This is a genomic window from Streptomyces sp. NPDC097619 (assembly GCF_040302735.1).
GTDB lineage: Bacteria > Actinomycetota > Actinomycetes > Streptomycetales > Streptomycetaceae > Streptomyces.
The window spans coordinates 1-57,671 of the sequence record NZ_JBEOSD010000022.1 but is presented as its reverse complement, the minus strand read 5'-3'; the positions used below and the strand labels follow the sequence as shown (position 1 = coordinate 57,671).

General features: G+C 71.9%; 35 protein-coding genes and 3 pseudogenes (1 of these 38 running past the window's edge). 25 read left to right on the top strand and 13 right to left on the bottom strand.

From position 1 onward, the window contains the following. Positions 1 to 4,767: the 5' portion of a non-ribosomal peptide synthetase gene (locus ABTZ17_RS09145; RefSeq protein WP_352194890.1), read on the bottom strand. The gene continues 3,327 nt to the left of window position 1, outside the view; only the first 4,767 of its 8,094 coding nucleotides appear in the window; the start codon lies at positions 4,765 to 4,767; its stop codon lies beyond the left edge, outside the window. 305 nt (positions 4,768 to 5,072) lie between these two features. Here ABTZ17_RS09145 and ABTZ17_RS09140 point away from each other — a divergent pair, with 305 nt between their 5' ends. Next, the gene (locus tag ABTZ17_RS09140) at positions 5,073 to 5,693 is read left to right on the top strand and encodes a TetR/AcrR family transcriptional regulator (protein ID WP_352194889.1); all 621 of its coding nucleotides are present in this window, start codon (positions 5,073 to 5,075) and stop codon (positions 5,691 to 5,693) included. 283 nt (positions 5,694 to 5,976) lie between these two features. On the opposite strand, the gene ABTZ17_RS09135 is transcribed toward ABTZ17_RS09140, so the two are convergent. Next, positions 5,977 to 6,846: an NAD(P)-dependent oxidoreductase gene (locus tag ABTZ17_RS09135; RefSeq protein WP_352194888.1), complete on the bottom strand. Its 870-nt coding sequence runs from the start codon at positions 6,844 to 6,846 to the stop codon at positions 5,977 to 5,979. Between the two features lie 127 nt (positions 6,847 to 6,973). Then, entirely contained in the window at positions 6,974 to 8,308 is a 1,335-nt protein-coding gene (locus ABTZ17_RS09130) for a nucleotide disphospho-sugar-binding domain-containing protein (protein WP_352194887.1), read from the bottom strand. A 225-nt stretch (positions 8,309 to 8,533) separates the two neighbouring features. Between ABTZ17_RS09130 and ABTZ17_RS09125 the strand changes: the two genes are divergently transcribed. The 8 genes from ABTZ17_RS09125 (at position 8,534) to ABTZ17_RS09090 (ending at position 17,731) form a co-directional block, all read left to right on the top strand. Beyond that, positions 8,534 to 9,925 (top strand): flavin monoamine oxidase family protein, encoded by a 1,392-nt coding sequence (locus ABTZ17_RS09125; protein ID WP_352194886.1) that lies wholly within the window; start codon positions 8,534 to 8,536, stop codon positions 9,923 to 9,925. A gap of 297 nt (positions 9,926 to 10,222) precedes the next feature. Then, positions 10,223 to 11,374: a DegT/DnrJ/EryC1/StrS family aminotransferase gene (locus ABTZ17_RS09120; protein ID WP_352194885.1), complete on the top strand. Its 1,152-nt coding sequence runs from the start codon at positions 10,223 to 10,225 to the stop codon at positions 11,372 to 11,374. Between the two features lie 36 nt (positions 11,375 to 11,410). Continuing rightward, on the top strand, positions 11,411 to 12,025 hold the full coding sequence (locus ABTZ17_RS09115) for a dTDP-4-dehydrorhamnose 3,5-epimerase family protein (RefSeq protein WP_352194884.1): 615 nt from the start codon (positions 11,411 to 11,413) through the stop codon (positions 12,023 to 12,025). Next, positions 12,022 to 13,089 (top strand): glucose-1-phosphate thymidylyltransferase, encoded by a 1,068-nt coding sequence (locus tag ABTZ17_RS09110; protein WP_352194883.1) that lies wholly within the window; start codon positions 12,022 to 12,024, stop codon positions 13,087 to 13,089. The genes ABTZ17_RS09115 and ABTZ17_RS09110 overlap by 4 nt, the downstream gene beginning before the upstream one ends. Beyond that, positions 13,086 to 14,063, top strand: coding sequence for a dTDP-glucose 4,6-dehydratase (gene rfbB, locus ABTZ17_RS09105; protein WP_352194882.1), 978 nt, complete (start codon positions 13,086 to 13,088; stop codon positions 14,061 to 14,063). Before ABTZ17_RS09110 ends, rfbB begins: the two co-directional genes overlap by 4 nt. Before the next feature lie 10 nt (positions 14,064 to 14,073). Further along, the gene (rfbH, locus tag ABTZ17_RS09100) at positions 14,074 to 15,378 is read left to right on the top strand and encodes a lipopolysaccharide biosynthesis protein RfbH (protein ID WP_352194897.1); all 1,305 of its coding nucleotides are present in this window, start codon (positions 14,074 to 14,076) and stop codon (positions 15,376 to 15,378) included. Further along, positions 15,375 to 16,760, top strand: coding sequence for an NDP-hexose 2,3-dehydratase family protein (locus ABTZ17_RS09095; protein ID WP_352194881.1), 1,386 nt, complete (start codon positions 15,375 to 15,377; stop codon positions 16,758 to 16,760). The genes rfbH and ABTZ17_RS09095 overlap by 4 nt, the downstream gene beginning before the upstream one ends. Further along, on the top strand, positions 16,757 to 17,731 hold the full coding sequence (locus tag ABTZ17_RS09090) for a Gfo/Idh/MocA family protein (protein WP_352194880.1): 975 nt from the start codon (positions 16,757 to 16,759) through the stop codon (positions 17,729 to 17,731). The genes ABTZ17_RS09095 and ABTZ17_RS09090 overlap by 4 nt, the downstream gene beginning before the upstream one ends. Before the next feature lie 711 nt (positions 17,732 to 18,442). On the opposite strand, the gene ABTZ17_RS09085 is transcribed toward ABTZ17_RS09090, so the two are convergent. Together ABTZ17_RS09085 and ABTZ17_RS09080 are read right to left on the bottom strand one after the other, a co-directional pair. Continuing rightward, a complete protein-coding gene (locus tag ABTZ17_RS09085) occupies positions 18,443 to 20,662 on the bottom strand; it encodes an FG-GAP repeat domain-containing protein (protein ID WP_352194879.1) in 2,220 nt (739 codons plus the stop codon). 100 nt (positions 20,663 to 20,762) lie between these two features. Beyond that, the gene (locus ABTZ17_RS09080; protein ID WP_352194878.1) at positions 20,763 to 25,142 is read right to left on the bottom strand and encodes an FG-GAP-like repeat-containing protein; all 4,380 of its coding nucleotides are present in this window, start codon (positions 25,140 to 25,142) and stop codon (positions 20,763 to 20,765) included. 682 nt (positions 25,143 to 25,824) lie between these two features. Between ABTZ17_RS09080 and ABTZ17_RS09075 the strand changes: the two genes are divergently transcribed. Next, the gene (locus ABTZ17_RS09075) at positions 25,825 to 32,286 is read left to right on the top strand and encodes a polymorphic toxin-type HINT domain-containing protein (RefSeq protein WP_352194877.1); all 6,462 of its coding nucleotides are present in this window, start codon (positions 25,825 to 25,827) and stop codon (positions 32,284 to 32,286) included. Continuing rightward, the gene (locus ABTZ17_RS09070) at positions 32,258 to 32,800 is read left to right on the top strand and encodes a DUF4265 domain-containing protein (RefSeq protein ID WP_352194876.1); all 543 of its coding nucleotides are present in this window, start codon (positions 32,258 to 32,260) and stop codon (positions 32,798 to 32,800) included. Before ABTZ17_RS09075 ends, ABTZ17_RS09070 begins: the two co-directional genes overlap by 29 nt. Before the next feature lie 78 nt (positions 32,801 to 32,878). Here ABTZ17_RS09070 and ABTZ17_RS09065 read toward each other — a convergent pair. Next, a pseudogene (locus ABTZ17_RS09065) lies at positions 32,879 to 33,589 on the bottom strand (site-specific integrase); the annotation flags it as partial. A 225-nt stretch (positions 33,590 to 33,814) separates the two neighbouring features. Here ABTZ17_RS09065 and panD point away from each other — a divergent pair. The 3 genes from panD (at position 33,815) to ABTZ17_RS09050 (ending at position 35,459) form a co-directional block, all read left to right on the top strand. After that, a complete protein-coding gene (panD, locus tag ABTZ17_RS09060) occupies positions 33,815 to 34,237 on the top strand; it encodes an aspartate 1-decarboxylase (protein WP_352194875.1) in 423 nt (140 codons plus the stop codon). A 92-nt stretch (positions 34,238 to 34,329) separates the two neighbouring features. Next, positions 34,330 to 34,671 (top strand): GNAT family N-acetyltransferase, encoded by a 342-nt coding sequence (locus ABTZ17_RS09055; RefSeq protein ID WP_352194874.1) that lies wholly within the window; start codon positions 34,330 to 34,332, stop codon positions 34,669 to 34,671. Continuing rightward, positions 34,668 to 35,459 (top strand): aspartate/glutamate racemase family protein, encoded by a 792-nt coding sequence (locus ABTZ17_RS09050; RefSeq protein WP_352194873.1) that lies wholly within the window; start codon positions 34,668 to 34,670, stop codon positions 35,457 to 35,459. The genes ABTZ17_RS09055 and ABTZ17_RS09050 overlap by 4 nt, the downstream gene beginning before the upstream one ends. 471 nt (positions 35,460 to 35,930) lie before the next feature. On the opposite strand, the gene gnd is transcribed toward ABTZ17_RS09050, so the two are convergent. Next, a complete protein-coding gene (gene gnd / locus ABTZ17_RS09045) occupies positions 35,931 to 37,373 on the bottom strand; it encodes an NADP-dependent phosphogluconate dehydrogenase (RefSeq protein ID WP_352194872.1) in 1,443 nt (480 codons plus the stop codon). 196 nt (positions 37,374 to 37,569) lie between these two features. Here gnd and ABTZ17_RS09040 point away from each other — a divergent pair, with 196 nt between their 5' ends. Next, on the top strand, positions 37,570 to 38,739 hold the full coding sequence (locus ABTZ17_RS09040) for a transglycosylase family protein (protein ID WP_352194871.1): 1,170 nt from the start codon (positions 37,570 to 37,572) through the stop codon (positions 38,737 to 38,739). Here the strand turns inward: ABTZ17_RS09040 and ABTZ17_RS09035 are convergent. Further along, on the bottom strand, positions 38,689 to 39,831 hold the full coding sequence (locus ABTZ17_RS09035) for a DMT family transporter (protein WP_352194870.1): 1,143 nt from the start codon (positions 39,829 to 39,831) through the stop codon (positions 38,689 to 38,691). The two genes, ABTZ17_RS09040 and ABTZ17_RS09035, sit on opposite strands and share 51 nt — an antisense overlap. Positions 39,832 to 40,142: 311 nt before the next feature. On the opposite strand from ABTZ17_RS09035, the gene ABTZ17_RS09030 reads away from it, so the two are divergent. Next, complete coding sequence (locus tag ABTZ17_RS09030) at positions 40,143 to 41,609, top strand: SDR family NAD(P)-dependent oxidoreductase (RefSeq protein ID WP_352194869.1); 1,467 nt, start codon at positions 40,143 to 40,145, stop codon at positions 41,607 to 41,609. A 409-nt stretch (positions 41,610 to 42,018) separates the two neighbouring features. Then, complete coding sequence (locus ABTZ17_RS09025) at positions 42,019 to 42,201, top strand: hypothetical protein (RefSeq protein ID WP_352194868.1); 183 nt, start codon at positions 42,019 to 42,021, stop codon at positions 42,199 to 42,201. 138 nt (positions 42,202 to 42,339) lie between these two features. Here ABTZ17_RS09025 and ABTZ17_RS09020 read toward each other — a convergent pair whose 3' ends face one another. The 3 genes and pseudogenes from ABTZ17_RS09020 to ABTZ17_RS09010 all read right to left on the bottom strand — a co-directional run. Further along, positions 42,340 to 43,770 carry a lipase maturation factor family protein gene (locus ABTZ17_RS09020; RefSeq protein WP_352194867.1) on the bottom strand — a complete coding sequence of 477 codons (1,431 nt, stop codon included), beginning with the start codon at positions 43,768 to 43,770 and terminating at the stop codon, positions 42,340 to 42,342. A gap of 115 nt (positions 43,771 to 43,885) precedes the next feature. After that, positions 43,886 to 44,461 (bottom strand): DUF1990 domain-containing protein, encoded by a 576-nt coding sequence (locus ABTZ17_RS09015; protein WP_502994627.1) that lies wholly within the window; start codon positions 44,459 to 44,461, stop codon positions 43,886 to 43,888. A gap of 9 nt (positions 44,462 to 44,470) precedes the next feature. Next, positions 44,471 to 45,325: pseudogene (locus ABTZ17_RS09010) on the bottom strand (YndJ family protein); the annotation flags it as partial. Between the two features lie 238 nt (positions 45,326 to 45,563). Here ABTZ17_RS09010 and ABTZ17_RS09005 point away from each other — a divergent pair. The 7 genes and pseudogenes from ABTZ17_RS09005 (at position 45,564) to ABTZ17_RS08975 (ending at position 54,342) form a co-directional block, all read left to right on the top strand. Beyond that, positions 45,564 to 46,853 (top strand): DUF6777 domain-containing protein, encoded by a 1,290-nt coding sequence (locus tag ABTZ17_RS09005; RefSeq protein ID WP_352194866.1) that lies wholly within the window; start codon positions 45,564 to 45,566, stop codon positions 46,851 to 46,853. Positions 46,854 to 46,967: 114 nt separating this feature from the next. Next, the gene (locus ABTZ17_RS09000; protein ID WP_352194895.1) at positions 46,968 to 49,022 is read left to right on the top strand and encodes a SpoIIE family protein phosphatase; all 2,055 of its coding nucleotides are present in this window, start codon (positions 46,968 to 46,970) and stop codon (positions 49,020 to 49,022) included. A gap of 67 nt (positions 49,023 to 49,089) precedes the next feature. Then, complete coding sequence (locus ABTZ17_RS08995; RefSeq protein WP_352194865.1) at positions 49,090 to 49,950, top strand: Fpg/Nei family DNA glycosylase; 861 nt, start codon at positions 49,090 to 49,092, stop codon at positions 49,948 to 49,950. Positions 49,951 to 49,968: 18 nt separating this feature from the next. Further along, on the top strand, positions 49,969 to 50,808 hold the full coding sequence (locus ABTZ17_RS08990; RefSeq protein WP_352194864.1) for a LytR/AlgR family response regulator transcription factor: 840 nt from the start codon (positions 49,969 to 49,971) through the stop codon (positions 50,806 to 50,808). A 152-nt stretch (positions 50,809 to 50,960) separates the two neighbouring features. Further along, positions 50,961 to 51,290: pseudogene (locus ABTZ17_RS08985) on the top strand (hypothetical protein); the annotation flags it as partial. Between the two features lie 113 nt (positions 51,291 to 51,403). Next, positions 51,404 to 53,128: a sodium/solute symporter gene (locus tag ABTZ17_RS08980; RefSeq protein ID WP_352194863.1), complete on the top strand. Its 1,725-nt coding sequence runs from the start codon at positions 51,404 to 51,406 to the stop codon at positions 53,126 to 53,128. After that, positions 53,125 to 54,342 carry a histidine kinase gene (locus tag ABTZ17_RS08975; protein ID WP_502994626.1) on the top strand — a complete coding sequence of 406 codons (1,218 nt, stop codon included), beginning with the start codon at positions 53,125 to 53,127 and terminating at the stop codon, positions 54,340 to 54,342. Before ABTZ17_RS08980 ends, ABTZ17_RS08975 begins: the two co-directional genes overlap by 4 nt. 56 nt (positions 54,343 to 54,398) lie before the next feature. Here ABTZ17_RS08975 and ABTZ17_RS08970 read toward each other — a convergent pair whose 3' ends face one another. Next, the gene (locus tag ABTZ17_RS08970) at positions 54,399 to 54,869 is read right to left on the bottom strand and encodes a hypothetical protein (RefSeq protein ID WP_352194893.1); all 471 of its coding nucleotides are present in this window, start codon (positions 54,867 to 54,869) and stop codon (positions 54,399 to 54,401) included. Between the two features lie 334 nt (positions 54,870 to 55,203). After that, entirely contained in the window at positions 55,204 to 55,734 is a 531-nt protein-coding gene (locus tag ABTZ17_RS08965; protein ID WP_352194862.1) for a sigma-70 family RNA polymerase sigma factor, read from the bottom strand. 538 nt (positions 55,735 to 56,272) lie between these two features. Here ABTZ17_RS08965 and ABTZ17_RS08960 point away from each other — a divergent pair. Further along, entirely contained in the window at positions 56,273 to 57,541 is a 1,269-nt protein-coding gene (locus ABTZ17_RS08960; protein ID WP_352194861.1) for a CapA family protein, read from the top strand. Positions 57,542 to 57,671 lie beyond the last annotated feature (130 nt).

Genomic DNA, 57,671 nt, shown 5'->3' with positions numbered 1-57,671 from the left:
GAGCGGCAGGACGTCCACCAGGTGCGGGTACCGGACGGCCAGCCCGTCGAGCTCCCGGCCCGTCACCCGCACCAGCGGCACGTCCCGCGGGGCGAGCCGCCCCGGCCGGCCCGCTCCGGTCGCGGGCAGCGCCCCGACCGCGCCAGCCAGCAGCCGCAGCGCCTCGTCCCAGGCGGCGGCGAAGGACTCCGCCTCCGCGCGGCCGACCAGCTCCGAGGGCCAGGTCAGCACCGCCTCGAAGGAGGTGCCGTCGGACCCGGCCACGGCCATCGCGTCGATCTGCAGGGCGTGTTCGACGGGCATGGCGGGATCGGCGTCCGCGCGCAGCCCACCGGCCTCCGGCGCGGGCCCCCAGGGCGCGGTGCCGGAGCCGTCGAACCGGCCCAGGTAGTTGAAGAGGACCCGCGGGGCGGGCAGCGGGGCCAGTGCGGACGCGGTCTCCGCGTCGAGCCGGGACAGCAGGCCGAAGCCGGTGCCGTCGGCGGGCACGGCCGCCAGGGCCGCGTGCACCCGCTCGACCAGCTCGGCGAGGGCCGTCACCTCACCGGCGCCGGCGGCGGCCGGGTCCAGGCCGCGCAGGTCCAGGCGGACCGGGTACTGGGTGGTGAACCACCCCACGGTGCGGGACAGGTCGTGGCGGCCCGTGCCGTCGGCCCGGCCGTGCCCCTCCAGGTCCACCAGCAGGGAGTCGGCGACGCCCGCGCAGTCCACCCGGCCCCGGACCGCGTGCGCGGCGAGCACCAGGCCCGCCAGCAGCACCTCGGCCGGACCGGTGCGGAGCGCCGCGGGCACCCCGGTGAGCAGGGGTTCCGCCACGTGGGAGGGCAGGGCCAGCCGGAGGGTGCGGGTCCCGCCGACCCGGTCGCGGTCCGGATCGGGCACCCGGTCCCACGGCGCGGCCGTGCCTCCCGGCCCGGGCGCGGGAGCCGGCTCCGGGGCGTCCGGACCCGCGGCGAGCGGGGCCAGGGTCTGCCGCCAGTAGGGGAGTTCCGCGAGGGTCTCCGGGGTGCGCGCCAGGGCGCGCAGGTGGTCCGTCCACGCCCGCAGCGGGGTGCCGGCCGGAGCCGGGGGCACCTCGCGACCGGCGGTGACGGCCTCGGCCACGGCGGCCAGGTCCTCGGTGAGGACGCGCCAGGACACCCCGTCCACGGCGAGGTGGTGCACGACGAGGAGCAGTCGCCCGGCGCCCCCGGGGCCGCGGTGGCGGACCGCGCGCACCATCACGCCCGCGAAGGGATCGAGCTGGGCGGCGGCCCGCGCCGCGAGCCCGTCCGCCGCGACCGCGGTACCGGCCTCCTCGGCGCCCCGGTCCGGGGCCGCCGCCCCGTCGGCGATGACCAGCACGTCGGCCGCGTCCACCGCGCCGGCGACGCGCAGCTCGCACTCCGCGCGCCCGTCCCGACCGGCCACCACCCGCATCCGCAGGGCCGGATGGCGGTCCAGGACCGCCTGGAGCACCCGCAGCAGCTCCGCGTCCCCGATGCCCTCGGGCAGGACCAGGTCCATCGACTGGCAGAAGCGGCCGATCGGACCGGGTCCGTCCAGCAGCCAGCGCATCACCGGCGTGGCCGCCAGCGGGCCGGTCTCCGCGACCGCGCCGCCGTCCCGGGCACCCGTCCGCTCCGGACCGTGCGGAGCGTCCTGGACGGCCACGGAGGCCAGCCCCGCCGGGGTGCGCGCGGCGAACACGTCGCGCAGGGCGAACCGCAGGCCCCGCGTCCGGGCCCGACTCACCAGGGACAGCGCCGCGATGCTGTCCCCGCCCAGCTCGAAGAAGCCGTCCTCGGGCCCCACCCGCCGTCCGAGGACCTCCTCGAACAGGGCGCACAGGGTCTCCTCGGCCGCGCCCGCGGGGGCCCGCCCCGCGTCGGCCGGTCCGCCCTCCGGCGGTTCGGGCACCACCAGGGCCCGGCGGTCCACCTTGCCGCCCGGCGTCAGCGGCAGCCGCTCCAGCGCCACGAACCGCCGCGGCACCATGTACCGGGGCAGCGCGTCCGCGCAGTGCGCGGCCAGCTCGTCGGCCCCGGGCAGGACGGCCCCCGGTCCGGGCGCCACGAACGCCACCAGGCCCCGCCCGGCCACCGGTCCGCCACCCCCGTCCACCACGACCGCGGCCTGGCCGACCGCCGCGTGTGCCGCGAGCACCGACTCGATCTCGCCGGGCTCGATCCGGTGCCCGTTGACCTTCACCTGCCGGTCGATCCGCCCCAGGAACTCCAGCTCGCCGTCCTCCGTCCAGCGCACCAGGTCCCCGGTCCGGTACATGCGGGCCCCCGGCACCCCGCCGTACGGGTCGGCCGTGAAGACCTCGGCGGTGGTCCCGGGCCGTCCGGCGTAGCCGTGGGCCAGCCCGGCCCCGGACACGCACAGCTCACCGGCCGCCCCCGGCGGCAGCAGCCGCAGCCGGGAGTCCAGCACGTACGCGCGATGGTTCGGCATCGGCCGCCCGATCGGTGGCACCCGGCCCCCGGACCGCGCCGCGCAGCGGTGCATCGTCACCGAGACCGCCGCCTCCGTCGGACCGTAGGCGTTCCACACCTCGCGGCCCGGCGCCGCCCACCGGTCCAGCGCGTCACCCGAGGGGGCCTCGCCGCCGGTGGACAGGAACCGCAGCCCGGTCAACGGGGCCGGGTCCAGCAGCGGCAGCAGCGCCGGGGGCAGGTCCGCGACCGTCACCCGCCCGTCCACCAGCAACGCCTGCAACCGGTCCACGTCCAGCCGCTCCTCCTCGGTGGCGAGCACCAGCGTCCCGCCCGCGACGAGCGGACCGAAGAGGTCGAGGACGGACACGTCGAAGGACAGCGCCGCGAAGCCGAGGAACCGCTCGCCGACGCCGGCCCCCGGTCCGGGGATCCCGGCGCACTCCAGGTGACCCAGCACGAAGTCGGCCGCGGCGGCGTGCGGCACGAGCACGCCCTTCGGCCGGCCCGTGCTGCCGGAGGTGAACAGCAGGTAGGCGGGTGCCGCCGGCGGCACCGGACGGAGGGCCTGGCCGGCCCCGCCCACGGGCCCGCCCGGAGCCCCGTCCGCACCGGCCTGCACCCGCTCCACGCCCACGGGCAGCCCGGCCCCGGTGTCCGGTCCGGTGACCGCCACCGACAGCCCGGCGTCCTCCGCCATCCCCGCGATCCGGGCCTCCGGCAGCCCCGGATCCAGCGGGACGTAGCAGCCTCCCGCCTTCAGCACGCCCAGCAGGGCCGCCACCATCTCGGGGGAGCGCCGTACGCACACCCCGACCGGCTCACCGGGCGCGACCCGCCCGCGCAGCCGGACCGCGATCCGCTCGGCCAGCGCGTCCAGCTCCGCGTACGTCACCTCCCGCCCGTCGCAGACCACCGCGACGGCCCCCGGGGTGCGGCGGGCCTGCTCCTCGAACAGGCCGTGCAGCAGTGCCCCGTGGCCGGTGCCGGCCCCGGGGCCGCCGTCGGCGAACCCGGCCAGCAGCTCCCGGTCGCCGTCGGTCAGCAGGTCCACGGAGTCCAGCGGAGCGTCCGGGCCCGCCTCGGCCAGCGCGGTCAGGAAGGCGAGGAACCGGTCCCGATGGGCGGCCAGTCCGCTCTCCCCGGTGTCCGCGGCGTCGGCCTCGGCCTGCACCGTCAGCGGGGTCTCGCCGCCCCGGTCGTACACGTTGAGCGAGAGGAACTCCACCGGTCCGACCGCCACGTTGTGCGCGGTCGCCGCGGCACCGGCGAAGGACAGCACGTAGTCCAGGGACATCACGTTCACCGAGGCGCTCCACGGCGCCGCGTCCCCGTACAGCTCCTCGACACGGAACCGCTGGTGGCGCAGGACCTCGCGGATCGCACCCGAGGCCCCGCGCACCAGCTCGCCGACGGTCGTCCCGCCGGTGACCCGCATCCGCAGCGGCAGCACCTTCGAGAACATGCCGGGGGTGCGGCGCGCGACGGGCGTGGTCCGCCCCGTCACGGGCAGGCCCAGCAGCACGTCCTCGGTACCTCCGACCCGGCTCAGGTACGCGGCGGAGGCCGCGATCACCACGGCCGACCAGCGGGTTCCCAGGGAGCGCGCCAGGGCCCGCAGCCGCTGCGCGTCCGGCGCCGGGAGGTCACCGCGGCAGCGCAGCGGGGCCCCCGAGGGCCGGGCCACCGGCCGCCCGGTGAACGCGACCGGATCCGGGGCGCCCGCCAGGACCCCCTGCCAGAACTCCCGGTCCCGGGCGCACTGTTCGGACTCCCGGTAGGTCCGCTCCTCGGCCACGACCTCCGCCCAGGGGGCGGCCGGCTCCTCCGGCTCGGGGACCGGCGCGCCAGTGGCCAGCGCCGTGTACACCTCCGAGGTGCGGCGGGCCAGCAGCGAGCCGCCGTACGCGTCGATGACGATGTGGTGGTAGCCGTGCATCCACAGGTGCGCGTCCCCGTCGATCCGGACCAGCAGGTGGCGGCGCACGTCCCCGGAGGCCAGGTCCATGGGTCGGGACAGCGCCGCCCGCATCAGTTCCTCCGCCGCGGCCCGCGCGTCGGCCCGCCCGCGCAGGTCGACGGTCTCCAGTCGGAACGGCGGCAGGGCGGTGGGCTCCTGCCGGACCTCGCCGTCCGCTTCGGTGAACCGCATGCCGAGGGCCTCGGTCCCGGCGACGACCAGGCCGATCGCCTCCTGGAGCAGCGCCGCGTCCAGCGGGCCGCGGATCTCCAGGTACTCGCCGATCGCGTAGTCGGTACGGTCCGGGTCGAGTTGCTGGGCGAACCACACACCCGCCTGCGGAGAGGTCAGGGGCAGGGACGGCGCCCCGTGGTCATGAGTGGACATGGGGTGGTCGGTCTCCTCGTTCGGATGGACCCGCCCGGCGGCGGTTCACGACGATCACCGCCACTCTCCGGGCCCTCCGACCCACCCGGAAGTCCCACGATTTCGCCTCTTGACACCCCCCACCCCCCGGTCCCGGACCCCCGTTCCCCCGCCCCCGTGACCGCGTCCCCGGTACCGGCCCCACCCCCCCCGGCAGGCCCGGCGGCCCGGCTCTCGTGGGGGCCGGGACCCGCTCGCCGGGGCTCCGCGCGGGGAGGTCGGTCGCGGGCCCTAAAAAGAACGCTCTAGAATGGTAGGCTCGCGGGATGAAGGAATCGCCACGGAGCAACGCGGAGCAGTCCGGGTCCACGCCGGAGTCCGCCCTCGGCACCCGTGACCGCATCGTCCGGGCGGCCTCGGTGCTGATGCAGCGGCAGGGCTATGACGGCACGGGCATCAAGCAGATCGCCCAGGAGGCCGACGCCACCCTCGGTTCCCTGTACCACTTCTTCCCCGGCGGCAAGCAGGAGCTGGCCACCGCGGCGATCGACCACGGGAACCGCGAGTTCGTCGAGGCGTTGAACGCCAGCCTCGACGGGGCCGAGGACCCCGCCCGGGCCCTCGCGGAATTCGCCCTCGGTCTCGCCGACCGCCTGGCCGAGTCGGACTGGGTCGACGGCTGCCCGATCTCCACCACCGCGCTGGGCTCGGTCGGTCGACTGCCCGATGTGCAGTCCGCCGCCGCCCAGGCCTTCGCCCACTGGCGCGGGCTGGTCTCCGGCGCCCTCGTGAAGGCCGGGATCGCGCGGGCCGAGGCCGACGAGCTGGCCCACACGGTCATCAGCACCCTCGAAGGCGCCGAGCTGGCCGCGCAGGTCTCCGCGAGCCGGGTCCCCCTGGAGATGGCGGCCAAGCACCTGGCCCAGCTCGTCGACGCCCACCGGTAGGCCCGTTCACCGCGTCTTCCCGTTCACCCCGACTTCCCGTTCGCCCGTTCATTCGTCTCCCCGTTCGCCGGTTCGCCCGGTCGGCCTGTCGCCGACCGGGCGTCGCGTCGTTCCGGGTCGTGGTCGTGGTCGTGGTCGTGGTCGGGGACCGGATCCGTCGCGGGTGGTGCCCGGGTGTCGCACGCGACGAGGGCCGTCCGGTGCCGACGACCCCTGACGGTGGTCGGCTCCGAACGGCCCTCGTTGTCGCGCGCGTCGTGCCCGTCGCGCCCTCCCGCCGGTGCTACTTCTTCTTCATCAGTTCGATGAGGCTGGAGAAGCTGTCCGCCGCGTGGCCCTCGTCCACACCCCGCTTGAAGATGTCGACGACCGCGGCCTGGAGGGCGGTGTCCACGCCGGAGTCGGCGATGGTGTGCAGGACGTGCTCCACGCTGGCCAGGCCCATGGCGAGCCGGTCCACGTCGCCCTCGTGGTTGCCCGCGTCCACGCGCTCCGCGTAGAAGGCGAGGAAGCCCGGCAGGGACTCCACGGTGGACTTGGCGTTCGCCAGGATGTCCGCCGCCTTCAGGCCGTTGGCGCTCGCCAGGGCGATGGCCTGCCAGTACCCGAGCATGGAGGTCCAGAACATGGCCATGCCGATCTGGTACTCCAACGCGGCCAGGCCCGGGTCCTCACCCCGGAAGTCGGTGCTGGTCAGGGCCTCCAGCGTGGACTTGTAGCGGTCGAACTCGGCCCGCGCGCCGCTGTAGAAGGTCGAGGACTCGGGGTCGCCGATGCCCGAGGGCGGCACGGTGACGCCACCGCTGATGTGCTTCGCGCCGCGCTCCTGGATCCAGCGGGCGCCCTCACGGGTCTTCTCGGGGGTGTCGGAGCTCAGGTTGACGAACACCCGGCCGGCCAGCGCGTCGGCGGCCGGTTCGAGCACGGCGTACATGGACGCGTAGTCCGTCAGGCTGAGCACCACCAACTCGTTGGTCCTGACCGCCTCTTCGACGCTCCCGGCGAGGACGGCGCCGCGTGCCACCAGCGCGTCGGCGCGGGAGGCGGTGCGGTTCCAGACGGTGACCTGGTGGCCCTTGTCGAGGAAGGCGTTGACCATCGCCTGGCCCATGGGGCCGAGCCCGATGACAGTGACGGCCTGCTTGGTGCTCATGGGGAAAAACCTCCAACGTCTTTACTGTCCAAGGACTAGAGCGATCGCTCTATTTGGTGCTGGGACGAACGTAGCACATCTCTAGATTGAACGCTCTAGTTAGCGGGGGAAGCGGTTCCGCGGACGCTCAACGCGCGCGGTGCAGCGCTGTGAGCCGTTCGAGCACGGGGACGATCTCCGAGGGCGTGGGCGCCGCCACGATGTCCTTGCGCAGGGACCGCGCGCCCGCCCGCACCGCCGGATCGTGCAGCGCCCGCTCCAACCGCTCCCGCATCTGCGCCCGATCGTGCTCCCGGTGGTCGAGCGTGAACCCCGCCCCGATCTCGGCCAGATACTTCGTGGTGGGCGGCACGTCCATGTGCTGCGTGGTGAACGTCTTCTTGTTGCCCTCGGCGTCGACGGTCGTGAAGTCGTTCGCGTCCGACGTGATCAGCTGCGGCACCCCCAGCGCCGCCGCCGCGTTGAAGGAACCCGTCCCCCCGTGGTGGATCAACGCCGCGCTCGACGGCAACAGCAGGTTCAGCGGCAGGTAGTCGACGGTCCGCACGTTGTCGGGAACGGGGATGTCCCGCAGCTGCTCCTTGTCGAGGGTGGCCACCACCTCGATGTCCATGTCGGCCACGGTCTCCAGCAGCGATTCCACCCGCGGCCGACTCTCCTCGAAGAAGGCCCGCATCGACATCCCCAGCGACATCGTCACCCGCGGCCGCTCCGGCGGGGCGTGCAGCCAGTCGGGGACGGGGGCCGCGCCCGTGTAGGGGATCCACTGGAGCGGCAGGGTGCGGGTCCGGGTCGGCAGCCGCATGCCGGACGGGGTCGGGTCCACCGTCCACTGGCCCAGCAGCAGTTCCTCGTCCACCTCCATCCCGTAGCGGTCCGCGATGGCCCGGACGGACTCCTCCATCGGGTTCGGGCCGAGCCGGGATCCGAGCACCCGCCGACGGTCCGCGAACCGGTCCACGGTCCAACCCCAGTAGTCGAGCCCCCACAGCAGTCGCGCGTGCGCGGCCCCGGCGGCCCGGGCCGCGACGGCGGAGGAGGGCCAGCAGGGGTCCCACAGCACCAGATCGGGCCGCCAGTCCCGGGCCGCCTCCACCAGTCGACCCACCCACGGGAAGCTCTCGTCCGGGGCCCCGCCGATCGGATGGAAGTCCCACATCACCGGGAAGAGGAAGGTGCGCAGGCTCTCCCAGGGGTAGCGGTCCTCCGGAGCCAGATCGAGCGCCGCGGTGAGGCGGTCCAACTCGGCTTCCATGTCACGGGACTTGGAGTTCTCCCCGTCCCAGGGCTTCGGCATGAGCCCCATATCCCCGAGCGGGATCGGGGTGAGGCCGACGGAGGCGATGCCCTCCGCCATGCTGGGATGCGCCGCCACGCACACCTCGTGGCCCGCGCTCTGCAGCGCCCAGGCGAGCGGGGTCAGCGGATAAAGGTGTGCGGTGCCCGGCCAGATTGTGAACATGACGCGCATGGTCTGCCACCTCGTGGGCTCAGATTCGTTTCCGAATTTCCGAACAATGCCCGATGGGCACCGTGTCGGCCGTTTTTCGGCGAAGCTAGCAAGCCGCGGATAACCGGTGGGTAATCCGGTCCGATTACCCGTCGATGAGCCACGGGCAGGTAAACAATCTGGAAAGGCCGGGTCAACGGATGCCGGCACGTCTGCCTTCGTACGGGGGACCCACACATGACGAACAACCACCGGACGGACCGGAGATCCCTGCTCAAGGCGGTGGGCGCGGCGGCCCTCGCCGGCCCCCTGGCGGCCCTCGGGACGACCCCGGCGGTCGCACAGAACGCCCCGGTCGACGCCATCGTGATCGGCGCCGGCTACGCGGGCGGCACGGTGGCCCGCGAGTTCGGCGCCCGGGGCCTGAACACCCTGGTCCTGGAGGCCCGCGACCGGATCGGCGGCCGGATCTGGACGGGGACCTTCGCCGGGGAACGGGTCGAGATCGGCGGCGGCTGGCTCGGCCCCGAACACCACCACCTGCTGGCCGAGTTCCGGCGGTACGGGCTGACCACCGTGACGGACACGGCCGCCACCCGCATGGTCCTGCCCGGTGCGAACGGCTTCGCCGAGGTGGACCCCGCGACCGCCGGAGCCGAGCTGGCCGAGCTCAACCTCCGCCTCTACGAGGGCTCCGAGGTGTACTTCGAACGGCCGCGCGAACCCCTCTACCGCCGCGACCTCCTGGAGCAGGTCGACCGGCTCTCCATGGCCGACCGCATCGCCCAACTGAACCTCGACCCGGTGCGGTTCCACTGGCTCGACGGCAGCGCTGCCCTCTACGCGGGCGGCCCCAGCTCCCAGGGCTCACTCACCAGCATGGCGCAGTGGGAGCGGCTGGCCGCCGGGCGCCCCGAACTCACCACCAGCCTCAAGCCCGCCCAGGGCATGACCGCCCTCCTGGAGGCCATGCTCGTCGAATCCCGCGCCCGGATCGTGTACAACTCCCCGGTCACCCGGATCACCCAGGCCGCCGGCAAGGTGACCGTCGAGGTGGCGGGCGGCCGCCGGTACACCGCCCCCCTGGTCGTGCTCGCCATCCCCACCAACCTGTGGAAGACCATCACCTTCGCCCCCGGCCTGCCCCCGGCGCACGCCGCCGCCGGCCGCGAGGGCATCGGCGTGCCGCAGGGCACCAAGATATGGATGCGGGTCCGCGGCGAGACCGACGCCGTCTACGCCCAGGGGACCGCCGACTCCGAGCTCATGCAGCTCGTGCCCCAGCAACAGCTCGCCGACGGCTCCCGACTGGTGATCGGCTTCAGCGGCCCCCGGCTCGACACCTCCGACCCCGCGCGGGTCGAGGCCGCCCTGCGGAGGTTCCTGCCGAACGCCCGGCTCGTCTCCCACCGGGCGAAGGCCTGGGGGTCCGACCCGTACGCCCGCGGCGCCTGGGGCATGCGCAAGCCCGGCCAGCTGCTCCGCCAGCTCCCCGACGTCCAACAGCCCCACGGCAGGGTCCTCTTCGCGGGCGGCGACATCGCCACGGGCTGGCACGGCGCCTTCGTCGACGGTGCCATCGAGTCCGGGCTGCTCGCCTCCCGCCAGGCCGTGCGCATCCTCCGCTGATCCACACCCCCATTCGCCCTCCCTCTCACCCGGGCATTCATCCCACCTTTCGCCACGCTTCGTAAAGTCCGCGAAAATCATTCCTTCCCTGATTATCCGCCCGTTATCGACCGATGAGCGCGCCCTGGAAATCGAGGGGCGCCGCCCATGGGTCCGACTTTCCTGCGCACGGTGAAGTCCGCGGGCCGACGGAAAGGGGAACGGCGGCGCGTCCGGAAGGAATTCCGGACGCACCGCCCGTCGAGAACCCGACGGCATTCCGTGCGGAAAGCGCGCGATCCCGATAGGAGCTCCACGATGATCAACGTCTTCCAACCGAGCCTCGGAGAGGAAGAGCTCGCCGCCGTCGCGGCGGTGTTCGAGAGCAACTGGCTCGGCCACGGACCCCGCACCAAGGAGTTCGAGGCCGCCTTCGCCGCGCACGTCGGCGTGGCGCCCGAGCGGATGGTCTTCATCAACTCCGCCACCGCGGGCCTCTTCCTCGCCACCGAGCTCCTCGGCCTGGGCCCCGGGGACGACGTCGTCCTCCCCTCGGCGAGCTTCGTCGCCGCCGGCAACGCCGTCGCCGCCACCGGCGCCCGCCCCGTCTTCTGCGACGTGGACCCCCACCTCCTCAACCCCACCGCCGAACACGTCGAACGGGCCCTGACCCCCCGGACCAAGGCCGTCCTCCTCCTGCACTACGGGGGCCGACCCGGCGAGGTCGCCGCCATCGCCGCGCTCTGCCGCGCCCGAGGCGTCCACCTCATCGAGGACGCCGCCTGCGCCGTCGCCTCCGCCGTCGACGGTGCGAAGGTCGGCACCTTCGGCGACATCGCCATGTGGAGCTTCGACTCCATGAAGGTGCTCGTCACCGGCGACGGCGGCATGCTGTACGTCCGCGACCCCGAACTCGCCCGCACCGCGCGGACCATGGCCTACCACGGCCTGGAGCAGTCCAGCGGATTCACCGCGGCCAAGGTCTCGCACCGCTGGTGGGACCTGAACGTCAAGGGCTTCGGCCGCCGCGTCATCGGCAACGACATCACCGCCGCCATCGGCAGCGTCCAACTCCGCCGCCTCCCCGCGTTCGTGGCCCGCCGCCGCGCCGTGGCCGAGCGGTACGACCACCTCCTCCGCGACGCCGAGGGCATCCGGCTCCCCGCCCCGCTCCCCGCCGGGCACGAGTCCACGTACTACTTCCACTGGGTGCAGCTGGACGCCCGGATCCGCGACGGCGTCGCCGCCGACCTCCTCGACCAGGGCGTCTACACCACCTTCCGCTACCCGCCGCTGCACAAGGTCCCCGCCTACGGCGACCCCGGCACGCACCTGCCCGGCACCGACCACGCCGCCGACACCACCCTGCTGCTGCCCCTGCACCAGGCCCTGGACGACACCGAGGTCGACACCGTCGCGGACGCCCTCCGCAAGTCCGTCGAGCACCGCCTCGCCGGGCTCGCCCACTGACCGGACCCCCACCCGACCAGGAGAGGCGGCCCACCCGTGCACATCGCCGACACCGCGGTCCCCGGCGCGTACCTCGTCACCCCCCGACGACACATCGACGAACGCGGAGACTTCTTCGAAGGGCTGCGCACCGAACTCCTCGAAGCCCGGACCGGGCACCCCTTCGCCCCCCGCCAGATCAACTACTCCACCTCCCGCCGCAACACCCTCCGCGGCGTCCACGGCGTCACCATCCCGCCCGGCCAGGCCAAGTACGTCACCTGCGTGCGCGGAGCGCTGCGCGACATCGTCGTGGACCTCAGGGTCGGATCCCCGACCTTCGGCGCGTACGCCACCCACGAGCTCGACCCGGCCTCGGGCACGGCCGTCTACGTACCGGAGGGCGTCGGGCACGGGTTCCTCACCCTCACCGACGACACGACCATCTGCTACGTCCTGTCCACCGCCCACGTGCCCGGCACGCAGATCGACATCGACCCCCTGGACCCCGACCTCGCGCTGCCCTGGGGCTTCACCGAGCCCCCGCTGATGTCCGCGAAGGACGCGGCGGCCCCCGGGGTCCGGGAGGCCGAGGCACGAGGACTCCTCGCCCCCTGGCGGGAGACCGGCCGGGAAGCACATACCTCCGATCCGAGGAAGGTACGCCCATGAAGGCTCTGGTGCTGTCGGGAGGGGCGGGCACACGCCTGCGCCCCTTCAGCTATTCGATGCCGAAACAGCTCATCCCGATCGTGAACAAGCCCGTCCTCGAGTACGCGCTGGAGAACATCGCCGCCCTCGGCGTCACGGAGGTCGGCCTGATCGTCGGCGACCGGGCGGACCAGATCACCGAGGCCCTCGGCGACGGCTCCCGCTTCGGGGTCCGCATCACCGCCATCCACCAGGACGAGCCGCGCGGGCTCGCCCAGTGCGTCGAACTCGCCCGCACGTTCCTCGGTGACGAGGACTTCGTGATGTACCTCGGGGACAACATGCTCCCCGACGGGATCGCCGGGATCGCCGAGGAGTTCCGGGCCCACCGCCCGGCCGCCCAGATCGTCGTCTCCAAGGTCCCCGACCCCCGGGCCTTCGGCGTGGCCGAACTCGATGCCGACGGCGCCGTGGTGGCCCTGGAGGAGAAGCCGCGGAACCCGCGCAGCGACCTCGCCATGATCGGCGTGTACTTCTTCACCAGCGCCGTCCACCGGGCCGTCCGCGCCATCGAGCCGAGCGCCAGGGGCGAGTTGGAGATCACCGACGCCATCCAGTGGCTGCTCGACCACGGCCACGAGGTGAAGGCGGGGGAGTACAGCGGCTACTGGAAGGACACCGGCAGGGCGGACGACGTCCTGGAGTGCAACCGCCACCTGCTGGCCACGCTCGTCCCCCGCGTGGACGGCCAGGTCGACGCGGCCAGCGAACTCGTCGGCCCCGTGGTCGTCGAGGCGGGCGCCCGGGTGTTCCGCTCCCGCATCGTCGGCCCCGTCGTGATCGGGGCCGACACGCTCGTCGAGGACTCCCGGATCGGCCCGGACACCTCCGTCGGCCGGGACTGCGTCCTGCGTTCCACCCGGCTCACCGACTCCATCGTGATGGCCGGCGCCTCCATCACCCACGTCCCCGGGCTGCACGGCTCGCTCATCGGTCGCTCCGCCCGCATCGGGCCCAGCGACCACGCCGAGGCCCACAGCCGACTCGTGGTCGGAGACCACACCCATGTGGAGGTGGCCGCGTGAAGGTGCTCGTCACCGGAGGAGCCGGCTTCATCGGCTCCCACTACGTCCGCACCATGCTGGCCGGCGGCTACCCGGGCTTCGAGAACGCCCGCGTCACCGTCCTGGACAAGCTCACCTACGCGGGCAACCGCGACAACATCCCCCTGGGCCACCCCCGTCTGGGACTCGTCGAGGGCGACATCTGCGACCGCGACCTCCTCCTCGACCTGCTGCCCGGACACGACGCCGTGGTGCACTTCGCGGCCGAATCGCACGTCGACCGTTCCCTGATCGGCGCCGACGCCTTCGTCCGCACCAACGTCCTCGGCACCCAGACCCTCCTCGACGCCTGCCTCGCCGCGCAGGTCGGCCGGGTGGTCCACGTCTCCACCGACGAGGTGTACGGCTCCATCGCCGAGGGCTCCTGGACCGAGGACTGGCCGCTGCGGCCCAACTCCCCCTACGCCGCGTCCAAGGCCGCCTCCGACCTGATCGCCCGCTCCTACTGGCGCACCCACGGACTGGAGGTGTCGATCACCCGCTGCTCCAACAACTTCGGCCCCTACCAGCACCCCGAGAAGCTCATCCCGCTGTTCGTCACCCGGCTCCTGCGGGGCGAGCAGGTCCCGCTCTACGGCGACGGACTCAACGTGCGGGAATGGCTGCACGTGGACGACCACTCGCGGGCCATCCAACTCGTCCTCACCAAGGGCAGCGCCGGCGAGATCTACAACGTGGGCGGCGGCAACGAGCAGACCAACCTGGCCGTCACCGAACGCCTCCTGGAGCTGTGCGGCGCCGACCGGTCCCGCATCCGGCACGTCGCGGACCGCAAGGGCCACGACCAGCGCTACGCCCTCGACGAGACCAAGATCCGCGAGGAGCTGGGGTACGAACCCGAGATCGACTTCGCACAGGGCCTGGCGGACACCGTCGCCTGGTACCGGGACAACGAGCAGTGGTGGAAAGCCTCCGAGGAGCGGAACCGTGGCTGACGAACGACCGATGACCGACCACAAGGCACTGGCCCTGGACGAGGTCCGCAAGTACCACCTCGACCAGGAGCGCGACGGCGGGTTCGTGCCCGGCGTCACGGAGATCTGGCCCTCCGGGGCCGTCCTGGACGCCGAGGACCGGGTGGCCCTCGTCGAGGCCGCCCTCGACCTGCGGATCGCGGCCGGACCCAGCTCGCGGAAGTTCGAGTCCGCCTTCGCCAAACGGCTGAAGCGCCGCAAGGCCCACCTGACGAACTCCGGTTCCTCCGCCAACCTGCTCGCGCTGTCCGCCTACACCTCCCACCTGTTCGAGGACCGCCGGCTCCGGCCCGGCGACGAGGTGATCACCGTCGCGGCGGGCTTCCCCACCACCGTCAACCCGATCGTGCAGAACGGCCTCGTCCCCGTCTTCATCGACGTCGAGCTTGCCACCTACAACACCACCGCCGACCGGGTCGCCGCGGCCATCGGCCCGAAGACCCGCGCCATCATGATCGCGCACGCCCTCGGCAATCCCTTCGAGGCCGCCGAGATCGCTCAACTCGCCGCAGATCACGGCCTGTTCTTCATCGAGGACAACTGCGACGGGGTGGGCTCCACCTACCGCGGTCAGCTCACCGGCACCTTCGGCGACGTCACCACCGTCAGCTTCTACCCGGCCCACCACCTGACCATGGGCGAGGGCGGCTGCGTCCTGACCTCCGACCTGAAACTCGCCCGGATCGTCGAGTCGATGCGGGACTGGGGCCGGGACTGCTGGTGCGAGCCGGGCAAGAACAACACCTGCCTCAAGCGCTTCGAGTACCAGATGGGCACCCTGCCCGAGGGCTACGACCACAAGTACATCTTCTCCCACGTCGGCTACAACCTGAAGGCGACCGACCTCCAAGCGGCCTTGGGACTCACGCAGTTGCAGAAGCTGGACGGTTTCATCGAGGCCCGTAAGCGCAACTGGCGGAAGCTCCGCGAAGGACTCGACGGCGTCCCCCACCTCCTGCTGCCCGAGCCCACCCCGGGCAGCGACCCCAGCTGGTTCGGGTTCGTGATCACCGTGGACGCCGACGCCCCCTTCAGCCGCGCCGAACTGGTCCACCACCTGGAGGAGCGCAAGATCGGCACCCGCCGGCTCTTCGCCGGGAACCTCACCCGCCACCCCGCCTACCTCGACCGCCCCCACCGCGTCGTCGGCGAGCTCACCAACTCCGACGTCATCACCGAGAACACCTTCTGGATCGGGGTCTATCCCGGGCTCACCGAGCCGATGCTCGACTACGTCATCGCCACGGTGAAGGAGTTCGCGGAGGTCCGCGCATGACGGCCCCCTCCCTCCTGAGACCGCGTCACGACGAGGCGATCGCGACCCGGTTGGCCCGCTCCGCCGCGACGGTCGGAGCGGGCGCGACGCTCCGCACCGCCGACTTCGAGGACTGGCTCGAAGGCCGCCGGCGCGCCCACCACTTCGAGGTCCGCCGCATCCCCTTCGCGGAACTGGACGGCTGGTCCTTCCACCCCGGCACGGGAAACCTGGGCCACCGCAGCGGCCGCTTCTTCACCGTCGAGGGACTGTCCGTCCACACCGACGGAGGCCCCTACCCGCACTGGCAGCAGCCGATCATCCGACAACCCGAGGTCGGCATCCTCGGGATCCTGGCCAAGGAGTTCGACGGGGTCCTGCACTTCCTCATGCAGGCCAAGATGGAACCCGGAAACCGCAACCTCCTCCAACTCTCCCCGACGGTCCAGGCCACCCGCAGCAACTACACCAAGGTCCACCGCGGCGCCGACGTGAAGTACGTGGAGCACTTCACCACCCCCGGCCGGGGCAGGGTCCTCGCCGACGTGCTCCAGTCCGAACACGGGGCCTGGTTCTTCCGCAAGGCCAACCGCAACATGCTCGTCGAGACCGAGGAGGAGGTCCCCCTCGACGAGGACTTCTGCTGGCTGACCCTCGGCCAGATCGGCGAACTCCTCACCCGCGACAACGTGGTCAACATGGACGCCCGCACCGTCCTCGCCTGCGCCCCCGTCCCCACCGACGGGCCCGAGGCCCTCCTGCCGGACACGGACCTGCGCTCCTGGTTCACCGCCCGGCGCTCCGAACCGGAGGTGCGGGCCGAACGCGTCCCCCTCGCCGAGGTCGCCGACTGGACCCGCGGCGCCCGGTCCATCGACCACGTCAAGGGCCGCTACTTCCGCGTGATGGCCGTCGCGGTGGAGGCCGGGAACCGCGAGGTGCGCGGCTGGTCCCAACCCCTCTTCGAACCGACCGGCACCGGCACCACCGCCTTCGTCACCCGGCGCATCGGCGGCGTCCCCCACCTCCTGGCCCACGCCAAACTCGAAGGCGGCTTCCTCGACCGGATCGAGCTCGCCCCCACCGTCCAGTACACCGCCTCCAACCACACCGACCGCACCGGCCCGGACCGGCCCCCCTTCCTGGACCTCGTCCTGTCCGCCGACCCCGCCCGCGTCCGGTACGACACCGTCCACTCGGAGGAGGGCGGCCGCTTCCTCAACGCCGAGAGCCGCTACCTCTTCGTGGACGCCGACGAGTCCCAGGCCCCCCTGGAGCCACCGCCCGGCTACGCCTGGGTGACCCCCGGCCAACTCCGCGGGCTCGCGGGCCACAGCCACTACGTCAACGTCCAGGCCCGCACCCTGCTCTCCCTCCTCAACACCGGCGCGGTGCGACTGTGAGACCGCCCGTACGGCTCGCCGTCCTCGGCACGTCCGACTTCGCCCGGCGCCGGATGCTGCCGGCGTTCGCGGCCTCGGAAGGGGTGACGCTCACCGCGGTCGCCAGTCGGGACCCCGCCAGGGCCCGCGCCTCGGCGCGGACCCACGGCGCCCGGGCCCTCCACGGCTACGCCGCCGCACTGGAGGACGAGGAGATCGAGGCGGTCTACCTCCCGCTGCCCGCCGCCCTGCGCTCCCGCTGGGTACGGGCCGCCCTCCTCGCCGGCAAACACGTCCTCTCCGAGAAGCCGCTCGCCACCACCCCCGGCGAGGCCGCCGAACTGCTCGACCTGGCCCGCTCCCGCGGACGCGCCCTCGTGGAGAACGTCCTCTTCCCCCACCACCCCCAACACGCGCGGGCCCGCGCGTTGGTCCGCTCCGGAGCCATCGGCGAACTCCGCTCCTTCCGAGCCGAGTTCGCCGTCCCCCGCCGCCCCGAAGGAGACATCCGCTACCGGTCCGACCTGGGCGGCGGCGCCCTGTGGGACGTGGGCGTGTACCCCGTCCGGGCCGCCCTCTTCGCCCTCGGCGAGGACCTGGCCGTCGCCGGCGCCGTCGCCGTCCGCGATCCGGACGGCGAGGTCGACACCGGCGGCACCGTCCTGCTCCGCACCCCCACGGGCGTCAGCGCCCACCTGTCCCACGGCCTCGACGACGCCTACCGCAGCGCCTACACCTACGCGGGCACCGAGGGCCGCCTCACGGTGGAACCGGCCTTCACCCCATCCGCCGACCACGTCCCGCTGCTCCGCCTGGAACGCGGCAGCTCGGTCACGGAGATCCCGCTCACCGCCGAGGACCAGGTGGCCCGCGCCGTCGCCGCCTTCGCCACGGCGGTCCGCACCGGCACACCCCCCGACCCGACCGCCCTCCACCAGGCCGCCCTCCTCGAAGCGATAGCCAAGGAGTCCGGCATCCCCACCCTCACCTGACCGGGCACCGCCCCCACCGACGCCCGGCCGGACCGCAACGCTCCGGCCGGGCACCACCGGCGCGAGGCGCCGATCGACACGGCAATTCGTGGACGAAAGTGTGCTGTGGAGCAGGACGAAGTCTTGCCGGGCTCATGAGCTTCCGACGGCAGTAGTTGACGGCGACCCCAGGTCCGCTGAACGCCGCGCTCCGAGACCGATGGCCTTCGGCTGGAGGCGGAGCGCTGCTGCGTGGACGCGCCCCGCCGCGGTGACAGCGACCGGGCGTCAGGGAGGGGCTCCTCTATCGCCGGACTGACAGTGCGGCCCGTGGGTGGTTGCTCAGAGCTTCCATCGGCCGGTGTCGGGACTCGGAAAGCCCGGGGAGCCGACCGTGCTCGTGGCTCGTTGTAAGGTAGGGAAACCGCACTTGACCTGCATTAACGCAGGCAGGTAGCAGAGTTTCGGAAGTGTTTCGGATGCTTCCTGCCGTATTCAAGTCCCACATCTGACATCTGAGCCTTTCCGCAGGTCAGCGGCTTGACGATGGGGCTCTGGTCAGCGAGCGGTCAGCATCAGCCTCTGGGGTTCTCTACGGATGCACACCAGCTGGCGGCCCTGCATGCTGCTGGCGCGCAAGCGGCTCGTCGGTGTGCCCTGAGCGGCCCCGCCCCGGGGTGGGCAGGGCCGCTCAGGGCTACATGGGCCCGTCATCCGTTCGACGCCGTCGCATCACATGATGTCGATGTGGCCCGGTGACGTGAGGTTGAAGTCGTTGCGGTCGGCGAGGGGACCACGCCAGTTGCCGGAGCCCTTGTAACGCCAGGCATCGAGGCCTCGGAAGGCCACCAGGTCGCCGTAGCCGTCGTTGTCCGTGTCGCCGATGCCGAGGATCCGGTCGTAGGTGTTCCAGGCTGCGCCTATCTTGATGCGGGTGGTGAAGGTGCCGTCTCCCTTGCCGAGGTAGAGCCAGAGCGTGCCGGCCTTGTCGCGGGCCACCAGGTCGCCGGCCGATGCCCCCGCGATGTTCCCGACCGCGGCGATCCGGTCGTAGGTGTTCCAGCCGCCCCCGATCGCTGAGCGGGTGGAGAACGGAGCCCGCCAGTTGCCAGTGGCCTTGTAGAGCCACAGCATCCCTGCCTTGTCGCGGGCGACGAGATCGCTGAGACCGTCGCCGGTCAGGTCTCCCATGGCCGTCATCCGGTCGTAGGTGTTCCAGCCTGCGCCTATCTTGATGCGGGTGGTGAAGGTGCCGTCTCCCTTGCCGAGGTAGAGCCAGAGCGTGCCGGCCTTGTCGCGGGCCACCAGGTCGCCGGCCGATGCCCCCGCGATGTTCCCGACCGCTGTGATCCCGTCGTAGATGTTCCAGCCACGACCGATGAGCTGCGGCTTCCGGGCGAACAACTGCGGAATGTCCACCCCGGCGGGGGCTGATTGGTACGTGTCGGCACGGTAAAGCTCTCCGTCGCGCGACCGTATGAGCACGTCCGGCGTCCCGTTGTTGCTGTAGTCGTGACCGCCGATCGGCCGATCCACCAGGAAGCTGCCGGAGACGTCGAGGTCCCTCCCGAGCCCGTTCACGGGCCGGGCAACGAGGTGCCAGGTGTACTTTCCGTTGGCACCAGTGAACGGCTCGCCCTTGGTTCCCAGGAGACCGTCCCACTCCAAGGCCAGGTTCCAGTCGGCATCCCGACCCGACAGTTGGTCGGACGAGAAGACCCGCTTCTCCCTGCTGGCCTCGTGGCGCAGCGTGAGCGAGGTGTGGGCGTTCGGCCGGGACAGGTTCCAGCGCAGCCGAGAGGTACCGCCGTTGAGGTGCGTGGTGGCCGGTACGTCCACACCGGTCAGCGTGAGGGACATTGAGGCGCCGCTGCTCGCGACCATCCTGGCGACGGGCTCGCCCTTGGTGTCGGCGGAGATCTTGAAGATGCCCTCGCCCTGCTTGAGGGTTCCGCCACTGACCAGCAGCCCACCATCAGGCGTCGGCGTCAGCGAACTGGCGTGGTCGAGGAGCTTGCGGGCAGGGCCCCCGCCCACGGGGGTGGCACGCAGGGCCAGGTCCTCGTGCGCGCTTCCCGTTTGCAGGTCGGCCCGATTGGCGTGCACCGCCCAGTTGCCGACCAGGCCCACCACGGGGCGGGTGACGTACCCGAGGTCGAGGTCCGATGTCAGTCCGGTCTTCATGTCCGTAATCCGCAGCGGCTGCCCGTTGCCTGCGCGGCCGGGCAGCCACGTGGACAGGAACCGCCCGGACAGTGCGGTGCCGGCCTGACCTCCTGCAATCCCGCCGGCACGCGGGAAGGCCTTCACCACCGCGGCCGTGCCGAGGTCCACCACGGCGTCGTGGGTCCGCGAGCCGCTCCGGAAGCTCAGCGCGATCGACCCCGGAGTGCTTGCCGTCATCGTGATGGACGCGGCATCCGCGGGCAGGCCGGTGACGGCCCGTTCCCGCGTCTCGGAACCGGTCTGGTCCACGAGGAAGACATCGTGTGTGCCAACCGGCTGGGTGACCAGCGTCGCACCGTTGGCGCCGAGGAAGTAGGCCCGGGTCACCTTGACGGTGGTGAAGGGCAGCGCTTCGTCGGCCAGGTTCCCCACCTGGATCTCCTCGACGGGATCGCCAGCGAGCCCGCCGTCCATGGCGATGGCGACAAAGTCGGAAAGGGAACCTTTGGCGGTGCTGGTTCCCACCTCCACCGCTGTGCGGTCTGCGTACCGGAACCACATCAGCTGCTGCGTTCGCAGGTCACGATAGGCGAACCCGTGGGTTCCCGCACTGACCACCTCGGTCCGGTCGGAGATGCGGGTCAGCGCTGCGGGAGTGGCCATGGCCCCGGCATCGATCTGAGACGAAGCCGACCAGGCAGGTGTGGCGGCAGCGCAACCGGAAGCCGCCACGGAGAGTGCGACGGCTGCGATCAGGGTGGATCGGGGTATGTGGTGCTGCGTCAAGGTCCCCCCTCGGGACTGGAATCAAGGACGGTGGCAGCCGGGGCGGAGGTATCCTCCCGGCTGCCACCGTGACCGTGCCGGCTCGGACGAGAGCGAGCGGTCAGTTGGACGTGCGGAAGGGTCGAACCCGGTCGAAGTCCCAGCCGGAGGCCGTGGACCAGCCGGCCCGAGCCGCTTCGAAGGTGGGAAGCGCCGGGCTTCCTGCGGCCAGCCATGTGAACATGCGTACGGTGCCGTTTTCGTAGCCGTACATCGCGCCCAGGTCGTCGCGGCCGTCACCGTTGTAGTCCCCGGCGACGATCTTCATGTTGGGGTAGTACCAGTTACCCGGAGCCGAAGTCCATCCCTGCTTGGGGGAGCTGAAACTTCCGTCGTCATTGCTCGTGCTCAGCAGTGTGTGCAGCGCGTCGTGGCCGTCGGCGTAGTCGTACCAGGCGGTCACGTCGTCCTGCCCGTCGCCGTTGAAGTCCCCGGCATGGATGTAGGTGCGGTCCCAGTCACCCCAGCTGGTGATGGTTCCGCTCCAGGACTTGAGGTTGGCGTTGAACGCGCCGGTGGGAGCCGCCGTGAACGTGTGCATCTTCACGGAGCCGTCGCTGTATCCGTAGAGCGCGGCGAGGTCGTCGCGGCCGTCCCCGTTGAAGTCCCCGGTGACGAACTTGCTCTTCTCCCGCTCCCAGCCGCCGGCCTTCTGCGTGTGGGATCCGAAGGGCGGGTTGAAGCCGCCCCGCACGTTGGACGTGAAGGTGAACAACGTGTCGTGACCGTCGAAGTAGTCGTACCAGGCGGCGAGGTCGTCGCGGCCGTCACCGTTGAAATCACCCGACTGTAGGGTCATGTTGGAGGCGTTCCAACTACCGGCTTTGGACGTGTAGGAGATGAACGGCGTGCCGAACTTCCCACTTCCCGAACCCAGGGCGGTGTGGAGTTTGATCTGTCCGTCGCCGTAGTCGTAGAGCCAGGCCACATCGCCCCGGCCGTCGCCGTTGTAGTCGCCCGTGGCGAACTGCATGTCCTTCGGGTCGTAGTGGGTGGCCGGAGGCTCCAGACCCTTCACGTATCCGTTGGTGAACACTCCGTCGGTGGTCGGCATGAAGGTGTGGATGACATCAGCGCCGTTCGGGAAGCCGTACCAGTCCGCGAAGTCGCTGCGGCCGTCGCCGTCGTAGTCGTGCCGGATCACGGTCCCGCTGGACCAGAGGGACTCGCCCTTGTCGTTGTGCACAACGAGGTTTCCGCGGTCCTGAAGGAAGGCGTAGCCCTCGCCGGGAGAGGAGACACCGGTGACGTTCTTCACCAGGGTGTCATCCTGGTAGATCCCGATGTTGCCGTCCGAGTGGACCAGGGCCGTGGCCCCGGCGATCGTGGTGCTTGCCGTGTGGCTGGACCACAGCTCGTTGCCGGTCTTGGAGCGGATGACGAGATCGCCCTCCGGCTTCATCACGAGGCTGACGGAATTCGAAGTGACGCTCTGTCCGCTCTCCAATCGGGTGCCGGCCGGGATCCGGGTGCCGCCGGCGGAGCTGTCGATCACGAAGGGTGCCCCGAAGCCGGTCAACTGGGTGCCGGTGCCCTGCCCGCGGCGGCCGATCACGGTGTTGTCGGCCTTGCGGGCCCAGAGGTCGGGGATCGCGTCCCCGTCGTCGACTCCGTCCGCGTTGTCGTCTCCGTCGAGATCTCCCGAGGTGCCGATGAGGGGAAAAGTGGCCGCCGACAAACCGGTGGCGAGCAGCTTGCGGGTGCCCGGGGACCCCCAGGAGGCGAAGTCGAGCTTTCCGCCGACCGTTTCGCGTCGGCCGTTCGCCTGGAAGAGTTCGCCGGTCGAGTCGTTGCGCAGCCAGAGGTCGGGCAGTGTGTCGCTGTTCATGTCACCGGGCACGACCACGGTGAACTTCCGCCAGTCCGTTCCACCGACCAGCACCGGCCGCCCGGCCAACAGTGTGTTGAGCGTACTGCTCTTGTTGCCGAAGTAGGCCCAGAGGTTCTGGCCCTGCTTGACCAGGACATCGGACATCCGGTCTGCATTGAGGTCTCCGGCAGCGATGACCTGCTCGGCGTTGAACCAGTGATCGTTGCCGGTCCACCCTTCCTCACCCGTGCAGCCGCGCCGGGGATCGGGCACCGGGCACTTGACCCGCAGCTGTACGGGTTCGTCATCGATGATGCCTCGGCCGTCGTTGTTGTAGACGAGGAGTTGCTTCCTCCCGTCCGCGGCATTTCGCTGCAGGGCGAGCAAGTCGTTGAACCCGTCCTGGCCCCAGTCCCCGCTGAAGGAAGTCTGACGATCGGGGAAGGTGACGGATCCTCCGCCATTGGTCGCCGCCGCGAAGGTCCTGGACCCGAGCCCCGAATACGTCAGCAGCGTCCCGTTGCCGTCCACGCTCCAAATGTCCTTGAGCTGGTCTCCGTTGAGGTCACCCGGCTTGTCGGCCTGCTGACTGCGCGTGGCGTAATACAGGTAGGTACGCGTGTCCGAGCGGTTTCCCGCCTTGTCGACGCTGTAGGCGTGGACCGTGTGCGGTCCGTAGGAGGGAACGAAGACCCTGGCCGTGGGGGCGGCTGCGGACACCTCGGTCACCTGGGCGTCCGTGTCGGTCCACCAGTAGTAGGCGACGACGTCCTTGACGCCGTTGGGCGCCAGCGAGAAGACGGTCTCGGTCCGGGCAGGTCCCGTGATCTCAGGCCAGCCGCGTTCGCCCGGAGGGTACTTGTCCGTGCCGTCCGGCAGCTTCTCCGACCGGATCGAGGGCGGGTTGCTCGGGCGGTCGCGGTCGATCTCGAAGGCGCAGCGGGCGGCCACCCAAGCCGATTCCGCCTTGTCCCCGTCCTTGGCCATCACACGCCACGTGTAGCTGCCGCTGGGGGTGCTGGACGCGGGCAGGGTGACTGTCGCAACACGATTGTTGAGCGTGGGTACGGTCTCCTGGTAGACGAGGGTGGAGCCCCTGCGGACCTCGAACGTGGCGTTGAGGCTGCCACCGTCCTCGTCCTTGATCATCGCGTGGAGGCTGACGGTGGTGTTGCCGATCCTGCCGCCGGTCGCGCACTGCGTCGCAGGGCTGGTACCCAGTGCCTTGGGCGGATCGGGCAGGTGGTTGAAGACGGTCTCCAGCACGACTGTCTTCGGGTCGAAGCGCTTCCAACCCGTGGTGTCGCTCTCGTTGTCCGCGTAGAGACCGAACGTGAGGCTGGTCGTCTCGCCGCTCTTCATCTGGTCACGGACCCAGTCGGTCGCGGTGAACTCCAGGTTGCCGGCAGGACAGGAAGGGCCCCAGCCCTTGGAGTCGTTGACGGTCGACAAGGCGCCGCTGAGCTTCTTGGGCTGGTTGCGCCAGGTGGTTCGAGAACTGATCGGACCCGTGGCGAACAGGCTCACCTTGGCATCGGTGCACGACCAGGACCAGGTGTTCTTGAGCCGGAGGACGGACTCCTTGATCTGAGTGCCGCTGATCTTGCTGGTGTCCACTTGGAGGAAGGACCGCGACAGGCCATTTGTTTCGGCCTCGTAGCCGACGCGTACGTCCTCCTTGGCGTTCCAGTAGCTGTTGTCCGGCCACTTCTTGTAAACCCGTGCCCAGTTCCACTGCTGGCGATCGCCCCAGTCCCAGCTGGGGTCGATGTACACCGGGTACGTGGTCCCGGGACTGGTCAGGAGGGCCGAGTCGGGCACCAGGGACAGCGAGGTGTCGGTCACGGTGGTGCCCATCAGTGCGGACCGTGCGCCGACCCCGGGTTCGAACCCACCGGCCGCGGTCGCATCGGCTCGGGCGGAAGCCTGGGCGCCCGTGTCGGTCGGAGCACCCTCCGCACCGCTGGAGTCCCACATCACGGGGGCGGGGCTGGTGAAGACCAGCTGCCCGGCTGGGTCTGTGGCCCGCAGGCTTCCGGACTGCTCGTCCTTCTGCACAGTGAGCCCCACAGTGTTCAGTGCGAAGTTCAGTGTCTTCAGCTCGGGGTTCTTCGCAGCCGCCGGGGTCTTCACCACCAGCAGCTGGGAGAAGCCCTCCACCTCGGCCCTGAGCCGGAGGTCGACCCCGGGAAGGACCTCGGCGTAGGTGGCGATGTTGCCGGCGAGTGTCGGCTTCGGGAGAGCCTTCGGCCAGGTGAGGGCGAGAGTTCGACCGTCCACGGCCCCAGCCAGCAACTGATCGGTGCCACCCCCGGAGAATTTCACGGAGACGGGCGTCGCCTTGGAGACGACCGAGCCGTCCGCGGCGAACACCAGAGTCGGGTCGGTCTTCGCCCAGCTGCCCTCACGCCAGAAGCGAACGGGCGTTCCGTAATCCTTGACCACGAACGAGCCGTCGGGCCGGGCCCAGGTGTCGCTGGTCTCGGTCCGGGCCGAGGCGACCTCGACCTCACGTTTCGCGGCACCGGCTTCCTGGAGTGCCCTGTCCTGTTCGCTGAGAGATCCGGTGTCGAATGCCCCGGAAGCAGACGTATTTGCTGATGCGATAGCAGAATGAGTGGGCGTTTTCATGGCGGTTACAGATGCCGATATCGTGGCGGGGGTGATGAGCGTCATCGCCAAGGCAGTGGATATCGCAACCCTTGGGCCAAATCTCTTGGTTGGGTGAGGAATGTTGAATCGTTGCATGCGATCCCCCCTTGTATCTTGAGTGCCAGGAGACTCCGCGAATCCGTGGGAAGCCGGCGTAGCCTGAAACCTGGAAGTCGTTTGGACGTTCCCCTGCATGTCACCATCGCCCTCGTGCGGTGCGCGCGGATGAGGGGTTCGAAGGGCGGGCCCCACCACCCACTGTGCCGCATCCCAGCAGCTCACAGCCCATCAAGACGCCAGTAAATGCCGCGAATCCGGCAGCTGTTGGCGCGATCTTTCCGTTTGAAGTCCAAAAAATGGCGACTCTACTTGTCGCGGAGTTGTTAAGTTCCATACTGCACTTTCAGACTATCGCAAGGGGTGGGACGTGAGCCGGTTCGGCGCGCGATCCTGGGCAGTCTCTTTGACTTCCGCAGTGATGATGGGTCTTTTGCCTTCCGCGGCAATAGCGGAGCCTCCACCAAGACCGGGGGTGAGCCTCCCTGAATTGAAGCAACCGCGTGCCGTGCCCGTTGAGGCGGTTGAAGTATCGGGCGTGAAGCGGGGTGGGGTTTCCGTACGCAAGCGGAAGACGTCGTCCGCTTCCTGGCCCGGTGCCGGCGTGAGCACGATCGATCTCGATGGCGTCCGGACGGGCTTGTTCCGACAGGCGAAGCGGCTTCCCGTCGCCGTGAGCCCGGTCCGAAATCCGGCCGGTAAGCCTGGAGAGAAGGCGCCACAGGTTCGGGTCACCGTCGCGACCCGGGAAGTGGCACGGCAGGCAGGCGTGGACGGCGTGCTGTTGTCCGTGGCGCCCGCCGACAGAGCGGCATCCACGGGTCCTGTTCGCGTCAAGGTGAGCTACGCCGGATTCAGGGGCGCCTTCGGTGGCGACTGGGCCGCGCGTCTCAGGCTGGTGGCCATGCCGGCCTGTGCGCTCACCACGCCCAACGTGCCCGGCTGTCGGGTCGGCAGGGCGTTGCCCACCGAGAACGACACGCGCGCCGGCACGCTCACCGCCACGACGGACCTGCCGGCGCCGACCAAGGCGGGTGCCCAAACCCCAGGCCGTCCCGGTGGGGTCGTTCTCGGCGTCACTGGAGAGGACGACGGGCCGACAGGCTCCTTCAAGGCGACGTCCCTCCAGCCGTCCGGCTCGTGGCAGGCGGGAGGGTCCAACGGTTCGTTCGGCTGGTCCTACCCGATCGACGTACCCGCTGTACCCGGTGGTCTGCAGCCCAATGTCGCTCTGAATTACAACTCGCAGAGCGTGGACGGGCGAACCGCGGCCTCCAACAACCAGTCCTCGTGGATCGGTGACGGCTGGGACTGGGAGCCGGGCTACATCGAGCGGCGGTACAAAGGGTGCAACGACGACAAGGCCAATGCGACGAACACCACCAAAGTCGGTGATCTGTGCTGGTTCAACGACAATGCGACCCTCAGTCTCGGTGGCATGACCACGGAACTGGTCCACGACGGGAAGACCTGGCGTCCCGCTACCGACTCGGGTGAGAAGGTCGAGAAGCTGGCCGGCGCCACGAACGGCGACAGCGGAACCGACGGCCTCGATGGCAAGGGCGAACACTGGCGCATCACCACCACCAGTGGAACCCAGTACTACTTCGGCCTGAACCGACTGCCCGGCTGGAGCGATCACGGCGAAGGCGCCAACGATCCGACGACCAATTCCACCTGGACCGTGCCGGTCTTCGGCAACCACGTGGGGGAGCCCTGTTACAACAGCTCCTTCGCAGGCGCCTCCTGCAAGCAGGCATGGCGGTGGCAGCTCGACTACGTGGTCGATCCGTTGGGCAACGCGATGGCCTACTACTGGGACCCGGAGGCCAACAACTACGGTCTGAACGTCTCCGACACCACTGGTAAGTCGACGGCCACGCGCTACGTACGCGGCGGCCAGCTCAAGCGCATCGAGTACGGGCTGCGAGACGGTGCTGCGTACTCGGCCAAGGCGATGGCCAAGGTCGAATTCGGATCGGGCGAGCGCTGCGTGACCGCATGCACCACGTTCGACGAGGCGAACGCGCACAAGTGGCCCGACGTCCCGTTCGACCTATACTGCAAGGACGACGTCGAATGCAAGGGGAAGTATTCGCCGAGCTTCTGGTCGCGTGAACGCCTGGCCTCGATCACCACCAAGGTGCTCACTGCCGGGAACTACCAGGACGTGGACAAGTGGGAGCTGACGCAGAGCTTCCCCCCGGCCGGCGACGGCATCTCGACGCCGATGTGGCTCTCCTCGATCCGGCGGACAGGGCTTGCCGGCGGCACCCTGCCCCTCCCGCCCACCACGTTCGAACCGATCCAGAAGCCGAACCGAATAGACAAGGTCGGCGACGGACTCGCACCGTTCATCCGGCTGCGCATGGCGCAGATCACCACGGAGACGGGCGGGACGATCGGCGTCGACTACCACGACCCCAACTGCACCGCCACCGCGCTGCCGCCCACCGACGACACGAACGGCACCCGCTGCTTCCCGGTCAAGTGGGCCTTCGAGGGCGACAAGGCCAAAATAGACTGGTTCGCCACCTATCCGGTGAAGCAGGTCATCGAAGGGGACAACCTCAAGGACTCCCCGGACACCGTGACGACGTACTCGTACCCGGGCGGGGCGGAGTGGGCCAAGAGCACGGACGAGTTCACCAAGGCGGAGGACCGGACCTACTCGGTGGCACGGGGCTTCGGCCGCGTCCAGACGCGCAAGGGTGCAGGAAGCGATCAGAAGACGCTGACCGAGACGCGGTACTTCCGCGGCATCGAGGGAGCTCAGGTCAAGGACTCGACCGGCGCCGCCCTCACGGACCACCCTCACTTCGCCGGAATGGTGCGCGAATCTGTGGGCTACAACGGGGACGGTGGCGAGCTGGTCGCGGCCACCTCGTACACTCCCTGGCGATCGGCGAAGCCGACGGCCACGCGCCCTCGTGAGGGTCTGCCGAATCTGGACGCCTACCAGACGGGAACGCTCCAGGAGTCCACGCGGAAGCCGGTCACCGGCGGAACCCGCACCACGCAGATCAACCGCAGCTTCGACGAGCACGGCCTCGTGTACGCCGTCACCGACCACGGCGACGTGGACAAGACCGGCGACGAGTCGTGCACCACGACGACCTACGCACGAAACTCCGAACTGTGGCTGTTGAACAAGGTGTCCAAGGCGGAAACGACCACAGGGGCCTGCGGTGACAGCAGGAGCACTCCCGATACGATCGTGGACTCCGTCCGCACCTACTACGACGGAAAGGGCTGGGGGAATGCTCCCACGCGAGGGGTTGTCACCAAGGCCGACGGCATCAACGGCAAGGGCGACGGCTACGAGGTACTGAAGTCCACGCCGAGCAACTGTGGCTCCACCAAGGACGAGTTGTGCGTGGACATGTACGGTCGCACGCTGGCCGTCAGCGACGCCTTCGGCAAGACGACCGGCACCTCCTACGCCCCTGCCTCCGGCGAGGTTCCCACGGCCGCCACGATCACGAACTCCCTTCAGCATAAATCCGTCACACAGCTCGACCCTCGCCGCGGAGTCGCACTGAAGGTCACCGACGCGAACGGTGAGGAATCCAGTACCGCCTACGACGCCCTCGGCCGGGTGACCAAGGGCTGGTTGCCCACACGGCCCGCGGCCTCGAACAAGGACACGCCCAGCTACACGTTCGACTACCTCGTCCGCGACAACGGGCCGGTCGTCATCACGACGAAGTCCCTCACGCACGACGCGAAATACCGGGCGTCGTACACCTTCTACGACGGGTTGATGCGTCCACGGGAGACACAGGAGCGTTCTCCCGACGGTGCAGGGCGTCTCGTCTCCCACACTTCGTACAACACCAGGGGCGAGGCTTGGTTCGCCTCTGGTACGTACTTTGCCACGGGTGCGGCGGAGGCCGTTCTCGTCACCGGCACGGGCACCGCGTACCCGGCTTCCACGGAAACGGAGTTCGACGGAATCGGCCGCCCCACGGCGGTGGTCTCGAAGAAGTTCGGGACGGAGACCAAGCGCACGACGACCACCTACGCGGGTGACACCACCAAGGTCGTCCCACCCCAAGGCGGCACTGCGACCACGACTGTGGTGGATGCCCTTGGTAGGACCACGGAACTCAAGCAGGAGACGAGCGGGGCGAACCCGCCTGTCACCCAGTCCACCTTCTACCGCTACGACGACAAGCGGCGACTTTCAGAGGTCGTCGATCCGTCCGGCGCCAAGTGGATCTACGGGTACGACGTCCGGGGACGTCAGACCAGGGTCACCGACCCCGACACCGGACTCACCACCACTGTGTTCGACAAGGGCGGCCGCCCGGTCGACGTGACCAACGCGCGGGGCATCACCCTGCACACCGACTACGACGACCTGGGCCGCAAGACAGCCCTCAAAAAGGGCGCCGTCACTCTTTCGACCTGGGCGTACGACACCGTCGCGAAAGGTCGGCTTTCCAGCACGACCCGCTACGTCGACGGCAAGCCCGCCTTCACCTGGTCCACCACCGTCTACAACCGGCTTTACCAGCCCGTCGTTTCGAAGATGACCGTCCCGGCCGGCGAGGGCATGCTCGCCGGAACCTACGAGTGGTACAACGACTACAACGACAACACCGGTCAGACCCAATTCGTCGAGCAGCCGGAACTGCCCGGTGGCCTGCCCTTCGAGGTCCTGTCCAACACCTACCAGGGCGAGGCAGGGAACCTCACCGCCGCATCTGCCGGCGACGATCCGCTCATCTCGGGAATCACGTACGACCATTACGGCCGTGCCGTCCGGCAGGAGTACGGGGCACTCGGTCGGCACCTCTGGACCACCAGCGAGTACGACGAGCACACAGGTGGTCTGACCCGGGCCTATGCCGACCGTGAGGTCGCACCGCAGCGGATCGAGGACACCCGGTACGCCTACAACCCGATCGGCGACCTCACGGAGATCGCCACGGCGTACGGGCAGGGCGCTACCCGCATCACCGACACCCAGTGCTTCCTCCGGGACTCCCTGCGTCGCATCACCTCGGCATGGACCAACACAGGTGAGAAGTGCGCAGAGGCTCCCTCGGCGACCATGGTGGGCGGGCCGGATGCCTACTGGACCGGCTACACGTATGACGCTGTCGGCAACCGCAAGACGGAAACGCAGTACAAGACGCCCTCCGGTCCGACTGCGGACACCAAGCGCGTCTACGCGGCCCCGCCGGCCGGCAAGCACCTGCTTCCGAAGGTGACCCAGACCGGGACGGACGCACGGGAAGAGACATTCACCTACGACGCCGCCGGCAATACCGAGACCCGGAAGATCGGTGCTGCGGCCAAGCAGGATCTCGTCTGGGACGACGAGGGCCACCTCAAGTCCGTCACTCAGGGCAGTAAGGTCACCAGCTTCCTGTACGACACGGATGGCGGGCGACTGATCCGCCGAGACTCTTCCGGCAGCACCCTTTACCTCCCAGGTGGCAACGAACTCCACGTCGACAAGGTCGGCCTGGTCACGGGAACCCGCTACTACTCGGTCGGCGGTCAGACCATCGCGATGCGGGGCGGCGGGAAGCTGACGTTCCTGCTGTCCGACCACCACGGCACGGCCACCACCCAGATCACCTCCGACGCCAAGCAGACCGTCACCCACCGCAAGACCGGGATCTTCGGGGCACCCCGTGGTACCCAGCCCGGCAGCTGGGCGGGCGACAAGGGCTTCGTGGGCGGCACGAAGGACGCGGACAGCGGCCTGACCCACCTGGGCGCCCGCGAATACGACCCCACTACCGGCCGCTTCGTCAGCGTCGACCCGATTCTGGACCTGGCGGACCCGCAGCAGTCCCACGGCTACACCTACGGCAACAACAACCCGGTTTCCATGGCAGACCCGGAGGGCCTGGCACCGGACGACTGCATCGGGCGGGTGTGCCGCAAGACCGGTAACGACTGGGAAATCAAAGAAAAGACGAAGGAGGGTTCAGGCGAAAACGACTGGATCTCGTACAACGATCCGGTCAATCAGACCGAGCGATACATCACCGATCACGCCAGGAAGTATTTGGGGACCGGAAAGGCATACCGGGACTGGCGTAAGTACTTCCAGAGCCAGATCAAGCCGACCCCGTGGCGTCCGGGCGTCATCATCGCCGATGACCTCATGGCGGCGGCTGCGAATTCCTGCACCGGCCCGAATGCCTTCGAGTGCCCTGATGGGATGCGAGACGCACTCTCGGCAATCGACAAACTCCGTGTGTACCAGTACGCGACAATGGGGGACGACCGGGCTTTCGTATCCATCCGGGGAACCGGGCGGGCAGATGCAGCGAAGGCGTGGAAGGCCCCGTGCGCCCAGTGTTTCCTTGCGGGCACGAAGGTGCTCATGGCCGATGGTCGACGTCAGGCCATCGAAGACATCAGGCCGGGAGACCAGGTCCTGGCCACTGACCCCCTCACTGGAGAATCCGGGCCACGAGAGGTAACCGACCTCATCGTCACGGAGGACGACAAGCGCTTCAACGAGCTCACCCTTGCGACACCGACCGGGCCGGAAAGGCTCACGGCAACGCACGAGCATCCGTTCTGGTCGCCCTCGGAGCGTCGATGGGTCGAGGCCGAGGACTTGACCCCGGGCACGACGGTCCGCAGCGAGTCGGGCTCGAACATCCGCGTCACGGCCAACCGTCCCTTCACGAAGACTGCTCGCACCTACAACCTGTCTGTCGCGGACCTGCACACGTACTATGTGCTGGCGGGGGCCACGCCGGTCCTGGTCCACAACTGCAATAGAGCCGGTTTGGATTTCACCGATGCTGAGCGGCAGAAGGTTTACGACGCCAACGCCGCGAAGAATGGTGGCGAGTACAGGTGCGATTACTGTGGGCAGAAGGTGGAGCGGCGGGGATCGCGAGATGCCAATGGGAACCCTGTCCCGGGAAGGCCTGACGATGCCCAGATCGATCACATAGAGCCGAGGGCCGGTGGCGGTCATGGTGGCGCGCATAATGGTGCCGTTGCCTGCCGTCGATGCAACAGGGATAAGTCCACGAAGACCATGGAAGAGTGGGACGATGAGCTCAGAGACTTCCTCGGCCCCTAACGGCGCTGAGTCGGTGCCGGCAGGTAAGCCCGAGAGGCTGTACAAGGTGGCCTTCGACCTCCCTGACGAGATTGCCGATTGGGCCAACGCCTCTTCGGAGCGGCTCTGGACTGGGAAGACCTCCGTACAGATGGAAGTCCAGGTTCGGAACACTCCCTTCTATGTTAAGGGAATCGCCTTTGGTGACATTGTGCGAGTCAGAGCTGATCACGAGCGTAGAGAGCTCGTGTTCGAGGAGTTCGTATCGGAGGCCGGGCATTCGACGGTCCGAATCATCATCAAAGAGGACGATGCGAGGAGCGTAGTTGACGACATGCTCCGCAGCTTTAAAGTCTCCTGGGAGATTGATGCGTCGGGGTTCTTGTGGGCAATCGATGTGCCGCCGCACGTTGATTATTCATCCATGAGGGCTGCTCTCCTTCGTGTTGCCGGTGAAGGGAAAATCGGCATCGAAGAAGGTGCTCTTGCGAGGGCTCGACGCGATGAGCTCGGATTGTCAGAGTCCGATCGTTAGTCGGGTTCGCGAGAAGCCCCGCCGGATTTCATTCCGGCGGGGCTTCTGGGGTGTTTGACGGCAACGCTGACGGCAACGTCAGCGCACGACGGCTGCGACGGGTGGGTCGTCAGGGTCGTCGTCCTGGGCAGCGAAGGCGTTGCCGAGGGTGTCGATGGCTAGGCGTTGCAGGCGGAGTCGGACGTGGGCGTAAACGCCGGCGGTGACGCCGATGTGAGCGTGGCCCAACAACTCCTTGATGACGACGAGGTCGACGCCTTGTTCCAGGAGCAGGGTGGCGGTCGAGTGTCGGAGGTCGTGGAAGCGGATGCGTCGGAGTCCGGCCCGGTTGAGGAAGGTGCGGAAGCGGCGGGTGAGGTTGGCGGGGTCGAGGGGCCGGCCCATCGGCGTGGTGAAGACGAGGCTGCTGTCCTGCCAGGCTGACGATGCGGTCTCGCGCTCCTTGTCCTGTCGTTCCTGGTGCTTCTTGAGGGAGTGGAGGCATTCGGTGGGGAGGGCGATTCGGCGCTCGGACGCTCGGGTCTTGGTGGGCAGATGCGTGAGACCTCCGGTGCGAGTGCGCTGGAGCGAGCGCCGGATGCTGGCTGTTCCGGTGGTGAGGTCGAGGTCTTCCCAGCGGAGGCCAAGGAGTTCGCCCTTGCGGAGGCCAGTGCGGAGGGCGAGTTCATACAGCGCGTGGAGCCGGTCGGCGCGGGCCGCGTCGAGGAACCGGCGAGCCTCTGCCGCAGTGAGCGGACGGAAGCGTCTGGGCTGGTGCGTGGTGGTCTTGACGTTGCGGGCGACGTTGCGCCCGGGTGACGCGGCCCCACTGCCCCTCAGAGGGAGGGTGGGGATCAGGGCAGAGCCCAAGGGGCTCGGGGTCAATGGGGCTGTGTCGCAAAAATCGGCATTCAGCTGGCGTCGGTCCTCCGAAGCCTTGGGGGATCCACCCTGCTCGCCGCTCGTTGTAGGGTGGGGAACCGCACTTGACCTGCAATAACGCGGGCAGGGAGCAGAGTTTCGGGAGTGTTTCGCATGCTTCGTACCATGTTCAAGTCCAAGATCCACCGGGCCACCGTGACCCAGGCCGATCTGCACTACGTCGGGTCCGTGACCGTCGACGCCGAGCTGATGGAGGCGGCCGACCTGCTGCCCGGGGAGCTCGTGCACATCGTGGACATCACCAACGGGGCCCGGCTGGAGACCTACGTCATCGAGGGCGAGCGGGGCTCGGGGGTCATCGGGATCAACGGGGCCGCCGCCCACCTGGTGCACCCCGGGGACCTCGTCATCCTCATCAGCTACGCCCAGGTCGAGGACGCCGAGGCGCGGAGCCTGCGGCCGAGCGTCGTGCACGTGGACGCGGACAACCGGATCGTGGAACTGGGCACGGACGCCTCCGCTCCCGTGCCCGGGACCGAGCAGGAACGCAGCCCGCACGCCGTCGCCGCCCTCTGAGGCGGCCGGGCGCGGGCGACGGCGGCAGCGCCGGAAGCGCGACGATCGCGCGGAACGGCGGAAGCGTGGGAAGCACGGGAACGGAGACGGGAATGGCCGTGGAGATCAGGGACGACCGGGCCGCGGGGCGGCTGGAGGCGTACGAGGACGGTGCCGTCGTCGGGCACGTCGTGTACTTCGTGCTCGCGGGGGAGGTGCCGGCGCTGGTGCCCGTGCACACCGTGGTCCACGAGGGGCACGAGGGCCGCGGCATCGCCGGGGACCTGGTGCGGACGGTGTATCGGAACGCCGAGCGGGAGGGGGTGCCCGTGGTGCCCCTGTGCCCGTACGCGGCGGCCTGGGCGGAGCGGCACCCCGAGGAGGCGCCCGTCCCCGCGGAGGAGCTGGTGACGGCGGCGAAGGAGCAGCTGGCCGCCACGCCGGGGCTCTGGTGACCCCAGGGGCCGCGCCGGCCCCCCTGGCCCTGCTGCACACCTCGCCCGTGCACGTGCCGGTCTTCGACGCCCTGCGGGACCGGCACCGGGCGGGGCTCCCCCTGACCCATGTGGTCGATCCCGCCCTGCTCGCCGCCGCGCGGGCGGGGGCGGGGGCGGAGGAACTGGCCCGGTCGGTGGCCGCGGCCCTGGGTCCCGCCCTGGCGGCCGGGACCGGGGCCGTGTTGTGCACCTGCTCCACCATCGGTGCTGTCGCGGAGGGCCTGGCCGCCGAGCTGGGGGTGCCCGTACTGCGGGTGGACCGCCCCATGGCGGAGCGCGCGGTGGCCGCCGGGCGGCGGATCGCGGTGCTCGTGGCGCTGGAGGACACCGTGGCGCCCACGCTGGGCCTGATCCGCGAGGTCGCGGAGCGCGGCGGGGTCGAGGTCGAACCGCGGGTGCGGGTGGTGCCGGGGGCCTGGGAGCGGTTCGAGTCCGGGGACACCGAGGGGTACCTGGCGGCGGTCGCGGACGAGGCGGTGGCCGCCGGTCCGGTCGACGCGGTGGTGCTGGCACAGGCCTCCATGGCGGCGGCCACCGCGAGAATGACCGCCAGGGGCATGACCACCGGGGGAGTGACCGCCGGATCCGCTCCCGTGCCCGTGCCCGTCCTGTCCGTGCCGGTGCTGTGCAGCCCGGAGTCGGGCTTCCTGGCCGCGGTGGAGCTGCTGAAGGCCCCCCGCCGCCGGAGGGGGCGAGATCCGGCCTCGCCGGCGGGGGAGGCGCGGAGTCGGGGCGGAGCCCCATGAGCCGGACGTGAGGGACCTCCGCTCCCGAGGTGAGGGACCTCCGCTCCCGGCCCGGCCGGTCGCGGCAGTCCCGAAACCCTGCCCACGCCCTGGCCGGATCCCGCCCCCGCACCCCGCCCCCGGCTGCGACCCGCAGCCCCCCGGGGCAGAGTGGGGGACATGGGAGACATGGGACAGATCGCCGAGAGCACCGAGATGACCCGACCGCCGGACCCCGAGCCGCCGGTGCCGTCGCCGCCGCCCGTGCCCGGACCACCGCCCGAGCCTGGGCCCGGCCCGGTGCCGCAGCCGGTGCCCGAGCCCTCGCCGGTCCCGGCTCCGCCCGCGCCGCCGCCGGTGCCGCCGCCGGGTCCGCTCCAGACCTGAGGTCCGGGGTCACGGCCCCGCGGCCGGGGACGCGGCACGGCCCGGCCCCCTTCCGGCGCGCAGGCTGCGCCGGGGCGGGGACCGGGCCGTGGTCCTGGGGCGAGGTCAGTCCGTGCGGACCTCGGAACGGTCGCCGCTCCAGAGGGTGTGGAAGGACCCCTCGCGGTCGGTGCGGCGGTAGGTGTGGGCGCCGAAGTAGTCGCGCTGGCCCTGGGTCAGGGCCGCCGGCAGGCGCGGGGAGCGCAGCGCGTCGTAGTAGGCCAGCGAGGCGCCGAAGGCCGGTACCGGGATGCCCTGGGCGGTGGCGGTGGCCAGCACGGTCCGCCAGTCCTGCTGGGCGGCGCCGATCTCCGTGGCGAAGCCCTCGTCGGCCAGCAGGCCCTCCAGGTCCGGGCGGGCGTCGTAGGCGGCCCGGATCCGGTCCAGGAAGGCGGCCCGGATGATGCAGCCGCCGCGCCACAGCGAGGCCACCGCGCCCAGGTCGATGTTCCAGCCGTACTCCTCGCTGCCCGCGTGGATCTGGTGGAAGCCCTGGGTGTAGGAGACGATCTTCGAGGCGTACAGGGCCTGCTCCACCTGAGCGGCGAAGGCGTCCGCGGCCTCGCCCGAGAGCGGCTGCGGGGTCGGGCCGGCCAGGCCCGTGGAGGCGGCGCGCAGCTCGGCGTGGCCGGAGACGGCGCGGGCGAACACGGCCTCGGCGATGCCGGAGACCGGGATGCCGAGGTCGAGGGCGATCTGCACGGTCCAGCGGCCGGTGCCCTTCTGCTCGGCGGCGTCCGCGATGACGTCCACGAGCGGGCGGCCGGTGGCCGCGTCCGTGTGGGCCAGGACCTCCGCCGTGATCTCGATCAGGTACGAGTCCAGGCGGCCCTGGTTCCAGGTGCGGAAGGTCTCGGCGATCTTGGCGGGGGAGTAGCCCGCGACCTCGCGGAGCAGGTGGTACGCCTCGGCGATGAGCTGCATGTCGGCGTACTCGATGCCGTTGTGCACCATCTTGACGAAGTGGCCGGCGCCGTCCGGACCCACGTGCGAGGTGCAGGGGGTGCCGTCGGCGGCCTTGGCCGCGATCTTCTCCAGCAGTGGGCCGAGGGAGGCGTAGGACTCCGCGGAGCCGCCGGGCATGATGCTCGGGCCGAGCAGTGCGCCCTCTTCGCCGCCGGAGATGCCCACGCCCACGAAGTGGATGCCCTGCTCGCGCAGCTCGCGCTCGCGGCGGCGGGTGTCGTCGAAGTGGGCGTTGCCGCCGTCGATGATGACGTCGCCGGGCTCCAGCAACGGCGCGAACTCGCGGATCACGGCATCGGTGGGCTCACCCGCCTTCACCATGATCACCAGGCGACGGGGGCGCTCCAGGGCCTCGACGAACTGCTTCGCCGAGTCCGCCGGGACGAACGAGCCCTCGTGGCCGAACTCGTCCACCAGGGCGTGGGTCTTGGCCGCCGTCCGGTTGTGCACCGCGACGGTGAAGCCGTTGCGGGCGAAGTTCCGGGCGAGGTTGCTGCCCATCACCGCGAGTCCGGTGACGCCGATCTGAGCTGTGCCGGTCATGCGTGTGCTCCTGCGTGCGCTCGATGTGCCGTGAGGACCGACGCTACCCCGCCAATTGCACTTACCGCTCTCCTACATTGTGAGGAATGTCAACTCTCTTTCGGTCATGCGCCGTTACGACTCCCGCGAGCCCCTTGTCACGCCTTGGTCCTGCCGTTAGGTTGCGGGATTCCTGATGTCTTCCAGGGGGGCTCCCATGGGCGTACGGGGCCGGCACCGCCGGTACCAGCCGAGCAGCATCAACCGCGCTTCGCTCACCGTCACGGCGGGCGGCGCGGGGATCATGCTCCCGCTGATCGGTGCGGGCACCGGACACGCCGCTTCCGTGGACACCTGGAACAAGGTCGCCGCCTGCGAGTCCTCCGGGAACTGGCACATCAACACCGGCAACGGCTACTACGGCGGCCTCCAGTTCAGCCAGAGCACCTGGCGGGAGTTCGGCGGCACGGTCTACGCCTCGCGCGCCGACCTCGCCGACAAGGGCGAGCAGATCCACATCGCCGAGAAGGTCCTCGACGGACAGGGCCCGGGAGCCTGGCCGGCCTGCGGCCCGCGCGCCGGACTGACCCGCGGCGGGCCGGAGCCCGCCCTCGGGACCGGCACCGGCAAGAAGGCGCAGGAGACCCGCACCACGCCGGTGGTCAAGAAGACCCCGGCCGTCTCGCTGCCCAAGTCGGCCCGGCCCGCGCCCGGCTCCCCCTACACCGTGGTCCCCGGGGACTCGCTCTCCGGGATCGCCGGGGAGCAGCGCGTGCGCGGCGGCTGGCAGGCCCTGTACCAGGCCAACCGGCAGGTCATCGGCGCCGACCCGAACCTGATCCTGCCCGGCCAGCGGCTCAGCCTGACGGTCACCACCGTGCCGAAGCCCGCGGTGCCGAAGCCGGCCCCGGCGCCCAAGGAACCCCCGCGCTCCGCGAAGCCGGTCCCGGTCAGCCCCGTGAAGGCCAAGCCGGCCCCGCGCGGCGGCTGGTCCGCCCCGGTGGAGGCGGGCATCGGCACCCCCTACCACCAGTCCGGATCCTCCTGGTCCAGCGGCTACCACACCGGGGTCGACTTCCGCGTCCCGACGGGCACCTCGGTGAAGGCGGTCTCGGCGGGCGAGGTGGTCTCGGCGGGCTGGGCCGGAGCGTACGGGTACGAGGTGGTCATCCGGCACACCGACGGCAAGTACTCGCAGTACGCCCACCTGTCGGCGCTCAGCGTCCGGGCGGGCCAACAGGTCAACGGCGGACAGCGGATCGCCCGGTCCGGCTCCACCGGCAACAGCACCGGCCCCCACCTCCACTTCGAGATGCGGACCGGTCCCGGTTACGGCTCAGACATCGACCCGCTCGCGTACCTGCGGGGCCGCGGCGTGTCGATCTGAGGCCGCGCCCGGCCGCACGGCCGGGCGCACCGGGAGCACCGAGGAAGGCAGGGCGGCCGGTCCCGCGGAGACCAGCACCCCGGAGACCACCTCGGCCGGCACCGTCGGACGGGCCGCGGCGGCACGCGCCGGCGCGGCCCCGGCGGGCCGGAGACCGGGACGGCCGGCACCCCGGTCGACCGGGGCGGCGGAGCCCGCCGTACGCACTGCGGGACGGCCCCGACCCGCGGACCCGGCGCCCACGGACACCGGCTCGGGAGCGGAGCCCGCCGACAGCCGCTCGGCGGTCAGCAACACGATCCCGGCGGCCGCCAGCGCGCCGGAGACCAGCGCCACCGCCGTGCCCCCGGCGCCGAAGCGGAAGGACTCCCCGAAGAGGGTCAGCCCGACGGTGGCCGCCACCACCGGGTTCACCACGGTGACCGTCGCCAGCGGCACGGTCAGTCCGGCGCCCCGGTAGGCGGCCTGGGACAGCAGCAGACCCGCGCTCGCCAGGACCGCGATCACCACGAGGTCGCCGAGCCCGGCCAGCGGGTCCGCGGGACGCCAGGAGCCGGCCGCGGCCTTGGTGAACACGGAGGCGATGCCGAAGGCCGCGCCGGCGGCCGCCGCCAGCAGCACGCTGCGGGAGGTCGCCCCGCGCACCAGGTGCGCCAGCAGGAACAGGGCCGCCACTCCGCTCGCGGTCACCCAGGTCAGCAGTCCGCGCTCGGACCCCGTGAGCGGTTGCGAGGCGCTGCCGCCGGTCATCGCGAGCAGACCGGCCAGTCCGGCCGTGGCCAGCAGGGCCCCCTGCCAGGCCCGGCGACCGGCCCGCCGGCCCACGAACAGGGCGGCCATCGGCAGGGCGAAGACGATGGTCAGCGCGCCCAGCGGCTGGACCAGACTGAGCGGCCCGTACGCCAGGGCCACCACGTGGAGGAGGGCGCCGAGACCGTTCAGACCGACCGCGACCCACCAGCCGGCGCTGCGGAGCGGGGCGAAGGGGACTCCGGGGGAGCCCGCGGCGACCCGTTCCTGCACGATGGCGCCGCCCGCGTACGCCACCGCTGACACCAGCGACAGCAGCACGGCCAACGCCAGTGCACTCATGACAGTCTCCGCATTCTCCGGGCCGGTCCGTCCATGTCACCAGAATGCCGTCGCGGACGTGAGTATTCCTCGTGCTGGGGAAGGGGCGTCCGTACTGCGCTCGCAGTACGTGAGGGGACGACTACGCGCCAACGGCCCCCGGGACGGCGCGAAACGGACCGCCGCGGGCCCCCGCGCACGCCGGTCGGACGCCCTCCCGGCGTGACGGCGCCGTCGCTTCCCGTGAGCGGGTTTGGAGACCGGGCCCCAGGCTCTCTAAGCTTCTCCTTTTGGGACGATCCGCAAGCCGAGGACCGAGGAACGACGCAGCCATGACGGTGACCGAAGAAGTGCAGACGTACGGGCCGGGCATCGACCCCGAGCGTCTGGCCGTCTGCCTGAGCGTGCTCGACGAGCTCGACCAGCTGGACGTGGACCACCCCGACGCGATCACGGTCCGCCGGGCCACGGCCGGGATCTACCGCACCGTCAAGCAGCGCCGCCGCTCCGAGCGCCGCGCGGCCAAGACCGCCAACGACAAGGCCGTCACCGAGTCCACCGCGACCGGTTCCGCGGAGCGCATCGACGACGAGACCCAGGGGCTGGCCCTCACCACCGCCACCAAGGGCCCGATCGCCGGGATACTCCAGCGCCCGCGCTCCTGCTACGTCTGCAAGACCCGGTACGTCGAGGTCGACGCCTTCTACCACCAGCTCTGCCAGGACTGCGCCGCCTTCAACCGCGAGCGCCGCGAGGCCCGCACCGACCTGACCGGCCGGCGCGCCCTGCTCACCGGCGGCCGCGCCAAGATCGGCATGTACATCGCCCTGCGGCTGCTCCGCGACGGCGCGCACACCACCATCACCACGCGTTTCCCCAACGACGCGATCCGCCGGTTCAAGGCGATGCCCGACAGCCACGAATGGCTGCACCGGTTGAAGATCGTCGGGATCGACCTGCGCGACCCGGCCCAGGTGGTGGCCCTCGCGGACTCGGTGGCCGCGGAAGGCCCCCTCGACATCCTGATCAACAACGCCGCCCAGACCGTGCGCCGCTCCCCGCAGGCGTACAGCGAGCTGGTGGCCGCCGAGAGCGCCCCGCTCCCGGCCGGTGAGCTGCCCGCCGCGCACGTCATCGGCACCTTCGGCAGCGGCACCGTGGACCGGGTCGCGGCCCTGCCCGCCGCCCGCGAGGGCGAGGGCCTGAGCGCGCAGGACGTCACCGATCTGGCGCTGGTCTCCGGCTCCGCCTCCCTGGACCGCATCGCGGCGGGCACCGCGATCGACGCGGGCGGGCTCGTCCCCGACCTGCACGACACCAACAGCTGGATCCAGACGGTCTCCGAGGTGGACCCGGTGGAGCTGCTGGAGGTGCAGCTCTGCAACTCCACCGCCCCGTTCATCCTGATCAGCAAGCTCCGCCCGGCCATGGCCGCCTCCTCGGCGAAGCGCACCTACGTGGTCAACGTCTCCGCGATGGAGGGCGTCTTCAGCCGCGGCTACAAGGGCGCCGGTCACCCGCACACCAACATGGCCAAGGCCGCCCTGAACATGCTCACGCGCACCAGCGCCCAGGAGATGTTCCAGAAGGACGGCATCCTGATGACCGCCGTGGACACCGGCTGGATCACCGACGAGCGCCCGCACCCGGACAAGATCCGGCTGGCGGAGGAGGGCTTCCACGCCCCCCTCGACCTGGTCGACGGTGCCGCCCGGGTCTACGACCCGGTCATCCGCGGGGAAGCGGGCGAGGACCTGTACGGGGTCTTCCTGAAGGACTACGCGCCCGCCAACTGGTAGGCCGGAGCCGCCGCCGGCGGCCGATCACCGCAGCACGGAGCCCCAGGGGGCCCGGTCCGAAAGGACCGGGCCCCCTGTCGTTTACCGGCCGACCCCAGGAGTACGGGACGGGGCCTTCCTCCGGACTTGTACGGAAGCTGTACTGGTCCTGTACAGCCCCTGTACGGGTGTCGGACACGGTGTGACGGGGAGCGGACAGGCCGGAACTCAACCTCCTATCGAGCGGAACGCCGCTCAAATGTGTACCCTGAGGCGCACGGAAGGCCCCACCAGGGTCGTTTCCGTACCTGAACCACGGCGCCACCGCGACCGGATGCCCTTTCCTCAGCCCCGACGAACGGCCCCCAGCGGCCGGAAACGAACCAGTCGCGGACCGCCGCACGGGTTGCGCGACACGAAGGAGTGCGCGGTGACACCAGAGATGACCAAGTACGAGCAGGGCGGTCGCACCGACCGCGCGGACCACAAGGCCCGCGCCCGCCGGTCCGACGCCCTCGGCAGTCTCGAAGTCTGGGCCCGTTCGGCCCCGATCCGGCTGGCCGGGTACGAGGACGACCTCGCCGAGCCCCACATCCTGCCCAGCGTCGACTGAGCCCGACCGGCGCCGACCCGAGCGCGGCGCCGGTCGAGCGGGATCCCCCGCCCGCCGGGGCGTGCCCGTCCCTCCCGGACCGGCCCGCCCCCGCGGCGGCCCCCCGGCGTTCCGCGCCGGCTCCGTCGGGCCCTGCGGCTACGTCCCGTCCGCGCGGCCCGAGAGCCGCGTCGGCGGCAGGTACTCGCGCACCGGGCTCCGGTGCCACCACCGGCCGGTGGCCCGCAGCTCCGCCCACGTGGTGAACCGGTACCGGTCCAACCGCGCCCGCACGTACCGCGGCGGCTCCCCGGGGAACGGGTTGTGCCGCAGCAGCCGCAGGGTGTCCGGATCGTTCTCCAGCAGCCGGGTCACCAGCGGGCCGAACCAGTCCCGGGCGTAGCCGGGGGACAGCGCCGCGAACCACATCAGCCAGTCCAGCCGCAGGTGGTACGGGGCGAACTGGCGCGGCATCCGTCCCGTCGGACCGGGCTTGCCCTTGAAGCCGTACTCCCGCCAGTCCCCGTCCGGGCGCGGCGGATCCTCCCGGGTGCCCTCCAGGACCACCTCGTGCCGGACCCGACTGACCGAACCGAAGGCTCCGTAGCTGTTGACCAACCGCAACGGGTCGTAGGAGCGGTTCATCACCTGCCGCCGGGAGAATAGGTTCCGCACCGGACCGACACTGCGCACCAGCACGAGGAGGGTCACCGCGCACCCCGCGACCGCGAACCAGGCCGGCGGGTCGGGGGCGGACCGTCCGGGGCCGCCGAAGGCGGTGGTGTCCACGGCGGACGCGGCCAGGGCGATGGTGAGCCAGTTCAGCCAGGCGAAGTTCCCCGAGAGCACCAGCCACAGCTGGGTCACGATCATCAGTCCGGCCGCGACCGAGGCCACCGGCTGCGGGACGAACAGCAGGACCGGCACCAGCAGCTGCACCACGTGGTTCGCGGCGCACTCCACCCGGTGCAGGGGCCGGGGCAGCCGGTGGAAGAACCAGCTGAGCGGGCCGGGCATCGGCTGGGTCTCGTGGTGGTGGTCCAGGCAGGTCAGCCGGCGCCAGCAGGGATCCCCGCGCATCTTGATCAGTCCGGCGCCGAACTCGACGCGGAACAGCAGCCACCACAGCAGCCAGAGCACCGGCAGCGGCGGCCCGATCCGCGCGTTCCCGAGGAACACCGCCAGGAAACCGGCCTCCAGCAGCAGGGACTCCCAGCCGAACGCGTACCAGGTCTGGCCGACGTCGACCACGGACAGGTAGGCCGCCCACAGCAGCGCCCACAGCGCCATGGCCGCGCCCAGGGGGATGGCGTCGGCGGCGCCGGCCGCCACGGCCGCCGCCAGGACCGCGCCGCTCCAGCAGACGGCGGCGAAGAAGCGGTCCGAGTAGTGCAGGTGGAACAGGCTCGGCGAGCGCCGGAAGGGCACGGCCGCCAGGTACCGGGGGACGGGCAGCATGCCCCGGGAGCCGATCAGGGCCCGGAACTGGAGGGCCGCCCCGAGGAAGGCCGTCAGGTACACCAGGGCGAGGGTCCGCTGGAAGACCAGCAGGCCCCACCCGTACCCGGGCGGTGCGGTGAACCACTCCATGGCGCCTTCGTGCGCGTCCGGCGGGCGGTCCGGCCGCTCCGGGGCCCGCGCCTCCAGTATCCGACGCGGCCGACGGCCCCGCGGGTCTCCACGGGGCCGCACGGGCGGTGGTGGTTCAGGAGGCGGCGGCCAACCGGCGCAGGACGCGGCCGCAGTGCCGGGCGTAGGCGTGCTGGAGGACGGGGACCACGGGGCCGGCGAGCCGGGTGTACCAGCGGGCGGGCCGGCTGAAGGCGGTGACCTCGAACCACACCGTGCCGTCCGGGGCCAGCTCCACCACGAAGGACTCCTCGCCGCACTCGGGGTGGCCGGGCCGGGTGCCGTAGGCGAAGCCGACACGGGCCGGGTCCTGGTCCGTCCAGACCACCTCGCAGGGGACGGCCAGCCGTACGGGCCCCAGCCCTGCCGAGATCTCCACCGATCCGCCGGGCTCGGCGCGGTCGGCCGCCCGGACCCGGACCCCGGCGGCCCGGTGCATGGCGAAGCCGGTGACGGCCGCGCCGGCACGGGCGAACACCTCGGGGCCGTGGCCGATGGCGGTGCGGTGGCCCAGGTGGTGGTAGCCGGCGGGCAGCGGGCGGTGCCGGGTGGCGCCGCGCTCGGGATAGCTGAGGGTCTCGGGGGCGGGGCGCCGCGTCGGGTCCTGCGGAGTCGGCTCGGTGGGTTCGATGGGCTCGGTGGGTGCGGTCATGGGGCGTTCCTCCTTGAGGCGTCGCCAGGCGGCCACCGCGCAGAGGGCGAAGCCGAGGGCGTTGGTCAGGCCGTGGGTGGCGGCCATCCAGGTCAGGGTCGGGTGCGGCAGGCCGGTGGCCTCGCCCAGGGCCCACCACAGGGCCAGGAGCATCGTGGCTGGCAGCACGACCGCGGAGACGGCGAACAGGGCGCGGGTGCGACGGTCGGCCGAGGCGATGCGCGGGCCGCGCCAGGTGTGCAGGCCCACGGCCCACATCCCGGCGGTCAGCACCGCCGCACCGGCCAGCTCCACCCGGTCGCCGGTGAAGTAGCCCAGGAGCACGAGCAGGGTCCCGGCCGGCACGCTGTACCCGGCGAACCGGGCCGCCCGGCCGGGGGCGGGGGCTGATCCCCCTGCGGGCACCGGGTCGCCGGCCCCGCAGACCAGGGCCGCCACGAGGGCGGCGGCGAAGCCCGCGAAGTGGAAGTGGGGCACGGTCAGGGCGAGGATCCCGAGGTCGAAGCCGAACAGGGGGTGTCCGGCCCGTTCGGCGACCAGGGCGCAGGCGGCCACCGAGGGGGAGACCAGGGCGGTGAGCACGGCCGCTTCCGCGGGGCCCGGCGACCGGTGGCGGGTCAGTCGGATCGGGGCGCGGGCGGCGAGCGCCAGGGTGCCCAGGGCGTAGACCGCCGCCAGGAGGCAGGCGAGGGGCCCTCGGGGCAGCCAGAGGGACACCGCTCCGGGTACCGCCCACAGCGGCCACAGGCGCCGCAGCGCGGCGGGGGCCTCCCGGTCGACGAGGCCCAGTCCGAGCGGGACCACGACCAGCATGCCCAGGGCCACCACCGGGTTGACCAGCGCCGCCGGTGCGGCGTCCGCCAGATGCGTTCCGGCCGACACGGCCACCACCCCCTCGCACGCCCCCGCGCGCTTCTTGAACGTGTTCAACTCTTCTCGATAGGGAGCCTACGGGCTTTATTGAACATGTTCAACATCCTGAGAGGTTGGAGTGCGGGCGGCCGGGGGATCGCGGTGCGTGAATGGTCGAACACCGGTTGCGACACGCGCGGACCTGCTGCCCACAATGGGGCGATTCGCGAAGAAAGGCGGGAGAACGCCCGTGCGCACACCGGTAAGCCGCTACGCCCTGGCCTGCACGGCCGCCCTCGGACTGCTGGCCGCAGCCGGCTGCGGCGGCACGGAGAAGGCACGCTTCGCCCCGACCGGCCGCGAGGTGCTGCTCCAGCCCGTGGCCGACGCGGGCCCCGACCCCTTCACCGCCTCCTCCGCCACCTCCACCGTGGCCCTGCCCCTGCCCCAGGCCCCCCGACAGGGCGCCCCCGGACCGGCCGCCGACGCCGACGCGGCCCCCGCCCCCGGACCCGGACTGCGAGCCGTCTCCGGATCCACCCCCGGCCTGTACGGCGGCATCCACAAACGCGGCAGCTGCGACGTCGAACAGCAGGTCCGCACCCTCACCGCCGACCGGAACAAGGCCCGCGCCTTCGCCGGCGCCGCCGGCATCGAACCGGCCCGGATCCCCGACTTCCTGCGCGAACTCACCCCCGTGGTGCTGCGCGCCGACACCCGCGTCACCAGCCACGGCTTCAAGGGCGGCCGCGGCGTCGCCTACCAGGCCATCCTGCAGGCGGGCAGCCCGGTGCTCGTGGACGACTACGGCCTGCCCCGGGTCCGCTGCACCTGCGGCAACCCCCTGATGCCCCCCGTGGAGATCAAACAGGGCGCCTTCCACGAGGGGGACCCCTGGCCCGGCTTCCGTGCCGAGGAGGTCGTGGTCGTCACCCCCACCGCCGAGGCCGTGTCCAACCTCGTCATCGTCAACATCAGCAACAACACCTGGATCGAGCGGCGCTCCGGGGACGACGGGGCCCAGGACAGCGTCCCGGCCGTCACCCCGCCCTACGACCCCAGCGGGCCGGTCCCCGCCCAGCCGCCCGGCGAGGGCGCCACCCGCCCGTCGGCCCCCTGCGTCGGGGCCGGCAACAGCCTGGCCCGGACCGCGCCCCCCGAGCCCGGCCGCCCCGCGGGCACCACCGCCACGGGCGAGCCCTGCCCCACCACCGCGCCCCCCACCGCCCCGCCCGCCCCGCCCGAAACCCCCGCGGACCCGGGCACCGGCGGCCGGACCGAGGTGCCGCCCGCCGACCCCGGCGGCGACCCCACCGGCGGCCAGGGACTGCCGCAGGACCCGGGCGCGGGCCCCGCCGACCCGTACGCCCCGTACGACCCCGGCACCGCCGACCCCTACGCCCCCGACCTCCCGGACGGCGGTACCGGCGACCCGGCCGACCCCGACGGACCCGGCGCCCCGCACGACCCCTACGACCCGTTCACCCTCCCCGAGGGCGGTCTCGGCACCGACCCCGGGCCGCAGCTGGAGAGCGCCTGAGCGTCTCCTGTCGAGGAATCCGGCCCGGGATGTCATGGTGGAGCGGTGCCGACCACGGTTTCCCTGCCGGACGACTGGCCGGCGGACCCGGACCGGAGCCTCGCGCTCAACCGCATGGGCAGCTTCGACTGGGACCTGCTCGCCGGGCAGATGCACCTGGATCCGCCGGCCCTCGACGTGTTCGACACCCGGCCCGAGGACTACGACGGACAGCCGGAGTCCCTCGCCCCCCGGGTGCCGACCGAGGAGGCCGTCCGCCTCGACGCCCTCGTCACCGGAGCCCTCAAGAGCGGCGTCGACAACTACGGCGCCTACTTCCGGATCCGCTGCCGGGACGGCTCCCTGCGCTGGACCCACACCCAGGGTCGGGTCTTCCGGGACCGGGAGGGCCGCCCCTACCGGATCATCGGCATCGTCCGCGACGCCACCGAGGAGCTCAGCCACTCCGCGGAACGCCTCGGCCTCGACGAGGAGCGCCGACGCCAGACCAGCGTGGTCGAGGGCACCACCGCCGCCCTCGCCCACGCCCGCACCGTCCGCGACGTCATCGACGCCCTCAGCGACAGCCACGGCCTGGAACGCCTCGGCAGCATGGGCATGGTCATGGGCCTGGTCGAATCCGGCCGCATCCACCTGGTGGCCGAAGGACCGGCCGGCAGCTTCGTCCCCGGCACCCGCTACACCCGCGTCGACGAGCCCTACCCCATGAGCGAGGTGGTCCGCTCCCTCCAGCCCCGCTTCATCGCCTCGGCGGAGGAGTTCGCCCACGGCTTCCCCGGCCTCTGGTCCAAGATCGCCCCCATGCGGATCTCCGCCGCCGCCTACCTCCCGCTCATCGCCCAGGCCCGCCCCATCGGCGCCATCGGCCTGCTCTACCAGGACAAGGACGGCTTCACCCAGGAGGAGCGCAACCTCCTCGTCGCCCTCGGCAGCAGCATCGCCCAGAGCCTCCAACGCGCCATGCTCCTCGAACAGGAACACGACCTCGCCGAAGGGCTCCAGCAGGCCATGCTGCCGCGCCGGATCCCCGACGTCCCCGGAGCCGAGATCGCCGTCCGCTACCGCTCCGCCAAACTCGGCCGCGACATCGGCGGCGACTGGTACGACGTCATCCCCCTGCCCGGCGGCCGGGTCGGCGCCGTCATCGGGGACGTCCAGGGCCACGACACCCACGCCGCCGCCGTCATGGGACAGCTGCGCATCGTCCTGCGCGCCTACGCCGCCGAGGGCCACACCCCGGCCACCGTCATGGCCCGCGCCTCCGGATTCCTCCACGAACTCGACACCGACCGCTTCGCCACCTGCGCCTACGCCGAAGCCGACCTCAGCACCGGAGTGGTCCAGCTCGTCCGCGCCGGCCACCTCGACCCCCTGCTGCGCACCCGCGACGGGGACTGCGGGCGACTGCCCGTCACCGGCGGCATGCCCCTCGGCCTGTCCGCCGAGTTCGGCCGACTGGAGTACCCCGTCACCACCGTCGAACTCGAACCCGGCGAAACCCTCCTGCTGTGCACCGACGGGCTGGTCGAACAGCCCGGCGCCGACCTCGACGACGGGGTCCGGGCCCTCGCCGCCCGGGTCCGCGGCGGCCCGGAGGACCTCCAGGAGCTCGCCGACCGGCTCTGCGAGGTCGCCGACGAACGCGGCGGCGAGGACGACATGGCCCTGCTGCTCCTGCGGCGCCGCGTCGGGGACGCGCCCCGCGGCGGCGGCCGCCTCCAGCAGCACGTGGCCCAGGGCGACCCCGAGGCCCTGGCGGCCGCCCGGCACATGATCGGAGCGGCCGTCCGGGCCTGGGGTGCCCGCGAACGCTCCGACGAGATCGAACTCGTCGCCGACGAACTCGTCACCAACGCCCTCATGCACACGGACGGGCCCGCCGTGGTCACCCTGCGCGTCCTCAGCGGCACCCAACGCCGCCTGCGCGTGGAGGTCGAGGACCGCTCCAGCGCCCTGCCCCGCCGCCGGGAGGCCGGGGACAGCGGGGTCTCCGGCCGCGGCCTGATGCTGGTGGACCGGCTCGCCGACGTCTGGGGCGTGGAGTCCCGCGGCAGTGGCAAGTGCGTGTGGTGCGAGTTCACCGTGCCCCAGGAGCAGTCCCGCCCCCGCCCGGCCGGGGGAACCGCGGGCGGAACCGGCGCGGAAGCCCGACGTCCGCGGCGGACCTGACGGAATCGGCCCGCGCACCCGCCGCTCCCACCGCGCCCCGAAGCCGGCTCCGGGGCACCCTGGAGACATGCCCGAACTCCCCGAGGTCGAGGCGCTCCGGGAGTTCCTGGACACCCGTCTCGCCGGACGGGTCCCCGAACGGATCCGGATCCTCGCCGTCAGCGTCCTGAAGACCTACGACCCGCCGCCCGAGGCGCTCCTCGGACTGCCCGCCGGGCCGGTCACCCGCCACGGCAAGTTCCTGGCGCTGTCCTTCGGCGACCTCCACCTCGTCACCCACCTGGCCCGGGCCGGCTGGCTGCGCTGGCAGGACGCCCTGCCCACCGAACCGCCCCGCCCCGGCAAGGGCCCGCTCGCCCTGCGCCTCGCCCTCGACGACGGCGCCGGCTTCGACCTCACCGAGGCCGGCACCCAGAAACGGCTGGCCGTGTACGTGGTCACCGACCCGGCCCTCGTCCCCGGCATCGCCCGCCTCGGCCCCGATCCGCTCGCGCCGGATTTCGACCGCGCCGCCTTCGGAGCCCTCCTCGGCGGGGACCGCCGGCAGATCAAGGGCCTGCTCCGGGACCAGTCCGTGGTGGCCGGCATCGGCAACGCCTACAGCGACGAGATCCTCCACGCCGCGCGGACCTCCCCCTTCAAGCGCGCCGCCTCCCTCACCGAGGAGGAGACCGACCGGCTGTACGAGGCCGTCCGCGAGGTCCTCGGAGAGGCCGTGGAACGCTCCCGCGGGCTCGCCGCCGGACTGCTCAAGGCCGAGAAGAAGAGCGGGCTGCGGGTGCACGGCCGCACCGGCGAGCCCTGCCCCGTCTGCGGGGACACCGTCCGCGAGGTCTCCTTCGCCGACTCCTCGCTCCAGTACTGCCCGACCTGCCAGACCGGCGGTCGTCCCCTCGCCGACCGGCGTCTCTCCCGGCTCCTCAAATAGCCCCTCTACACTCCGGGCATGCTGCGCGCACTGGCCGTCGACGACGAGAAGCCCGCCCTGGAAGAGCTGCTGTACCTGCTCCGGGCCGACCCGCGGATCGCCGTGGCCGAAGGGGCCAACGACGCCACCGGGGCGCTCCGCCGCATCGGACGGGCCCTGGAGGCCGGGCCGGACGGCGAGGACGGCATCGACGTGGTGTTCCTCGACATCCACATGGCGGGGCTGACCGGCCTCGACGTGGCCCGACTGCTCTCCGGCTTCGCCCGGCCGCCGCACCTGGTGTTCGTCACGGCCCACGAGGGCTTCGCCGTCCAGGCCTTCGACCTCAACGCCGTGGACTACGTCCTCAAGCCCGTCCGCAGGGAACGTCTCGCGGAGGCCGTCCGCCGGGTCTGCGACCAGGCCGCCGCCGGGCCGACCCCGCTCCGCGCCGGGACCGCGCCCGCACCCCCGCTCGCGCCGGCCTCCGCACCCGCCCCGGTACCCGCGGCCGTGGTCGGCGCGCCGCCCGCGGCCGTCGAACCGCCCGGGGAGATAGCCGTGGAACTGGGCGGGGTGACCCGCTTCGTGCCCGTGGACGAGATCGCCTACGCCGAGGCCCAGGGGGACTACGCCCGCCTGCACACCGCCGCCGGCAGCCACCTCGTGCGCATCCCGCTGTCCACCCTGGAGGAACGGTGGGCGGCGCGCGGGTTCGTCCGGATCCACCGCCGTCACCTGGTGGCCCTCGCCCGCATCGACGAACTCCGGGTGGACGCGGGGGTGACCACCGTGAAGGTCGGCCCCGCCGAGCTCTCCGTCAGCCGCCGCCACGCCCGCGAACTGCGGGACCTGCTGATGCGGCGGGCCCGCGGCTGATGTCCTCGCCCACCACCCCCGACCCGGCCACCACCCCCGACCCGCCCACCGCCTCCGGCCGGGCCACGTCCACCGGTTCCTCCCGCGCCCCCGACGCCGTCCCCGGAGACGGCCCCGACGCCCCGGCCCCGCGTCGCGAGACCGTCACCGGGGTGCCGCTGCACGGGCGGCGCCCGGTGCGGGCGCACCCTCCGGCCCGCTCCGAGATCAGCGAGCACACCAGCCTCGGCGCCACCTACGTGAGGGCGCTGATGCGCAGCCAGCTGCGGGCGGCCCTCACCGCCCTGGCCGCGCTCGCGGTGTTGGTCGGCGGGCTGCCGCTGCTGTTCGTGCTGCCCGCGCAGTCCCGGGGCGGGGCCCCCGCCCCGCTGGTGTGGGCCTGCCTGGGCCTGGCCGTGCACCCGGTGCTGTGGCTGACCGCCCGCCGGTACGTGCGCCGTGCCGAGCGCAACGAACGTGACTTCACCGGCCTGGTGGAGGGGCCCGCCGGGCCCCCGGACCGCCCCCGCCCGCCCCGGCCCCCGTTCCGAACGGTGCCGCCCGGCCCCCGGACGGGGTACGGCGATCGGGGCCGCGCCCCGGGGGGAGGCGCCGGATGAACCCCGCCTACGCCGTGCCCGCGGTCACCGCCGTGGTGCTGGGCACCCTGCTCATCGGTTCCCTCGGCCTGCGGATCTCCCGCACCACCTCCGACTTCTACGTGGCCTCCCGCTCGGTGGGGCCGGGCCTGAACGCCGCCGCCATCAGCGGGGAGTACCTGTCGGCGGCCTCCTTCCTCGGGATCGCCGGACTGGTGCTGCTCCAGGGCCCGGAGATGCTCTGGTACCCGGTCGGCTACACCGCCGGGTACCTGGTCCTGCTCGTCCTGGTCGCCGCCCCGCTGCGCCGGTCCGGCGCGTACACCCTGCCGGACTTCGCGGAGGCGCGGCTGGAGTCGCGGGCGGTGCGCCGGCTGGCGGCCCTGTTCGTGGTCGGGATCGGGTGGCTGTACCTGCTGCCCCAACTCCAGGGGGCCGGGCTCACCCTGCGGATCCTCACCGGGGCCCCGCACTGGACGGGGCCGCTGGTGGTCGGGGTGGTGGTGACCACGGCCGTGGCGGCGGGGGGCATGCGCAGCATCACCTTCGTCCAGGCGTTCCAGTACTGGCTGAAGCTGACGGCCCTGCTGGTGCCCGCGATCTTCCTGGCGGCGGCCTGGTTCGGGGACGGGGCGCCGCGCACCGCGTTCGGCGAACCCCCGGCCTTCCGCGAGAGCACCGCGGTGCGGATCGCGGACCCGGTGCGGATCCGACTGGACGACCCGCTGCGGGTCACCGTCACGGGCAGCGTGGACGGCCTCCCGTACCGGGGGGCCTCCGTCCTCCTCGAACCGGGCCCGCACCGCTTCGGGGCGGGCACCGAGCTGCGCTTCCCGGCCGGGGCCCGGGTCCCGGAGCGGGCCGCCCCGGAGAGCGGCACCCCGTGGTCCGCACCGTTGGCCGGCAGCCGGGAGGAGCATCCGCTGTACGCCACCTACGGGCTGATCCTGGCCACGTTCCTGGGCACCATGGGGCTGCCGCACGTCGCGGTCCGCTTCTACACCAGCCCGCACGGGGCGGCGGCCCGCCGGACCACCCTGGCGGTGCTGTTCCTGGTGGGCTCCTTCTACCTGTTGCCCCCGCTGTACGGGGCGCTGGCCCGGATCTACGCCCCCGAGCTGGCCCTGACGGGCACGGCGGACGCGGCCGTGCTGGTGCTCCCGGAGCGGATGGTCGGCGGGGTGGTGGGGGATCTGTTGGGGGCGCTCCTGGCGGGCGGGGCCTTCGCCGCCTTCCTGTCCACGGCCTCGGGGTTGACGATGGCGGTGGCGGGGGTGCTGAGCCAGGACGTGCTGCCCTCGCGCGGGGTACGGCACTTCCGGCTGGCCACCCTCCCGGCGATGGCGGTGCCGTTGGTGGCGAGCGTGTTCGCGACGAGCGTGCCGGTGGCCGACGCGGTGGGCCTGGCGTTCGCGGTGTCCGCGTCCTCCTTCTGCCCGTTGCTGGTCCTCGGGATCTGGTGGCCGCGGTTGACCGCCCCCGGTGCGGCCTGGGGGCTGCTGGTGGGCGGGGGTTCGGCGCTGGGGGCGGTGCTCGCCACCCGGGCCGGTGTGCCGGGCGGCGGGTGGCCGCACACCCTGTTGGCCTGGCCCGCGGTGTGGTCGGTGCCCTTGGGCTTCCTCACGATGGTGGGGGTGTCCCTGGCGACCCGGCACCGGATACCGCCGGGCACCGCGGCCACTCTGACCCGGCTGCACCTGCCGGAGGAACTGGCCCGACCGCAGGGGGAGGTGCGCCGGTGACCCCGCAGGAGCTGGTCGCCCTGGCCCCGGCGGGTCTGGCACTGCTGGGGGCGGGGGTGTGGGCGGGGCGTCGTCGGGGACCGCGCCGGGAGGAGGACTCCGATCTGGACCTCGGCACCCCCGTGGAGCGGGCCACCTTCCACACCCTGCACACGGCCTCCCTCGCCGCCCCGCCGTTGCGCGCGGGCCTGACGGAGGAGACGGCGCGGAAGGCGGTCCGGGGGTTGCGGCCGCTGCTGGGCACGGAGGCGCTGTGCCTGACCGACCGGTCCCGGGTGCTGGCCTGGGACGGGCCGGGGGCCTCGCACCACCAGGACCGGGTGGCGGCGCGGGTGGAGCGGCTGGTGGCCTCCGGGCGCAGCGAGAGCTTCCGTACGGACTGCGAGCGTCCGGCCTGTCCGCTGCGCTGGGCGGTGATCGCGCCGCTGACCGGGGAGGACGGGGTGTTGGGCGCGCTGGTGGCGTACGGGTCGCGGGAGTCGGCGGTGCTGGTGCGGGCGGCGACGGAGGTGGCCCGCTGGGTGTCGGTGCAGTTGGAGCTGTCGGAGCTGGACCGCTCGCGGACCCAGCTGATCGAGGCGGAGATACGGGCGTTGCGCGCGCAGATCTCCCCGCACTTCATCTTCAACTCGCTGGCCGCGATCGCCTCCTTCGTCCGGACCGATCCGGAGCGGGCCCGGGAGCTGCTGCTGGAGTTCGCGGACTTCACCCGCTACTCCTTCCGCAAGCACGGCGAGTTCACCCGGCTCGCCGAGGAACTGCGCTGCATCGAGCAGTACCTGGCGCTGGCGGGGGCCCGGTTCGGGGACCGCCTGAAGGTGACCCTCCAGGTGGCGCCGGAGGTGCTGCCGGTGGCGCTGCCCTTCCTGTGCCTGCAACCGCTGGTGGAGAACGCGGTCAAGCACGGGCTGGAGGATTCGGTGGCGGAGTGCCGGATCTCCATCGTGGCCCGGGACGAGGGGGCGGAGGCCGTGGTGACGGTGGAGGACAACGGGGTCGGCATGGAACCGGCCCTGCTGCGGGCGCTGCTCGCGGGAGAGGGCCCGGCCTCCTCGGGGATCGGGCTGCGCAACGTGGACGAGCGGCTGCGCCAGACGTACGGGGACGCCTACGGGCTGGTCATCGAGACCGGGGCCGGGGCGGGGATGAAGGTGACCGTGCGGGTGCCGAAGTACCGGCCGGGGGTGCATCCCGGGGTGCCGGTGGGCGGCTGAGGCCGGACCCGGGGCGGTACCGGGTCGGGGCGGGGTCGCGCGCGGGGACGCGGGGCTCAGAACAGGTGCATGGCCAGGTGCCCCAGGGGCAGGCCGAGTTCCCAGGCGGGGGTCCAGACGCGGGAGTTCTCGTCCACGGCCGGGGGGCCTTCGCGGTGCGGGCCGGGGGGCAGGGCGGGGTCGAGGTTGGTGGCGTACAGCTCGGTGCGGTCCAGCCACCGCCAGGCGGCGCGGGCCAGCGCGAGGTCGGCGTCCTCGCCGCCGGGCCGCTCCCGGGCGGCTTCGCCCAGTTCGAGGAAGCGGGTGTCCACCCAGTCCCGCCACGGGTGTCCGTAGGCCGTCAGGGAGAGCCATTCGTCGAGTTGGGAGACCACCCGGATGCCCGGGAGCTCGCCCGCGGCGTCGGCGAGGTAGATGGTCAGGGCCAGGGTGTCCCGGCCGGCCCGGAACTCCAGGGTGCTGACCGGGATCAGCCGCCCGGTGCGCAGGAGTTCGTCCGCGATGTACTCCGCGTAGAGCCAGGCCATGGGGATCCGTGGCCCGTCGTCACTGGTGCCGTTCGAACGTTCGGGCCGCACCGTTCCACCTTCTCCCGCGCTTCGTGCTTGCTCCGTCGGGGGAGAGCCTTCACGCCGAGGCTCCTCGAACGGGAGCCGTTTACTCAAGTTGGACGCTCTGATGACGGATTCGATGCGTCTCTTGGCCGGAATGCTCGATAAATCGACTGCATCCGGTCATCCTGGACGGATCTTGGCTGATCCGGGCCCTGGTGCGCGGGTTGTGCGGGTTGCGGAAGGTGCCGGACGTGCGCGCGGGGCGCCCGCCCCGGAGGCGGGCGCGGGCGGCGCGTGAGGAGCGGGCTCAGCCCCGGCCGTACCCCGGCAGCCCGCGGCGCAGCGCCCGCAGGGCGTAGTGGGTGCGGGACTTGACGGTGCCCGCGGGGATGCCCAGTTCGCGGGCCGCCTCGGAGACCGACCGGTCCCGGAAGTAGACCTCCACGAGCACGTCGCGGTGCTCGGGGCCCAGACCGCGCACGGCCCGCCGCACGTCGATCGCGGTCACCGCGCCCGCCACGGCGTCCTCCGGCGCGGGGGAGTGCTCCAGGGCCTCCGCCTCCACCTCCTGCGGGCGGGAGAGCCGGGCCCGGCGGGCGTCGATGGCGAGCCGTCGGCCCACCGTGAACAGCCAGGGGCGCATGGACTCGTGGGCGGTCTCCAGGGCCTCGGGGTGCTGCCAGGCCCGGACCAGGGTCTCCTGGACCAGGTCCTCGGCGCGCTGGGCGTCTCCGTGGGTGAGGCCGAGCAGGAAGCCGAAGAGCGCCCGGCCGTGGTCGCGCTGGAGTTCGGCCAGTTCCTCGGCGCTCGTGCGCCGGAGGGTGCTGGAGCTGTTCACCGGGGGCTCCTTCCGTGGGTTGCCGGGGTCCGGTGCACCCACCCTGACCTGCGGGAGCCGGGGCGGGAACGGCCCGGTCGGGACCGCGCGCCCAAGGGTCCCCGGGGGTCGGACGGACGGGCGCCCCGCGCGACGAACGGTCGGTCGAGGGCGTCGAACGGCATGCCGGAGCGCCGGGGGCGGGCCGGAGCGCGGCCGGATCCGGTGCGCTCCCCCCGGGCGTGGATTCCGGCGCGCCCTCGGCGCGGATCCCCGCGACCGTTTCGGACCCGGTGCCGACGCGGTCGCCACCCGCTTCCGACCCGGATGCGCCTGCCGTTCCGCATGCGGTTCCGCATGTGCTTCCGCTTCCCGGTGCCGACCTGTCCCTTCCGGGCGGCTCCGCCGAGAGCGTCGACGCGGGGCGCGGCCGTCCGGGGGCGGCGGCGGGGCCGGTGGGACGAGCCCCCGGCGCGCCCGCTTGACGGGTCCGGGCCGCCGCCCCTGATCCTTCCGGGAGTGTGACGATCGGATGGTCTGATGAACGGGAGACGGGCGGATGAGCGAGCAGAACACGGGACCGGACCGGCCGGCCCCGCGCGGGCACCGGGAGGACCGCCCCCACGGCCGTGACCGGGGGCGTCGTGGTGCCCGCCGGGGCGCGGCCGCGGCCTCGGCCCTGCTGGTGGCCGCCCTGGCGGGCTGCTCCGGCGCCGACGGGTCCGGCGCGGCCCGCCTCGCCGGGCCGCCCGGCCGGGCCACGAGCGCCGCGCCCGTCCCCGCCGAACGCGGATTCACGCTGGTCGCCGGCGGTGACGTGCTGCCGCACGGCTCGGTGATCGACCGGGCCGCCCGTGACGCCGACGGCGAGGGCTACGACTTCGCCCCCATGTTCGCCTCCGTCAAGCCGATGGTCAGCGCCGCCGACCTGGCCCTGTGCCACATGGAGACCGTGTACGGAGAGGAGGGCGGGCCCTTCAGCGGCTACCCGGCCTTCGTCTCGCCCCCGCAGATCGCCGCGGGGCTCAAGGCCACCGGGTACGACGGCTGCTCCACGGCTTCCAACCACACCCTGGACGCCGGGGCCGCCGGGGTCCGTCGCACCCTGGACGCCTTCGACCGGGCGGGCCTGGGCCACGCGGGCTCGGCCCGGACGGCCGCCGAGGCCGCCCGTCCGCGGACGTACACCGCCGGTACGGCCCGCGTCGCCCATCTGGCCTACACCTACGGGACCAATGGCTATCCGCTCCCCGAGGGCCAGCCCTGGGCGGTGAACCTCACCTCCCGCGAGAAGGTGATCGCGGACGCGCGGGCCGCCCGCAAGGCCGGCGCCGACGTGGTGCTGGTCAGCCTGCACTGGGGCACCGAGTGGCAGACGGAACCGGACGCCACCCAGCTGAGCCTGGGGAAGGCCCTCACGGCCTCGGCCACCGGCGGCCGGCCCGACGTGGACCTCGTGCTGGGCACGCACGCCCACGTGCCGCAGCCGTACGAGAAGGTCAACGGCACCTGGATCGTCTACGGAATGGGCGACCAGATCGCCGGGCAGATGTTCGACCACGCCGGGCGGTACGAGCCACGGGGCAACCAGGGCTCCCTCGCCCGCTTCCGCTTCGAGCCCCCGGCCCGGCCGGGGGAGCGCTGGCGGGTCACCCGGGCCGAGTACGTGCCCACGTGGATGGACACCGACGCGGGCCGGCTGGTGCACCTCCCGGCGGCCCTGGCGGCCGACCCCTCCCGGCAGGAGGCCCGCGAGGCCCGGGACGCCATCACCGAGGCCGTCCTCGGCCGCGGCGCCGCCCGCGACGGTCTCACCGCCGGCAGCTGACGGACCCCGCCGTCACGGAGCACCGACTCCGGTTCCTCCGTCGCCGGGTCGGCCCGGCGCCGGTCCGGTCGACCCGGCGAGCCTACTCCCGGAGCTCTCAGGCTGTGAGCGGATCGCTACTCAGCGGTGC

Coding starts and splice junctions, on each gene's coding strand:
- ABTZ17_RS09140 (WP_352194889.1), top strand. CDS start 5,073: ATGAAGGAATCGCCACGGAGCAACGCGGAGCAGTCCGGGTCCACGCCG.
- ABTZ17_RS09135 (WP_352194888.1), bottom strand. CDS start 6,846: ATGAGCACCAAGCAGGCCGTCACTGTCATCGGGCTCGGCCCCATGGGC.
- ABTZ17_RS09130 (WP_352194887.1), bottom strand. CDS start 8,308: ATGTTCACAATCTGGCCGGGCACCGCACACCTTTATCCGCTGACCCCG.
- ABTZ17_RS09125 (WP_352194886.1), top strand. CDS start 8,534: ATGACGAACAACCACCGGACGGACCGGAGATCCCTGCTCAAGGCGGTG.
- ABTZ17_RS09120 (WP_352194885.1), top strand. CDS start 10,223: ATGATCAACGTCTTCCAACCGAGCCTCGGAGAGGAAGAGCTCGCCGCC.
- ABTZ17_RS09110 (WP_352194883.1), top strand. CDS start 12,022: ATGAAGGCTCTGGTGCTGTCGGGAGGGGCGGGCACACGCCTGCGCCCC.
- rfbH (WP_352194897.1), top strand. CDS start 14,074: ATGACCGACCACAAGGCACTGGCCCTGGACGAGGTCCGCAAGTACCAC.
- ABTZ17_RS09095 (WP_352194881.1), top strand. CDS start 15,375: ATGACGGCCCCCTCCCTCCTGAGACCGCGTCACGACGAGGCGATCGCG.
- ABTZ17_RS09080 (WP_352194878.1), bottom strand. CDS start 25,142: ATGAAAACGCCCACTCATTCTGCTATCGCATCAGCAAATACGTCTGCT.
- ABTZ17_RS09070 (WP_352194876.1), top strand. CDS start 32,258: ATGAGCTCAGAGACTTCCTCGGCCCCTAACGGCGCTGAGTCGGTGCCG.
- panD (WP_352194875.1), top strand. CDS start 33,815: ATGCTTCGTACCATGTTCAAGTCCAAGATCCACCGGGCCACCGTGACC.
- ABTZ17_RS09055 (WP_352194874.1), top strand. CDS start 34,330: ATGGCCGTGGAGATCAGGGACGACCGGGCCGCGGGGCGGCTGGAGGCG.
- gnd (WP_352194872.1), bottom strand. CDS start 37,373: ATGACCGGCACAGCTCAGATCGGCGTCACCGGACTCGCGGTGATGGGC.
- ABTZ17_RS09040 (WP_352194871.1), top strand. CDS start 37,570: ATGGGCGTACGGGGCCGGCACCGCCGGTACCAGCCGAGCAGCATCAAC.
- ABTZ17_RS09035 (WP_352194870.1), bottom strand. CDS start 39,831: ATGAGTGCACTGGCGTTGGCCGTGCTGCTGTCGCTGGTGTCAGCGGTG.
- ABTZ17_RS09030 (WP_352194869.1), top strand. CDS start 40,143: ATGACGGTGACCGAAGAAGTGCAGACGTACGGGCCGGGCATCGACCCC.
- ABTZ17_RS09020 (WP_352194867.1), bottom strand. CDS start 43,770: ATGGAGTGGTTCACCGCACCGCCCGGGTACGGGTGGGGCCTGCTGGTC.
- ABTZ17_RS09015 (WP_502994627.1), bottom strand. CDS start 44,461: ATGACCGCACCCACCGAGCCCATCGAACCCACCGAGCCGACTCCGCAG.
- ABTZ17_RS09000 (WP_352194895.1), top strand. CDS start 46,968: ATGGGCAGCTTCGACTGGGACCTGCTCGCCGGGCAGATGCACCTGGAT.
- ABTZ17_RS08995 (WP_352194865.1), top strand. CDS start 49,090: ATGCCCGAACTCCCCGAGGTCGAGGCGCTCCGGGAGTTCCTGGACACC.
- ABTZ17_RS08990 (WP_352194864.1), top strand. CDS start 49,969: ATGCTGCGCGCACTGGCCGTCGACGACGAGAAGCCCGCCCTGGAAGAG.
- ABTZ17_RS08980 (WP_352194863.1), top strand. CDS start 51,404: ATGAACCCCGCCTACGCCGTGCCCGCGGTCACCGCCGTGGTGCTGGGC.
- ABTZ17_RS08970 (WP_352194893.1), bottom strand. CDS start 54,869: ATGGCCTGGCTCTACGCGGAGTACATCGCGGACGAACTCCTGCGCACC.
- ABTZ17_RS08960 (WP_352194861.1), top strand. CDS start 56,273: ATGAGCGAGCAGAACACGGGACCGGACCGGCCGGCCCCGCGCGGGCAC.